The sequence below is a fragment of the Planococcus halotolerans genome (assembly GCF_003289955.1).
Lineage (GTDB): Bacteria > Bacillota > Bacilli > Bacillales_A > Planococcaceae > Planococcus > Planococcus halotolerans.
The window spans coordinates 403,700-461,370 of record NZ_QLZR01000001.1 but is presented as its reverse complement, the minus strand read 5'-3'; the positions used below and the strand labels follow the sequence as shown (position 1 = coordinate 461,370).

At 47.0% G+C, this 57,671-nt stretch carries 57 protein-coding genes, 1 tRNA gene, 2 pseudogenes and 2 riboswitches (1 of these 62 cut by a window edge); of the genes and pseudogenes, 42 read left to right on the top strand and 18 right to left on the bottom strand.

Going from position 1 to position 57,671, the window contains the following annotated elements; translation table 11 throughout:
• Positions 1-177: 177 nt before the first annotated feature.
• Positions 178-2,457 carry a putative bifunctional diguanylate cyclase/phosphodiesterase gene (locus DP120_RS02140; protein ID WP_165843695.1) on the top strand — a complete coding sequence of 760 codons (2,280 nt, stop codon included), beginning with the start codon at positions 178-180 and terminating at the stop codon, positions 2,455-2,457.
• 84 nt (positions 2,458-2,541) lie between these two features.
• On the opposite strand, the gene DP120_RS02135 is transcribed toward DP120_RS02140, so the two are convergent.
• Positions 2,542-3,507: a class F sortase gene (locus DP120_RS02135; protein WP_112221530.1), complete on the bottom strand. Its 966-nt coding sequence runs from the start codon at positions 3,505-3,507 to the stop codon at positions 2,542-2,544.
• A 24-nt stretch (positions 3,508-3,531) separates the two neighbouring features.
• On the bottom strand, positions 3,532-4,863 hold the full coding sequence (locus tag DP120_RS02130) for a hypothetical protein (protein ID WP_112221529.1): 1,332 nt from the start codon (positions 4,861-4,863) through the stop codon (positions 3,532-3,534).
• A 276-nt stretch (positions 4,864-5,139) separates the two neighbouring features.
• On the opposite strand from DP120_RS02130, the gene DP120_RS02125 reads away from it, so the two are divergent.
• From DP120_RS02125 to DP120_RS02100, 6 genes are all read left to right on the top strand, one after another.
• Positions 5,140-5,706: an RNA polymerase sigma factor gene (locus tag DP120_RS02125; RefSeq protein ID WP_112221528.1), complete on the top strand. Its 567-nt coding sequence runs from the start codon at positions 5,140-5,142 to the stop codon at positions 5,704-5,706.
• Positions 5,699-6,493: an anti-sigma factor gene (locus tag DP120_RS02120; protein ID WP_112221527.1), complete on the top strand. Its 795-nt coding sequence runs from the start codon at positions 5,699-5,701 to the stop codon at positions 6,491-6,493. Before DP120_RS02125 ends, DP120_RS02120 begins: the two co-directional genes overlap by 8 nt.
• 435 nt (positions 6,494-6,928) lie before the next feature.
• Positions 6,929-7,528, top strand: coding sequence for a kinase (locus DP120_RS02115; protein WP_112221526.1), 600 nt, complete (start codon positions 6,929-6,931; stop codon positions 7,526-7,528).
• A gap of 42 nt (positions 7,529-7,570) precedes the next feature.
• The gene (locus tag DP120_RS02110) at positions 7,571-8,296 is read left to right on the top strand and encodes a nucleotidyltransferase domain-containing protein (protein ID WP_112221525.1); all 726 of its coding nucleotides are present in this window, start codon (positions 7,571-7,573) and stop codon (positions 8,294-8,296) included.
• Between the two features lie 26 nt (positions 8,297-8,322).
• Entirely contained in the window at positions 8,323-9,045 is a 723-nt protein-coding gene (locus tag DP120_RS02105) for an aspartate/glutamate racemase family protein (protein WP_112221524.1), read from the top strand.
• Positions 9,038-9,628 (top strand): class I SAM-dependent methyltransferase, encoded by a 591-nt coding sequence (locus DP120_RS02100; RefSeq protein WP_112221523.1) that lies wholly within the window; start codon positions 9,038-9,040, stop codon positions 9,626-9,628. The genes DP120_RS02105 and DP120_RS02100 overlap by 8 nt, the downstream gene beginning before the upstream one ends.
• Before the next feature lie 73 nt (positions 9,629-9,701).
• Here DP120_RS02100 and DP120_RS18645 read toward each other — a convergent pair whose 3' ends face one another.
• Positions 9,702-9,902, bottom strand: coding sequence for a YbbN family protein (locus DP120_RS18645; RefSeq protein ID WP_240611942.1), 201 nt, complete (start codon positions 9,900-9,902; stop codon positions 9,702-9,704).
• A 320-nt stretch (positions 9,903-10,222) separates the two neighbouring features.
• Between DP120_RS18645 and DP120_RS02090 the strand changes: the two genes are divergently transcribed.
• The 12 genes from DP120_RS02090 (at position 10,223) to DP120_RS02040 (ending at position 17,125) form a co-directional block, all read left to right on the top strand.
• Complete coding sequence (locus DP120_RS02090; protein WP_112221522.1) at positions 10,223-10,792, top strand: class I SAM-dependent methyltransferase; 570 nt, start codon at positions 10,223-10,225, stop codon at positions 10,790-10,792.
• A 198-nt stretch (positions 10,793-10,990) separates the two neighbouring features.
• Positions 10,991-11,374, top strand: coding sequence for a DUF302 domain-containing protein (locus DP120_RS02085; RefSeq protein WP_112221521.1), 384 nt, complete (start codon positions 10,991-10,993; stop codon positions 11,372-11,374).
• 70 nt (positions 11,375-11,444) lie between these two features.
• Positions 11,445-11,597, top strand: coding sequence for a rhodanese-like domain-containing protein (locus DP120_RS18335; RefSeq protein ID WP_165843694.1), 153 nt, complete (start codon positions 11,445-11,447; stop codon positions 11,595-11,597).
• Between the two features lie 167 nt (positions 11,598-11,764).
• The gene (locus tag DP120_RS02080; protein ID WP_112221520.1) at positions 11,765-12,025 is read left to right on the top strand and encodes a metal-sensitive transcriptional regulator; all 261 of its coding nucleotides are present in this window, start codon (positions 11,765-11,767) and stop codon (positions 12,023-12,025) included.
• 151 nt (positions 12,026-12,176) lie between these two features.
• Entirely contained in the window at positions 12,177-12,656 is a 480-nt protein-coding gene (locus tag DP120_RS02075; RefSeq protein ID WP_112221519.1) for a DsrE/DsrF/DrsH-like family protein, read from the top strand.
• Positions 12,657-12,677: 21 nt separating this feature from the next.
• A complete protein-coding gene (locus tag DP120_RS02070) occupies positions 12,678-13,043 on the top strand; it encodes a rhodanese-like domain-containing protein (RefSeq protein ID WP_112221518.1) in 366 nt (121 codons plus the stop codon).
• Positions 13,044-13,061: 18 nt separating this feature from the next.
• A complete protein-coding gene (locus DP120_RS02065) occupies positions 13,062-13,358 on the top strand; it encodes a rhodanese-like domain-containing protein (RefSeq protein WP_112221517.1) in 297 nt (98 codons plus the stop codon).
• 236 nt (positions 13,359-13,594) lie between these two features.
• On the top strand, positions 13,595-14,164 hold the full coding sequence (locus DP120_RS02060; RefSeq protein ID WP_112221516.1) for a sulfurtransferase TusA family protein: 570 nt from the start codon (positions 13,595-13,597) through the stop codon (positions 14,162-14,164).
• 37 nt (positions 14,165-14,201) lie between these two features.
• Positions 14,202-14,597 (top strand): DsrE/DsrF/DrsH-like family protein, encoded by a 396-nt coding sequence (locus tag DP120_RS02055; RefSeq protein ID WP_112221515.1) that lies wholly within the window; start codon positions 14,202-14,204, stop codon positions 14,595-14,597.
• A 44-nt stretch (positions 14,598-14,641) separates the two neighbouring features.
• Positions 14,642-15,769, top strand: coding sequence for an MBL fold metallo-hydrolase (locus DP120_RS02050; RefSeq protein WP_112221514.1), 1,128 nt, complete (start codon positions 14,642-14,644; stop codon positions 15,767-15,769).
• A gap of 293 nt (positions 15,770-16,062) precedes the next feature.
• Positions 16,063-16,290 carry a sulfurtransferase TusA family protein gene (locus tag DP120_RS02045; protein WP_084243844.1) on the top strand — a complete coding sequence of 76 codons (228 nt, stop codon included), beginning with the start codon at positions 16,063-16,065 and terminating at the stop codon, positions 16,288-16,290.
• Positions 16,291-16,348: 58 nt separating this feature from the next.
• Positions 16,349-17,125, top strand: coding sequence for a sulfite exporter TauE/SafE family protein (locus DP120_RS02040; RefSeq protein WP_112221513.1), 777 nt, complete (start codon positions 16,349-16,351; stop codon positions 17,123-17,125).
• A gap of 222 nt (positions 17,126-17,347) precedes the next feature.
• Here DP120_RS02040 and pdxT read toward each other — a convergent pair whose 3' ends face one another.
• Both pdxT and pdxS read right to left on the bottom strand, forming a co-directional pair.
• Positions 17,348-17,938 (bottom strand): pyridoxal 5'-phosphate synthase glutaminase subunit PdxT, encoded by a 591-nt coding sequence (pdxT, locus tag DP120_RS02035; RefSeq protein ID WP_112221512.1) that lies wholly within the window; start codon positions 17,936-17,938, stop codon positions 17,348-17,350.
• Positions 17,939-17,940: 2 nt separating this feature from the next.
• Positions 17,941-18,825 (bottom strand): pyridoxal 5'-phosphate synthase lyase subunit PdxS, encoded by an 885-nt coding sequence (pdxS, locus tag DP120_RS02030; protein WP_112221511.1) that lies wholly within the window; start codon positions 18,823-18,825, stop codon positions 17,941-17,943.
• Between the two features lie 208 nt (positions 18,826-19,033).
• Positions 19,034-19,077: riboswitch (PreQ1 riboswitch) on the top strand.
• 7 nt (positions 19,078-19,084) lie between these two features.
• Between pdxS and queC the strand changes: the two genes are divergently transcribed.
• From queC to queE, 3 genes are read left to right on the top strand one after another with little or no spacing between them, the layout of a single operon-like run.
• Positions 19,085-19,750 carry a 7-cyano-7-deazaguanine synthase QueC gene (queC, locus tag DP120_RS02025; RefSeq protein ID WP_112221510.1) on the top strand — a complete coding sequence of 222 codons (666 nt, stop codon included), beginning with the start codon at positions 19,085-19,087 and terminating at the stop codon, positions 19,748-19,750.
• A complete protein-coding gene (gene queD / locus DP120_RS02020; protein WP_112221509.1) occupies positions 19,747-20,172 on the top strand; it encodes a 6-carboxytetrahydropterin synthase QueD in 426 nt (141 codons plus the stop codon). Before queC ends, queD begins: the two co-directional genes overlap by 4 nt.
• Complete coding sequence (queE, locus tag DP120_RS02015) at positions 20,169-20,876, top strand: 7-carboxy-7-deazaguanine synthase QueE (protein WP_112221508.1); 708 nt, start codon at positions 20,169-20,171, stop codon at positions 20,874-20,876. Before queD ends, queE begins: the two co-directional genes overlap by 4 nt.
• Before the next feature lie 68 nt (positions 20,877-20,944).
• Here queE and DP120_RS02010 read toward each other — a convergent pair whose 3' ends face one another.
• Positions 20,945-22,204 carry a YeeE/YedE family protein gene (locus DP120_RS02010; protein ID WP_112221507.1) on the bottom strand — a complete coding sequence of 420 codons (1,260 nt, stop codon included), beginning with the start codon at positions 22,202-22,204 and terminating at the stop codon, positions 20,945-20,947.
• 212 nt (positions 22,205-22,416) lie between these two features.
• On the opposite strand from DP120_RS02010, the gene phnD reads away from it, so the two are divergent.
• On the top strand, positions 22,417-23,322 hold the full coding sequence (phnD, locus tag DP120_RS02005) for a phosphate/phosphite/phosphonate ABC transporter substrate-binding protein (RefSeq protein WP_112221506.1): 906 nt from the start codon (positions 22,417-22,419) through the stop codon (positions 23,320-23,322).
• A 172-nt stretch (positions 23,323-23,494) separates the two neighbouring features.
• Positions 23,495-23,701, top strand: a pseudogene (locus DP120_RS02000) (thioredoxin domain-containing protein); the annotation flags it as partial.
• 300 nt (positions 23,702-24,001) lie between these two features.
• On the opposite strand, the gene DP120_RS01995 reads toward DP120_RS02000, so the two are convergent.
• The 6 genes from DP120_RS01995 to DP120_RS18330 all read right to left on the bottom strand — a co-directional run bounded on the left by DP120_RS01995 (position 24,002) and on the right by DP120_RS18330 (position 28,809).
• A complete protein-coding gene (locus DP120_RS01995; protein ID WP_240611941.1) occupies positions 24,002-24,610 on the bottom strand; it encodes a polysaccharide deacetylase family protein in 609 nt (202 codons plus the stop codon).
• A gap of 67 nt (positions 24,611-24,677) precedes the next feature.
• The gene (phnC, locus tag DP120_RS01990) at positions 24,678-25,439 is read right to left on the bottom strand and encodes a phosphonate ABC transporter ATP-binding protein (RefSeq protein WP_112221504.1); all 762 of its coding nucleotides are present in this window, start codon (positions 25,437-25,439) and stop codon (positions 24,678-24,680) included.
• Positions 25,440-25,452: 13 nt separating this feature from the next.
• Complete coding sequence (gene phnE, locus DP120_RS01985; RefSeq protein WP_112221503.1) at positions 25,453-26,208, bottom strand: phosphonate ABC transporter, permease protein PhnE; 756 nt, start codon at positions 26,206-26,208, stop codon at positions 25,453-25,455.
• A gap of 116 nt (positions 26,209-26,324) precedes the next feature.
• The gene (gene selD, locus DP120_RS01980) at positions 26,325-27,374 is read right to left on the bottom strand and encodes a selenide, water dikinase SelD (protein ID WP_112221502.1); all 1,050 of its coding nucleotides are present in this window, start codon (positions 27,372-27,374) and stop codon (positions 26,325-26,327) included.
• A 22-nt stretch (positions 27,375-27,396) separates the two neighbouring features.
• Positions 27,397-28,407 (bottom strand): glycosyltransferase, encoded by a 1,011-nt coding sequence (locus tag DP120_RS01975; protein ID WP_112221501.1) that lies wholly within the window; start codon positions 28,405-28,407, stop codon positions 27,397-27,399.
• 305 nt (positions 28,408-28,712) lie between these two features.
• Positions 28,713-28,809, bottom strand: a tRNA-Sec gene (locus DP120_RS18330).
• Positions 28,810-28,945: 136 nt separating this feature from the next.
• On the opposite strand from DP120_RS18330, the gene selB reads away from it, so the two are divergent.
• From selB to selA, 3 genes and pseudogenes are all read left to right on the top strand, one after another.
• Entirely contained in the window at positions 28,946-30,844 is a 1,899-nt protein-coding gene (gene selB / locus DP120_RS01970; RefSeq protein ID WP_112221500.1) for a selenocysteine-specific translation elongation factor, read from the top strand.
• Between the two features lie 67 nt (positions 30,845-30,911).
• Positions 30,912-31,094 (top strand): annotated as a pseudogene (locus DP120_RS01965) (Rdx family protein); the annotation flags it as partial.
• Positions 31,095-31,161: 67 nt separating this feature from the next.
• Complete coding sequence (gene selA, locus DP120_RS01960) at positions 31,162-32,574, top strand: L-seryl-tRNA(Sec) selenium transferase (protein ID WP_112221498.1); 1,413 nt, start codon at positions 31,162-31,164, stop codon at positions 32,572-32,574.
• Positions 32,575-32,656: 82 nt separating this feature from the next.
• On the opposite strand, the gene DP120_RS01955 is transcribed toward selA, so the two are convergent.
• Positions 32,657-33,526 carry a patatin-like phospholipase family protein gene (locus DP120_RS01955; RefSeq protein ID WP_112221497.1) on the bottom strand — a complete coding sequence of 290 codons (870 nt, stop codon included), beginning with the start codon at positions 33,524-33,526 and terminating at the stop codon, positions 32,657-32,659.
• A gap of 202 nt (positions 33,527-33,728) precedes the next feature.
• Here DP120_RS01955 and DP120_RS01950 point away from each other — a divergent pair, with 202 nt between their 5' ends.
• Positions 33,729-34,148, top strand: a complete 420-nt coding sequence (locus DP120_RS01950) for a universal stress protein (RefSeq protein ID WP_112221496.1) — start codon at positions 33,729-33,731, stop codon at positions 34,146-34,148.
• Between the two features lie 52 nt (positions 34,149-34,200).
• On the opposite strand, the gene DP120_RS01945 is transcribed toward DP120_RS01950, so the two are convergent.
• On the bottom strand, positions 34,201-34,743 hold the full coding sequence (locus tag DP120_RS01945; RefSeq protein ID WP_112221495.1) for a recombinase family protein: 543 nt from the start codon (positions 34,741-34,743) through the stop codon (positions 34,201-34,203).
• 174 nt (positions 34,744-34,917) lie between these two features.
• Between DP120_RS01945 and DP120_RS01940 the strand changes: the two genes are divergently transcribed.
• From DP120_RS01940 to DP120_RS01915, 6 genes are all read left to right on the top strand, one after another.
• Positions 34,918-36,378: a SulP family inorganic anion transporter gene (locus DP120_RS01940; protein ID WP_112221494.1), complete on the top strand. Its 1,461-nt coding sequence runs from the start codon at positions 34,918-34,920 to the stop codon at positions 36,376-36,378.
• 383 nt (positions 36,379-36,761) lie between these two features.
• Positions 36,762-38,129: a copper amine oxidase gene (locus DP120_RS01935; RefSeq protein WP_112221493.1), complete on the top strand. Its 1,368-nt coding sequence runs from the start codon at positions 36,762-36,764 to the stop codon at positions 38,127-38,129.
• 118 nt (positions 38,130-38,247) lie between these two features.
• On the top strand, positions 38,248-39,162 hold the full coding sequence (locus DP120_RS01930; RefSeq protein WP_112221492.1) for an SDR family NAD(P)-dependent oxidoreductase: 915 nt from the start codon (positions 38,248-38,250) through the stop codon (positions 39,160-39,162).
• Positions 39,163-39,178: 16 nt separating this feature from the next.
• The gene (locus tag DP120_RS01925) at positions 39,179-40,087 is read left to right on the top strand and encodes an SDR family NAD(P)-dependent oxidoreductase (RefSeq protein ID WP_112221491.1); all 909 of its coding nucleotides are present in this window, start codon (positions 39,179-39,181) and stop codon (positions 40,085-40,087) included.
• 252 nt (positions 40,088-40,339) lie between these two features.
• Positions 40,340-41,161 (top strand): alpha/beta fold hydrolase, encoded by an 822-nt coding sequence (locus DP120_RS01920; RefSeq protein ID WP_112221490.1) that lies wholly within the window; start codon positions 40,340-40,342, stop codon positions 41,159-41,161.
• A 117-nt stretch (positions 41,162-41,278) separates the two neighbouring features.
• Positions 41,279-42,124 (top strand): STAS domain-containing protein, encoded by an 846-nt coding sequence (locus DP120_RS01915; RefSeq protein ID WP_165843692.1) that lies wholly within the window; start codon positions 41,279-41,281, stop codon positions 42,122-42,124.
• Positions 42,125-42,184: 60 nt separating this feature from the next.
• On the opposite strand, the gene dapA is transcribed toward DP120_RS01915, so the two are convergent.
• Positions 42,185-43,072, bottom strand: coding sequence for a 4-hydroxy-tetrahydrodipicolinate synthase (gene dapA / locus DP120_RS01910; RefSeq protein WP_112221488.1), 888 nt, complete (start codon positions 43,070-43,072; stop codon positions 42,185-42,187).
• 269 nt (positions 43,073-43,341) lie between these two features.
• Positions 43,342-43,522, bottom strand: a riboswitch (Lysine riboswitch).
• 128 nt (positions 43,523-43,650) lie between these two features.
• Between dapA and DP120_RS01905 the strand changes: the two genes are divergently transcribed.
• The 6 genes from DP120_RS01905 (at position 43,651) to DP120_RS18325 (ending at position 52,483) form a co-directional block, all read left to right on the top strand.
• The gene (locus DP120_RS01905) at positions 43,651-44,271 is read left to right on the top strand and encodes an SAM-dependent methyltransferase (RefSeq protein ID WP_112221487.1); all 621 of its coding nucleotides are present in this window, start codon (positions 43,651-43,653) and stop codon (positions 44,269-44,271) included.
• A 262-nt stretch (positions 44,272-44,533) separates the two neighbouring features.
• The gene (locus DP120_RS01900) at positions 44,534-45,700 is read left to right on the top strand and encodes a TraB/GumN family protein (RefSeq protein WP_112221486.1); all 1,167 of its coding nucleotides are present in this window, start codon (positions 44,534-44,536) and stop codon (positions 45,698-45,700) included.
• A gap of 259 nt (positions 45,701-45,959) precedes the next feature.
• Positions 45,960-49,019, top strand: coding sequence for an efflux RND transporter permease subunit (locus DP120_RS01895; protein ID WP_112222285.1), 3,060 nt, complete (start codon positions 45,960-45,962; stop codon positions 49,017-49,019).
• Between the two features lie 294 nt (positions 49,020-49,313).
• The gene (locus DP120_RS01890; protein ID WP_112222283.1) at positions 49,314-50,663 is read left to right on the top strand and encodes an MDR family MFS transporter; all 1,350 of its coding nucleotides are present in this window, start codon (positions 49,314-49,316) and stop codon (positions 50,661-50,663) included.
• A 264-nt stretch (positions 50,664-50,927) separates the two neighbouring features.
• Positions 50,928-52,139: a NupC/NupG family nucleoside CNT transporter gene (locus DP120_RS01885; RefSeq protein WP_112221485.1), complete on the top strand. Its 1,212-nt coding sequence runs from the start codon at positions 50,928-50,930 to the stop codon at positions 52,137-52,139.
• Positions 52,140-52,327: 188 nt separating this feature from the next.
• On the top strand, positions 52,328-52,483 hold the full coding sequence (locus DP120_RS18325; protein ID WP_165843691.1) for a hypothetical protein: 156 nt from the start codon (positions 52,328-52,330) through the stop codon (positions 52,481-52,483).
• A 298-nt stretch (positions 52,484-52,781) separates the two neighbouring features.
• Here DP120_RS18325 and DP120_RS01875 read toward each other — a convergent pair whose 3' ends face one another.
• Complete coding sequence (locus DP120_RS01875) at positions 52,782-53,744, bottom strand: nuclease-related domain-containing protein (protein WP_240611940.1); 963 nt, start codon at positions 53,742-53,744, stop codon at positions 52,782-52,784.
• Positions 53,745-54,200: 456 nt separating this feature from the next.
• On the opposite strand from DP120_RS01875, the gene DP120_RS01870 reads away from it, so the two are divergent.
• The gene (locus DP120_RS01870; protein ID WP_112221483.1) at positions 54,201-55,499 is read left to right on the top strand and encodes an NCS2 family permease; all 1,299 of its coding nucleotides are present in this window, start codon (positions 54,201-54,203) and stop codon (positions 55,497-55,499) included.
• A 529-nt stretch (positions 55,500-56,028) separates the two neighbouring features.
• Positions 56,029-56,214, top strand: coding sequence for a hypothetical protein (locus DP120_RS01865; RefSeq protein ID WP_112221482.1), 186 nt, complete (start codon positions 56,029-56,031; stop codon positions 56,212-56,214).
• Between the two features lie 36 nt (positions 56,215-56,250).
• Here DP120_RS01865 and DP120_RS01860 read toward each other — a convergent pair whose 3' ends face one another.
• Together DP120_RS01860 and DP120_RS01855 are read right to left on the bottom strand one after the other, a co-directional pair.
• Positions 56,251-56,826, bottom strand: coding sequence for a hypothetical protein (locus tag DP120_RS01860; protein ID WP_165843690.1), 576 nt, complete (start codon positions 56,824-56,826; stop codon positions 56,251-56,253).
• A gap of 148 nt (positions 56,827-56,974) precedes the next feature.
• Positions 56,975-57,671: the 3' portion of a MerR family transcriptional regulator gene (locus DP120_RS01855; protein WP_112221480.1), read on the bottom strand. Its footprint extends 206 nt past the window's final position; 697 of the gene's 903 nt are visible here — the last part of the coding sequence; the start codon falls outside the window, past its right edge; it ends in the stop codon at positions 56,975-56,977.

Sequence of the window (57,671 nt, the reverse complement as noted above, 5' to 3'; positions counted from 1 at the left end):
AGCGTGTATTATAAATCTTAGTATTCCGGTTGGAGAAATTAATTTTATGAGATGGGGAGTGCAGAGCAAAGTTCTGGCATAGGGTATTAAGATTCCTCATATAACTTTTTATTGATAGGTTTATATATAAACCAATTTCAGACTTGTTATGATTTCGGACACTCAGGGGGAGCATCTATGTTAAAGCAGATATTATTTCCCGTTTCGCTTATTTTATTGGCAATTACTTTGTTTTACAGTTGGATTCTTTCATTCGAAGACAATCCATGGCTGGTTACCGTAGGGACGAACGTGCTTCAAATCTTCGTTGGAATAATCAGTTTAACTTGGTTGTTTCAAGCTTGCCGCGTTGCCGGCCGTCGGCAAAAGACCTTTTGGCTGCTTTTGCAGGCGGGATTATTTTTCTATACCAGCGGCAATTTGATCTGGCTCTTTCTTCAGTTCAGCCAGGGGATATATAATTCACCAATTCTTTCTTCTGTCGTCTGGCTTGTTTCATATTTAATCTTCCTGGCAGCGCTGGTTGCCAAAATCCGGGAGTTGAGCAGCGAGTTTGCAGGAACTTCCTATGTTTTTAATATCACGGTATTCATGATCACAGTTGGCTCAATCAGTTTCCATTATCTGATTAAGCCGGTACTGGAACTGTCCGGGAATTCCTGGCTTATTACGTTGACGGCCATCATTTTTCCGGTAGCGGACCTGACGATTCTGTTGGCTGTTACCATTTTGTATTACTTGATCCGAAAAAATAAGCAGCAGGATGTGCTGAACTTCCTTCTTACAGGATTTTTCATCCAGGTTGCAGCGGACCTGCTGTACGTCTATGTGTCTTTCCAGGAAAGCTATCAGCCGGGCCATTTGGTTGACGTCTTATGGCTCTTGTCGACTTTACTCATCGGGTTGTCGGGTTACTATGCTAAGTCCAACGACGGCAACAGTGTTTGGGCATTGAAAAATAACGCCAAGGATAAAGACGCCGCATTTCCGTATTTGAGCATTCTCATTCTCCTGGTATTGGTCGTCCATAGCTATCAATATGACCTCAATGGTCTGAGTACGGGTTTGCTGGTAACCTTCTGCCTGGTACTTGGCCGGCAGATGCAGGTGCTTCGGAAAAACCGGCAGTTGGTGGAGCAGTACAGGTATTTGGCTTATCATGACCAACTTACGGATTTACGCAACAGAAGCAGTTTCAAAGTGGAAATCGAAAATTTGCTTGCTGACTATCCAACAAAGCAGATGGCTCTTTTATTGATTGATTTGGATCAGTTTAAAGTGGTGAACGATACGCTCGGCCACCACATTGGCGACCAGGTGCTGATTAAGACTGCCGAGCGGCTGCAGACGGCGATGGAAAAGAACATGATGCTGTTCCGCCTGGGAGGAGATGAGTTCATCATCGTCATTCTGGATGCGACTGATGAAAAATGTGAAGCTGTCGCCAATAAACTCCTGAATCTTTTTCATAAATCGCTGGATGTTGATGAATTTGAAGTTAATATCACACCAAGCATCGGCATCAGCAAATATCCCGAAAACGGTTATACGCCTGAAGATTTGATGAAAAGTGCAGATGCAGCGATGTACCTGTCAAAAGAAAATGGCAAGAATGGCTACAGTTTCTTCAATGTTGAGTTGAGCCAGGAAAAGATCCGCAAGATGACTATTGAAAATGCTTTGAAAAAAGCTGTTCAAAAAAATCAATTCATCCTTTACTACCAGCCCAAAGTAGTGCTCGGGACCAGGAAAATCATCGGAATGGAAGCGCTTCTGCGCTGGCAGCATCCGGAACTTGGCTGGATTTCCCCGGTCGAATTCATACCGGTCGCCGAAGAAACCGGCCAGATTGTGGCGATCGGTGAATGGGTGCTCGAGGAAGCGTGCCGCCAGAACAAACAATGGCAGGATGCAGGTTATCCGCCGCTCAGTGTTTCGGTCAACGTATCGGTGCTCCAGTTCAAACACGGCAAATTCCTTGACACGGTCGAGCAGGTTTTGAAGAAAACGGGACTTGATACACGCTATTTGGAGCTGGAAATTACTGAGAGCATTATGCAGAATATCAAGGAGAGCAAAAGGATTCTTATAAGCCTCCAACAGATGGGGATTAAAATATCCATCGATGACTTCGGAACCGGTTATTCTTCTTTGAATGTGCTGCAGAAATTGCCGATTGATACCCTGAAAATCGACAAATCGTTTGTGGACGAATTGGATATTGACGCCATGAATCCGATGGTCAAAGCCATCATCGACCTCGGCTTGAATCTGGACATGATCCTTGTTGCCGAAGGGATCGAATCCGAAAATCAGATGAAGGTCCTCATCGAACACGGCTGCACCATCGGCCAGGGTTACCTGTTCTCGAAACCGGTTACGCCGGAAGATTTCGAAGAATTGATGAAAATCCCTGAATTGATGGCAGATAAAATCGAACAGGGCACTGCGCGCTGACCCACTGCTATCAAAAAGGCCTTCCCATTCTGATGAATGGGAAGGCCTTTTTCTGTTTGGGAAATGTTAATGGCGCTATTACTTTTACTCCGCAGTGGCTTTCTCCGACTCATTCAAATCGACATCAACGGAAGAAACATAATAGCGTTTCGAATCATCCTCCGCAATTTCCACTTTCTTGCGATCAAACAGTGACACTGTCGCAATCTTTGTCATTTCACTGGTCTCGATATCTTCCTCATAAACGCGGTAACCGATGATGGCCTCATCTCGTACAGCATGCCAAGCAACATTGAACGAAGTCGCCGTGACATTCGTCGGCGCTTCCGGCTGTTTGTTCTGAACGCTAGAGTCCGAAATCAATTTCGCAGTGACGACAAGGCGTTCTTCATGGGAGCCGGTATCCCGGTTAAAGGTTCCTGTACAGGTGATCAAATTGATCATCCGGCTGTCGGAAGGGCCGAAGATTTCCTCAATCGGCGCTTCGTCGGTCGGATAACTGGTTTTTCCTTGTATTTCATAAATCATTTCACGGCCGTCTTTATCTGTGACGATGACTTTTTCGCCCGCTTCGACTTTCTTCAGATGATAGAAAATCGCCGGTCCGGTATAGCTGTCGACATGTCCCGCGAGAACGGCGTGGCCTTTAGCGCCAACTTTAAAGCCGGGTTCAAACCAGCCAACCTGATTGATGTCTTCAGGTACGCCCATTTCACCGTTCTCGAGGATGCCGGTCGCTTCGATAGCTGCATCCACACCGATGGATGGGATGGCGACCCGCGCCGGCACCATGCCCTGGATGCTTTGCTGGCGCTGCTGCTGTAATTCCTGTAATTTCTCGCGTTGTGCAGGCTTAATCGGGAACTCGGCAATCTTATCAATGTCTTCACCGGATGCCAGCAGCTCAGCCGGTGCTTCTTCAGTCACTTCAGGAAGGTCGAGCTGAGCGATGTCTTCTTCAAATGTCGGTTTATCTGCGAGAGGCCTCAGGATAATGAAGAGCACTCCGCATAGAATAACCGCTGTTGCCATTGTCCAAAATTGTCTCATCGCTCATGCTCCTTTCCTTGTTGGTTATTGCTGTCTTCTCTGACGATACGTCACTGTTCCGGATACCAACAGGATCAGCGTACTCATTGCCACCCAAATCATCATTGTGTTTGATTGGTTAGCTGAACCGCCAAGGCCGGTAGCCGGCATTTTGTCCGGAACAGCAGTTTCAAATTTATCCGGGAACTGGTCGACAATTGCGCCGCTCAAACCTTTACCGATAGCAAAAACGATTGTGTAGCCTTCACGGTATGTGTCGTAAGATGTTTCGAAATCTCCTGCTGCATATTGGCTGAACGTGTCAACAACAGTTTGTTCATGTGCTGCAATATTAGCAATTGTTTCTTCCTGCGGCAAACGTTCTTCTGTTGCACCACTCAGGAAGGCACCAAGATCTGATGCAAATGTTTCAATCAATGCAGTTTGTGCTTGCTGGATTTCTTCTTCATTGCCGGCAGCTTGTGCAGTTGCCAATTCGCTTTGCACGGAAATATGTTCGTTATTCCAAAGGCTGGCGAATTGTGTACCAGCATCTTCACCGTAGATTGAAACGATGGCTGTGCGGAATTCCTCAGTATTCTGATCCTGTGCCCAGTCGGCAAAGTCAAAGTCTGCCGCACCGTTATAGCCTTTTGCCATACTCAATTGCGCCAAAGCGAAATGCTCTGCTGCAATGCGGCTGACCGTCGAACGGAAATCACCGGCTGCTGTGTTCGGGTCTGTAAATTTATCCGGGAACTGTGCAGCGATTGCACCACTGATGGCACCGCCTGCTCCGAAAATCTGTTTGAAGCCTTCAAGGTAAGATGTGTATGAAGCTTCGTAATCACCGGCTACGTAAAGATCAAATGTATTTTGCACAAAATCTTCATGTGCACGAAGTGCTGCGGTTGCGCCGTCTTCCGGAAGGTTGCCTTCAGTGGCAGTTCCGAGGAAAGCGCCCATTTCATCTACGAAAGACTGGATTTCAGCAAGCGCTTCTTCCTGTGCTGCTTCGTCTCCTTCTTTCACAGCCATTGCGTATTCATCCGTGCCGGTATTGTGCTTATCGAAAATTTCAGTGAAAGCGGCTCCGCCTTCTTCGCCGTAAACAGAAGCGATTACGGGCTCCATGTCTGCGGCATTGGCATCAAGAGCGGCCATTGCTGCTTCGGCTGCCTCGTCACCATCGTAGATTTTCATCATCGAATCGACTGCCAGTGCGTAATGCTCGGATAACAATGAATCCAATGTCGCCCGCAGCTCAACGCCGCTTGTTTCTGTTGGTGAACCTTCCTCTGCGCTCACTGCCATTCCCATACCCGGAATCAATAATGCTGTACCCAAAATCGGGGCTAAAACTTTTCTGAATTTCATCCTCAACACTCCTTTGTTTTTGGTTTCTTACATGTATAACGGAGGGAGTTGGGATTTAGATCAGTTTTTTGAGAAAAATATGATTAGTTTTATATAAACTGAAGTGCTGTGCTCTATATAAGGAAGCGACACGGAATTTATTGCGAAACTGATCTAAATTCGCCTTTTGTACGTTAGATGGATAAGCTTACGAAAATAAAACCAGCCGAGACTATCTCCAATCTGGCAGGGTATAGTAAGCTAGTATTATGACACACGAATTGAAGGAGAACATCGATGGAGAAAAGTTCCGATACGCTGCTTTACTCGCGCATCCGCGAAAAAGACAAAGATGCACTGGAATATTTGTATGACCGGTACGAAAAGATCCTATTCTCGTTTCTCTATAAAATGACCCAGGACCGTGATTTGGCGGAAGAAGCCTTGCAGGAAGTGTTCATCAAAATCTGGCGGGGCGTCGGCGAATACGATGACAGCAAAGGGAAGTTCGCTTCCTGGCTGTTCCGGATGGCGCAGAATTCCGCGATCGACCTGATACGGAAACGGAAAAAACCGACCGTGCCACTGGATGAAGTCGCCGAAATGCCGAGCGGCGAGTCCAGTGTCGAACAGACGGCTGAATGGCAGGAAGAAAAAGAGCATATCCAGGCAGCTGTTTCACAATTATCAGCCGAACAGCAGGAGATGATCCAGTTGTTTTACTTTAAAGGCCATACACACGAAAAAATCGCCGAATTATGCGGACTGCCACTCGGAACCGTCAAGAGCAGGATCCGGCTGGCACTCAGCAAGCTAAAGAAAACACTGCACGGGATGCAGGAAAGGGGGGCTATCGATGAATAACGAACACTGCGATCAATTGGTCGACTATCTGAGCGGGACATTATCCGATGAAGAAACTCGCCAATTCGAAGAACATCTGAAGACATGTGACGAATGCCGCGAAATCGCGGACGCAACCGGGCAGCTCCCTTATCTTTCAGACCCTGCAGAACCGCCTGCGGGAATGAAATCACGGATCCTGTCGAATGTTTTCGCAGAAGAGGAAGAAGACACAGCTGTTGAAGGGACGGAAAGAGTCAGTCCTACTATTAAAAATGAGAAACAGGTAGAGGACGAACTTCCGAAAGTAGTGCCGATAACCGACCGCAAGAGAAAACGGGTCTGGTGGACACCGGTGATCGCCGCAGTGCTGCTGCTTTCATTGCTCGGCAACGCTTATGCTTTCATGCAATTGCAGCAGGAACAGGAGCAGGCGGCGCCGGAACCGGCACCACCACCGAGCCAGCCGGAGACGGCATTCCAGTCGATTGACTTGCAGCCGAGCGAAGGTTTTGACGGCGACGCAACAGCGGCAGTGATCGAAGAAGAAAACGGCGCGCTCAATCTGGTCGTTACAGCAGAACAGCTTGCCGCACTTGAAGGCGACCAGGTCTATCAGGTCTGGCTCATCGAAGGTGACAACCCGATTCCAGCCGGCGCATTTACGACTAATGCAAACGGCGAAGGTGCCACTTACTTCAATATCGACAATAACACTGAAGAATGGGACACCATCGCAATCACCTTGGAACCGCAGCCTGGCAACGAATTGCCGCAGGGCGAAGTTGTACTGAGTGCGGGGATATAAATTTTAGAGAATGCCGGCTGCCGAGTGCAGTCGGTTTTTTTGTGAGCGGAGTTATCGGGGTGGCGATTTGACTTCAGATTTACTGAACGCCCGAATAATGTCCTGAGCGCCCGAATAAATTTTTGAACGCCCGAATAATGTCCTGAGCGCCTGAATAAATTTTTGAACGCCCGAATAATTTCCTGAACGCCGATATAATTTATAACACTACAATCACACCTCCAAATCGAGCAGATTTCAAGAAAATGAAACCCGAAATCCCCAAACGGCAAGCCGTTTCACAAAGAAATCATATAATAATGAGAAAAACGCGGCACCGACTCTCTTTTTTCCGTTCACTCAACCCCATCCCAGATTTTATTCGCATCGAACAAGATCTTTAAAGGAAATCACGCGGCTTCAATCGAAACAGTAAAGGAGAGGCTGAAAGGAAAGATGGAAATGGAAGAGCTGATTACTCAAATTACGGAACGCCTGCCGGCAATCGACAGCGGCGGCCGGCTTGTGATAGGCATAGATGGGATGAGCCGGTCGGGAAAGACGACACTCACGGCGAAACTGGCGGAGAATTACAAAAGTGAAAATATACCGGCGTTCAGTTTCCATCTCGATGATCTCATTGTCGAAAGGGAGCGGCGCTACTGGACCGGCGAAGAGGAATGGTATGAGTATTACCAGCTTCAATGGGAAACGGATTGGCTGCGAGACCATTTTTTCAGGCGGCTGAAAACTGCAGAAGAGCTGACGCTGCCGTTTTACGACGGGGAGGAAGATCGGCGAGAGAACCGGAAAGTCGCGCTTCCTGAATCCTACATCATCATTATCGAAGGTGTATTTCTGCAAAGGCGCGAATGGCGCGGGTATTGCGATTATGTAATTTATATAGATAGTTCGAAACAGCAGCGTATTGAGCGGGAAGCTGCAATAGTCCAACAAAATTTGGCGAAGTTCGAGAACCGCTACTGGAAAGCGGAAAATCATTATCTGAAGTCACAAAATCCGCAAAGCCATGCAGATTTCATCGTACGGAATTAGCGGCATGCAAACAAACCAAACACATAAAAGGGGATAAAAAAGATGGAAATCACCGATAAGACAGCGCCGCTTGAAGCGGCGCGAAAGTTCATAGACAAAAACTTCCCGGATTGCGACGGGGCATTGCTTGCCGGCAGTGCAGTGCGCGGGGAAGCGACCGCTACATCGGACTTGGACATTGTCGTATTCGACAGGAGCGCAACGGGTTCGTACCGCGAATCGCTGATTGCATTCGACTGGCCGATCGAAGTGTTCGTCCATAATCTGACGTCATACCAGGCGTTTTTCCAGAGTGACGCGGAGCGGGCACGGCCATCGATGCCCCGCATGGTATATGAAGGGCTGGTATTGCGGGACACAGGTATAATCGACGCTATCAAGCAGGATGCACGGGCTTTATTGGCAAACGGTCCACAGGAATGGACGGCAGCGGCCATCCGCACCAAACGCTACTTCCTGACCGATACGCTCGATGACTTTATCGGCTGCAGCGACCGCGCGGAGGGCATCTTCATCGCAGGCACTTTGGCTGAAGGCATCGCCGAGTTCGAATTGCGGACGCATGGCCGGTGGATTGGCGCGTCCAAATGGATTGTCCGGTCGTTGAAGGAATATGATAAGGAATTCGCGGCGCGCTTTGTGGATGCGTTTGACCATTATTACCGCCACGGCAATAAAGAAAAAGTCATCGAACTCGCAGACACGGTGTTGCAGCCGCATGGGGGAAGATTGTTTGAAGGCTTTTCGATGGGGAAAGATAAAAGCTAAACAGAAAAGCCAGAGGAGGATCAGCAATGAAGACAATTGGCTTAATCGGCGGCATGAGCTGGGAATCGTCGCTTGAATATTACCGGACGATCAATAAGGAGATGAACAGGAAGCTTGGCGGCTTGCATTCTGCGGAATGTCTGCTCTATAGTGTTGATTTCGAGGAGATTGAACGGCTTCAATCTGCCGGCCAGTGGCAGGAAGCCGGGGAACAGCTGGGCAGAGTGGCGCAAAAGATGGAGCAGGCAGGAGCAGACTTTATCGTTATTTGCACGAATACGATGCATAAAGTGGTAGGTCAGATTGAAGAAAAGATTTCAATTCCAGTGCTACATATTGCTGATACAACCGCTGTGGAAATCCGCAGCAAGGACCTGGTGAAAGTCGGTTTGCTCGGCACCAGTTATACGATGGAGCAGGATTTTTACCGCTCGCGCATCGAGTCGCATGGCATTGAAGTGCTGGTGCCGCCGAGTGAACAGCGCGGTGAGATTAACCGCATCATTTTTGAGGAATTGGTTGCGGGCGACTTGCGACAGACTTCCAGGGAAACTTTTCAGCAGGCCATTCGGGATTTGATGGCGGAAGGAGCGGAAGGAATTATCCTCGGCTGCACCGAAATCGGTTTACTGATCAAGCCGGAAGATGCGGATGTGCCAGTTTTTGATACGGCGCAGATCCATGCGGTGGCGGCGGTGAATGAAGCATTGAAGAACGACCAGGAAAAAGGAGTGGATACCAATGAGTAACTGGAATGATCGTTTCAAAGATAAAAAGTACCTGTATGGAACTGAGCCAAATGTCTTTTTGAAGGAAGTACAGCCCGCTTTGTCAGGGGAAGTATTGACCATCGCAGAAGGGGAAGGCAGAAATGCCGTGTTCCTGGCTGAACAGGGGCTGAAGGTCACGGCATGGGATTATGCCGAATCCGGAATGGATAAAGTGGGTAAACTGGCAGCAAAAAAAGGCGTCAACGTAAACACGGAGCTGGTCGATTTGGCAGAAGCGCAGTGGCAGCAGAACCAATGGGACGGAATTGTGAATGTCTTTGGCCATTTCCCTGGCAAGGTTCGACGGAAAACTCTTCAAGGAGCTAAAGAAGCCATTAAGCCGGGAGGGTATTTTATAGCGGAAGTCTATTCCCAATATCAAATCCCATACGAAAGCGGCGGTCCAAAAGATTTGGATTTTCTCTACTGCCCGGAAGACTTTTTGCAGACATTCAGTGATTGGCGGATCGTCCATTTCTTCCTCGGGGAAGTTACGCGCCATGAAGGAGACCTCCATAATGGATTGTCCCATGTCATCCAGTTTGTGGGACAGAAGCCGTAAGCTGCAATTGATCTTCCATTCATAATAAAAAGGCGAACGATTCCACAAGAATCATTCGCTGTTTTTATGGGATTTAAGAGTAAAAGCCTTCATATATTTTGCTGACTTTCAATTTAAACTCCTCTACATGAACAAATCTGGCTTCTCTCAACATCTCTTTGCCATCCGCAAATAAAATTAGGACCGGCACTGTGAAGATAGAGAAATGGCCGGCAATTTCGGGGGTTTCCTCGGCATTGGCAACGCGGGTCTGGATATTCGGGAAATCATTCATCGCTTCCTCAACCTGAGGAAGTAACCCATGGCAGACACTTCAACTGGTAGTCAGAACATAGAGAAACTGCAATCCGGGCTCTTCGCTGAAAGATTTAACTTCTTCCATTGAAACGAGTTCTTTCATTTTTACTTCACTCCTGACTTTTCTACCGTCATCGGTTTTACTTGTCCCATTCCCTTTTCAGCAATCCTTCAAAACAATGAGTTGCCATTTAGACTCCGAGTCGTATCAGTTGTCTATTGATATTCATCGCGATATCCTATTTACGCAGATACCCATTGGGGTATATAGAATAATGTTGTAAAGGAGGTTGCGGAATGGTTGAGAAGAGATTTAATCCGGAGGAAGCGGCTGTATTATACAGTGAAGAACGAATAGCTTCATTGCCTCCGGAAAAGATTGTTGAGTATTTGAATCTGAACAAGAACGATGCAATCGCGGATTTAGGCTCCGGAAACGGTTATTTCACCCTGCCGCTGGCGGCAAAAACAGAAAACCAGGTTTTCGCGGTGGATATCGAACCGAAGATGCTGGCATTATTGCAGGAACTGGCTGAAAAAAAAGGGGTGGCCAATATCCGCTATATCGAAAGCGACCTGGAAAATATTCAATTAAACGATTGTTCCGTGGATAAAGTGATGGCCGCTTTCGTCATCCATGAAGTGCCGGATCCCGCAAAAGCTTTAAGAGAAATAAAGAGGATTTTAAAGCCGGATGGAAAATTTCTCTTGATTGAGTGGGAAACGGTCGAAACGGAAATCGGCCCGCCGCTGGAAGATAAAATTTCTTCAGCGGACATGAGCGCTCTTCTCGGGCAAAATGGTTTCAGTACAGAAATTATTCAGTTGAATGAGAAAAATTACGGCATTATTGCCAAACTTGCATGACGAAAGGAGCCTGTATGAAAGATCTTTGGAAGCTTTATGACCATCTCAAATATTTGCGTTCCTGGCAGGAATCGCGTTTCTGTTATTCCTTATTTTCACTCAGTACTAACGGCTTAATTCGATAAAAAATGTTTTATACGCTTTTAATGAGGGAAATTTATCAAAAGAATGAGTACTTAAAAGAGAGGAGCCATACAAATGTTTGATTACACAGTAGAAACAAGCAAGAGCAAGGACGAAGCAGTCCGGGATTTGGAAGCGAACTTGAAGGATGAGAAATTCGGGGTGCTTTGGAATTTCGATTTGACGGCAAAGCTTCAGGAAAAAGGAACGGATTTCAATACGCCGTATACCATACTTGAAGTTTGCAACCCGCAGGAAGCAAACCGCGTCCTGTCGGAAGATTTAATGGTCGGCTATTTCCTTCCATGTAAAATTGTTGTTTACGAAGAGGAAGGCATTACAAAAATCGGCATGCCTAAACCAAGTGCGCTAATTCAGATGGTCAATAATGAATCGATCAAAGAAATCGCAGTGGATATTGAAGAAAGATTGATCGGCTGTATCGACAAGACAGTCTAAGCCAAATTTTTTTAGCACTCAATATACCCCGTGCGGTAATTAAGGGTTTATTGGCAAGGAGGAATTGTATATGACAGTGAAATCCGTATCACCAAAGAAAGTGGCTGATCAGGTTTTTAAGAATGAACCGATTTATGTATTGGATGTCCGCAGCAAAGAGGAATCGGAAGACTGGAAAATTGAAGGCGATCATGTTCAATTGATCAATATACCGTTCAAATAGAAGGAAAGGATAGTCCTTGACCGCAAAAATGTTTATTTCTAAACTGGGTAAAGGTCAACGGATTATCCCTTATTAATCTTCAGTTCAATTACTTGGAATTATACCGCTAGGGGTATATAATCATGGTATAGTATTAATCAAGAGATCAAATAAGGAGGCAAGAAAAGATGGAATATGATAAACAAGTCCAGAACCGCTTAAAGCGAATTGAAGGTCAGTTAAAAGGTGTGCTCCGCATGGTGGAAGAAAACGACGACTGCCGCGACGTTGTTACGCAATTGTCTGCTGTCAGAAGCGCAGTGGATCGTGCAATCGGCGTGATTGTCAGTGAAAACCTGGAGCAATGTGTGCGTGAAAGCCTTGAAAAGGGTGAAAGCACAAATAATCTTGTAAAAGACGCAGTCAGTCTGCTTGTGAAAAGCCGCTAAGAAAGTTCGTCAAACTTTCGGGTTGACGAACTTTCATTTCGGATGTTAGGATACCCCTGTAGGTATTTAATTTCTCTGTTGCTCAAGTCGGTGAACTTTTTTTATTTAACATTTTAAATACCCCTGGGGGTAAACAGAGGAGAGAATTTGATTGGAACAGAAAAAATCAACTAACATCATATTATTCAGCGGAGACTACGACAAGGCAATGGCAGCCTACATTATTGCGAACGGCGCAGCAGCCTATGATCATGAAGTGACGATCTTCCACACATTCTGGGGATTGAATGCACTTCGGAAAGACCATCCGCCGGCAGTGAAAAAGAACATGCTTGAAAAGATGTTTGCGAAAATGATGCCGCGCGGTGCGGACAAACTTGGTTTATCCAACATGAACATGGCGGGTATGGGACCAAAAATGATCAAACACGTTATAAAAGAACATAATTCTATGACAATGCCGCAGCTGATCGAAATGGCGCAGGAACAGGAGATCAATCTTGTTGCATGTACGATGACAATGGACCTTCTTGGATTGAAACAGGAAGAATTGCTTGATGACGTTACTTACGCAGGCGTAGCCGCTTATCTTGCGGATGCTGAAAATGGTCAAGTGAATCTATTCATTTAATAGAAGGAAAAGAGGGACAGTATGGATACTTGGTTAGTCGTTTTAATCGGAGCTGTAATCGTCTTTATGGCTTACCGCGCCATGTCACCGGCAAAAGGTGTGAAATCCATTTCCACTGACGATTTGAAATCACAATTGAAGAGCAAAGATAAACAATTCATCGATGTACGGACGCCTGGAGAATTTAAGTCAAACCGCATCAAGGAATTCAAGAACATTCCGTTGAATGAATTGCCAGGTCGAGTAAGTGAAATCGACAAAAATAAAGAAACGTACGTTATTTGCCAAAGCGGCATGCGAAGCAGCAAAGCAGCTTCAATCCTAAACAAAAATGGTTTTATTAATGTGATTAATGTAAAAGGCGGCATGGGAAGCTACCGCTCGTAAACTAAGGAGGAATAACAAATGAAAAGAATGACTGCACAAGAAGTACAGGAATATATAAAAAACAATAAAGATGTATCCATAATTGATGTACGGGAAACAGAGGAAGTAAAGGCAGGGAAAATTCCTGGCTCTGTTAATATCCCTTTAGGCCTGATCGAGTTCCGTATGCATGATATCGACAAATCACAGGAACACATCATGGTATGTCGTTCAGGAAGCCGCAGTGGAATGGCGACAAACATTCTTGTAAACCATGGCTACAATGCAATCAATATGGACGGCGGTATGATAGATTGGGACGGGCCGGCTGAGTAAGTACTGTATTAAATAGAAGGCTGCTATAGTTTGCTTCGAGTAGTCTCTAAGATATGGAGCAAAACAGCGAAGACGCCTTGGGGAGCAGGCGAATGCCGACGAAGCAGCGGAGCGATGCAGGAGCACGGTTTTTGGCAAGCGAGTTGTTTTGCGGAATATTGATTTTATAAGATTGACTTATTTTAAAATTTTTTAAATAAAAATATACCCCGGTGGGTAAATCAGGAGGAATTTAAATGATTCAAACAGATAAATTACTAGATGCAAAAGGGCTTGCATGCCCAATGCCGATCGTACGCACGAAAAAAGCGATGAACGAGATGGCGCCAGGCGAGGTCATCGAAGTCCAAGCAACAGATAAAGGTTCTTTGGCTGATATGAAAGCCTGGGCAAAAAGCAGCGGAAACCAATATCTTGGTTCATCCGAAGACGGCGATGTGCTGAAGCATTATTTGCGCAAAGCGGATCAGGCAGAAGAAAAAGAAGAAGTTCAGTTTCCGCATACAGTAACGAACGCAGAATTGCAGCAACAGCTGGACCGCGACGATGTAATTGTACTTGATGTGCGTGAACCTGCCGAATACGCATTCGGCCATATCGAAGGCGCAGTTTCCATTCCGCTTGGCGAATTGGAAAACCGTACACAGGAATTGGATGCTGAAAAAGAAGTAATCGTTATTTGCCGCACAGGCAACCGCAGTGATTTCGCTGCAAAACAATTGGCTGACAAAGGATTCACTCGTGTGAAAAATGCAGTAGAAGGCATGACTCAATGGGACGGCGAAACGGAGCAAAACAACGCATAAGCAATTTTAAAATACAACTTAACTGGAGGAATTTTAAATGGCAGGAAAAACAGCAATCATCGCATCAAATGGCACATTATTCGATGCTTATAAAGTCTATAATATCGCAATAGCAGCAGCGGCAAGTGATCACGAAGTGGCAATCTTCTTCACATTCGAAGGGTTGAACCTGATCAATAAAGAAGCATACGGCCAATTGCCGCTTCCTGAAGGCAAGGAACAAATCGCTGAAGGATTAGCAAAAGGAAATGTACCGGAAATCCCGGAACTGGTTGAAATGGCGCAGGAACTTGACGTGAAATTCATTGGCTGCCAAATGACAATGGATTTATTCGGCCTTGAAAAAGAAGCTTTTGTCGACGGCATTGATGTTGGCGGAGCGGTCACATTCCTTGAATTCGCAAAAGACGCAGACGTTACATTAACATTCTAAATAAAAATTATTAACGAAAAAACTTATAGATGGGGGTATTCCAATTGACAGTAAAAGCAATGACTGCAAAAGAAGTAGCACGTAAAGTAATTGAAAACAAGCCGCTATTTATCCTTGATGTACGAAACGGCGACGCTTTCGCCGACTGGAAAATCGAAGGCGGCAACATTCAGTATCTGAATACACCTTATTTTGATTTATTGGACGGTGTCGAAGAAGTGGTTTCAGAACTTCCGAAAGAAAGAGACATTCTTGTCGTTTGCGCGAAAGAAGGATCTTCTGTCATGGTAGCGAAAATGCTTGATGAAGAAGGCGTCGATGCGGCGTACCTTGAAGGCGGCATGAAAGCTTGGAGTGAACACCTGGAACCAGTGAAAGTCGGCGATTTGAAAAATGGCGGGGAATTGTATCAATTCGTCCGCATCGGAAAAGGCTGCCTTTCTTACATGGCAATCTCAGACGGTGAAGCCGCTATTATCGATGCAACACGCATGGCTGATATCTTCTTGGATTTCGCGCAGGAAAAAGGTGCTAAGATCAAGCATGTATTCGATACGCACTTGCACGCAGACCACATTTCCGGAGGACGCCAGATTGCTGAAGCAACAGGCGCAACATACTACCTGCCGCCGGCGGATGCTGAAGAAGTCGTATTCGACTATGCGGAATTGGTTAATGGGCTGGAAGTTGCCATTGGCGACGCGAAAATTGAAATTGAAGCATTATACTCACCGGGGCATACAATCGGTTCAACATCATTCATCGTTGACGATCAGTACTTGATGACAGGCGACATCCTGTTCATCGATTCCATCGGACGCCCTGACCTTGCAGGCCTTGCGGAAGACTGGGTAGGCGACCTTCGTGAATCGCTTTACAGCCGTTATGCAGAATTGGCTGACGAGCTTATCGTTTTGCCGGCTCACTTCATGATCATGGATGAGTTAAATGAAGATGGAAGCGTCGCGAGAAAACTGGGCGACCTGTTCAAGGAAAACCACGGATTGAATATCGAAGATGAGCAGGAGTTCCGCGACATGGTAACGAAAAACCTGCCGCCGCAGCCGAACGCTTATCAGGATATCCGCAGTACAAACATGGGCAAAATCACGCCTGATGAAGAAGTTCAGCGTGAAATGGAAATCGGGCCAAACCGTTGTGCGGTTCGGTAAGTAGTAACCATATAAACTATAAATAACACTTCGAAGTTAAGAAATAACTTAGATATGGAGCAAAACAGCGAAGACGCCTTGGGGAGCAAGCGAAGTGCTGAGATCCACTTGGGCGAAGGGAAACGAGCCCGAGTTAGCTTAGCGCGAGCCAAGTGTGGCCGAATGTAATTCGGCCGGCGCTTTGCGACGAAGCTAGCGTAGCGATGCAGGAGCACGGTTTTGGGCAAGCGAGCTGTTTTGCGGAATATCGATTAGTAATTCAAATTAATTAAAACCCAAAAGGAGAGATTTTGATGAACGCAGATAAAGTATTAGACGCAAAAGGCCTGGCTTGCCCAATGCCGATCGTGAAAACAAGAAAAGAAATGAAAGACATGGAATCAGGACAAATCCTGGAAATCCTTGCGACTGATAAAGGAGCAAAAGCTGACATGACTGCCTGGGCAAAATCAGGCGGCCATGAACTATTAGAGATTGAAGAAGCGGGCGACGTCCTTAAATTCTGGATCAAGAAAGGCTAAGAGCCGTAAAAGGGTATCGCTTTGATACCCTTTTCGCTTTTCGAAGAGGTGACAAAAGATGAGTTTTGATTTTATTATCGTCATTTTCCTGATCGGCTTCATCGGTTCCTTCATCTCCGGAATGGTCGGAATCGGCGGTTCGATCATCAAATACCCGATGCTGCTGTATATCCCGGTCATGCTCGGCTATACGGCGTTCAGCGCCCATGAAGTTTCCGGCATCAGCGCGATCCAGGTGTTTTTCGCCACCATCGCCGGTGTTTGGGCATACCGGGGCAGCGGTTATCTGAATAAAACCCTGATCTCCTACATGGGTGGAGCTATCCTGGTCGGGAGTTTCATCGGCGGCTACGGCTCGACGCTTCTTTCGGAAGCGGCCATCAACTTCGTTTACGCCATTTTGGCAACCATTGCGGTTGTCATGATGTTCCTTCCGAAAGGAGGAGTCGATGACATCCCGCTGGAAGAGGTGACATTCAATAAATGGCTGGCGGCTGGACTGGCATTCATCGTCGGAATCGCAGCAGGCATCGTCGGAGCTGCGGGTGCTTTCATCCTGGTGCCGATCATGCTGGTCGTCTTGAAAATCCCGACGCGGATGACGATTGCGACTTCACTCGCCATCACATTCATTTCGTCCATCGGGTCGACTTTCGGTAAGATCGTCACGGACCAGATCCTTTATGGTCCTGCGGCAGTCATGATTGTGGCCAGTATCCTCGCCGCACCACTTGGCGCCAAACTTGGCCAGAAGATGAACACGAATTACCTCCAATGGATATTGGCACTGCTGATTCTCGGCACAGCCATTAAAATCTGGATGGATATTCTGTAACCCCAAAATGATTTGAATACTAAAAAACATTCCTTTTTCTTTTTAGTTATGATAGTGGAAAGGGAATGATCAATTTTGAAAAGCAGTTTGGATTTAAAGGTTGATATCAGCAAACTCCTATCTATATCAAAACAGGTGCAGAAAAAGTAATCACTTTTCTGCACCTGTTTTTAATATATATACAAATAAATTTTTCAACTTAAAATGAGTTAAAGGTTAAAGTTAAATTGTAATGCTTTGGTGTTCAACCGAAATCATATTGATGAAATAATCAGTGATCCGGTGGTCTAATGTCAATTCAGGGTGAAATGAACAGCCAAGGAATTGTGCATTGCGCGCCATCACGATTTTTCCATCGTATTCACAAAGCACTTCTGTGTCTGGTCCGGCACTGATAATATGCGGAGCACGGATAAAGACCGCATTAAAGGGAGCATCTAACCCTTTAATTTCCAGATCAGCCTCGAAGCTGTCGATTTGGCGTCCAAATGAATTACGTTCCACTTTTACATCCATGACGCCCAGATGAGGTTCCTCATATCCTGCTACTTCCCCGGCAAGCAGAATCAGTCCGGCGCATGTTCCAAACATCGGCTTTCCGGTCTCGGCGAAATCACGCAACGGGTCCATGAATCGGTATCGGTCAATGAGGCGGCGCATTGTAGTACTCTCTCCTCCTGGCAACACAAGTGCATCCAAGTCCAGTAGCTCTGCCGGTTTTTTTACAGGAACAGCTTTGGCGCCGCATGCTTCAATGGTTTGAAGATGTTCCCGGACAGCTCCTTGCAGCGCAAGAACTCCAATTCTTTTCATTACTACCAGCCTCGTTCCTGCATGCGTTCACCAGCGGCGATTGTAGAAATTTCTATACCTTGCATAGCGATTCCAAGATTTTTTGATAATTCCGCAATCAATTGGTAATCCTGATAATGTGTAGTCGCTTCTACTATTGCACGCGCGAATTTTTCAGGACTTTCCGATTTGAAGATTCCGGACCCGACAAAGACTCCATCAGCACCCAATTCCATCATTAATGCGGCATCTGCAGGTGTAGCAACCCCTCCGGCAGCAAAATTGACTACCGGTAAGCGTCCCAGTGATTTTACTTCACGGAGAAATTCATAGGATGCACCTAAATTCCGTGCTTCTGTCATCAATTCGTCTTCGCTCATATGAACCACTTTCAAGACTTCAGAATTGACTTGGCGCAGATGGCGAACAGCTTCCACAATATTTCCTGTTCCTGGCTCGCCTTTTGTCCGAAGCATGGATGCACCTTCACCAATCCGTCTGGCTGCTTCTCCCAAGTTGCGGCAACCGCAGACAAAAGGCACTGTGTAACGCTCCTTTAATAAATGGAACTCTTCATCAGCCGGAGTCAGGACCTCGCTTTCGTCGATATAGTCGACACCCATTGCTTCAAGCACCCGCGCTTCAACAATATGTCCAATACGTGCTTTTGCCATAACGGGAATCGAAACAGCCTTCATCACTTCTTCGGTTATGCGGGGATCAGCCATGCGGGCAACACCGCCGTCTCTGCGGATATCTGAAGGTACACGTTCCAAAGCCATGACAGCAGTAGCTCCTGCTGCCTCGGCAATACGTGCCTGCTCCGCATTTACGACATCCATGATCACACCGCCTTTTTGCATTTCAGCCATGCCTCTTTTTACACGATTTGTTCCTTGTTGATTCATATAATATTCCCCCTTAAAGATTGATAACTTAAGTATAAAGGGTGTTGACCATATAGAAATGGCCAGTTTTGATTTATTTAAAAGGTCAGATTATTGATGTAGTCAAGTACACAAAGAAATTAGTATGGTGCATTCTTTTATTAGTTAAGTAAGGTAAGTACAAATTGACGCCCTTTCCGTCAAATATGGTATTATGAAAAATGTTCGAAAAATAGAGGTTCGCGAAATCCCTCTTAAAAAAACTAAGGAGATGTTTTAAATGAAAAATGAAAAGGCGGTCGTCGTTTTCAGTGGCGGACAGGATAGTACAACCTGTCTTTTTTGGGCATTATCGAAATTTAAGGAAGTTACCACAATTACATTCGATTATGGCCAGCGCCATGCAGTGGAAATAGAGCATGCGCAAAAGATTGCAGAAGAATTGAATGTGCCGTTTAAAGTGTTGGATATGCAATTGATCAATCAATTGTCCGCCAATGCCCTTACACGGAATGAAATTCCAATCAACGAAGAAGAGGGAGAATTGCCTTCGACTTTTGTTCCGGGAAGAAATCATTTATTCCTGTCATTTGCTGCTGTTTATGCCCAGACAATCGGAGCACAGCACATCATTACCGGAGTGAGCGAAACGGATTTCAGCGGATACCCGGATTGTCGCGATACTTTCATCAAATCGCTCAATGTAACGCTGAATTTGGCGATGGATGCTCAATTCGTCCTTCATACGCCGCTTATGTGGCGCGATAAGAAACAGGTGTGGGAGCTTGCTGATCGATTCGGGGCACTCGAATTTGTACAGGAAAAAACGGTGACCTGTTATAACGGGGTACCGAGCAGCGGCTGCGGGGAATGTCCGGCTTGCCAGTTGCGAAACGATGGCCTGGAAGCTTATTTGGCAGCGAAGTCCGGCGGTGCAGTAAAATGATGCAGCAATTTTATCCGTCAGTCCCGCATGCTTACCGATTTGAATTGAATAAAGATATGAACTTCTCAGCAGCGCATTTCATTCCGCACGCGGAAGCGGGGAAGTGTCAGACTGTGCATGGACATACGTATTTTGTAAATGTAACGGTGGCTGGCAACGAGCTTGATGCTTCTGACTTTTTAATTGATTTCAAATTGCTGAAAGATGCAATCCATAAGAAATACGATCATTCGGTGTTGAACGATCATCCCGAATTCAATGGAAAATTCCCGACAACTGAACGGCTGGCTGAACAGATCTGGCAGTCGATCGAGGCAATTCTGAAAACACGGGACAATAAACCCTCGTGCCTTCAAGTCATAGTAAGAGAAACGCCGACAAGTTATGTTGTTTACCGGCCGGAACAGGGGTGGCTGCGATGAAGATCCCTGTAATGGAAGTATTCGGTCCGACGATTCAGGGAGAAGGAATGGTCATCGGCCAAAAAACCATGTTTGTCCGAACTGCCGGCTGTGATTATTCCTGTTCATGGTGCGATTCCAGTTTCACATGGGATGGCACCGGCAAAAGCACTTCCCGTCAGCCAAGTGAAATCATTGAGGAACTGAAAGGGATTGGCGGAAGCCGTTTTTCCCATGTCACCATTTCAGGAGGGAACCCGCTTCTCCATAAGGGAATAGGAGAACTCATCAGCCTTTGTCATGAGGAAAAGTGGAAAGTGGCCGTGGAAACACAGGCGACAATCTGGCAGGATTGGTTATTGGAAGTTAATGATATTACACTTTCTCCAAAGCCGCCGAGTTCCGGGATGGTCACTGATTTTGATAAACTCGATGTCTTCATGGAGAAACTGCTAGATTCGAATGCCAGTTTGAAAATCGTGGTTTTCGATGAAACAGATTTCGAATTTGCCGGACAGCTCCATCTTCGCTATCCGACCGTTCCATTTTTCCTCCAGGTCGGAAATGACGACATTACGACAACAGATGATGCACGTCTGGTTGCCGGTTTACTGGAGCGGTATGAGTGGCTGATTGACCTCAGTACAGATTCTTCCATCATGAACGATGTGAAAGTGCTGCCGCAGCTGCATGCTTTGGTATGGGGAAATAAACGTGGTGTATAAAATAACAAAAGGATGGCCTGTCGTTTCGACAGGCCATCCTTTTTATTGTTTATCATTTATTTCACCAATCAGCACACAGAATCATTGGATTTTGGCACCGACAGTCCGAACAACGGACGGAGGTACAGCGCGAGGAATGTGCCGGCAAGCGCCAGGATTCCCCAGATATAACCGTGCAGGCTGAACGATGCGATGCCGCCGAAGTAGGCGCCGATGTTACAGCCGAATGCAAGGCGGGCGCCATAACCCATCAGCAAGCCGCCGATTACAGAAGCGGCGAAGTTGCCTGCAGTGACTTGTGTGAATTTGAACAAGCCTCCGGCAGCGGAAGCGATGAACGCGCCAAGGATAACACCGAAATTCAAGACGGTAGTGGAGTCGGCGAAAATAGAAGCTTCAAGCGAAGCGGCATTGGCACCTTGCCAATAGCCCCAGCTCGCGACATCGACACCGAATGCGCCTGCGATTTTGGACCCCCATAGTGCGAAAGCGGACGTGATGCCCCAAGGAGCGCCGCGTGTCATTAATGTCAGTGCATTAAGCAATGCCAAAGCAATTGCCGCAGCGAATAAAGGCCATGAACCGCGAAGGATTCGTTTCCACCCTTTTGCAGATGGAACAGGCGCCATTTTAGGTGCTTTGCGTTTCTTCTCGATAATCAGCGTAATCCACGCAATCAAACCGAAGAGAATAATCGAAACAAGCCATGCGCCACCGTAGCCAAAACCAGTCGAAGTGGCAAGGGAATAAGGTGCAAACGCAGGCATTTCTTCTGTCCAGAACGGTAAGTGATATGCACCGATTGTCGCGCCGACGATGAAGAAGATCAGCGTCACGAACATGACGGTACGACCGCCGCCTATCGCGTAAAGTGTACCGGAAGCACAGCCGCCGCCGAGCTGCATGCCGATGCCGAACATGAAAGCACCAACCAGAAGACTGACGCCAACCGGTGAGACGTATCCTGCAACCGGGCCGCCGAAAAAGGTCGTGCCGTATGCAAGAATTGGAGCGAACAGTGAAACCGCTACTGCGAGCATCAGCATATGGGAGCGCATCGCTTGCCCATTACCGACTGACGCCATGCGCCGGAACGCTGAAGTGAAGCCGAAGCGTGCATGGAATAAAGTATAGCCAAGCAGCAGGCCGATCCCAAGAAGCATTGACTGGGAAACGTGCTGTGTGGCAAGCAGATAGACGAGTAAAAGAAATCCGACAATTACTCCGCCAGCAATCAAGGCTTTTTGCGGAGCGTTCAGTGCCAGACTTTCTCTTGCGATCGGTCCTTTTGTATCGTTAACAGGTTGAACTTGTGTAGTGGTCAAAATTATAACATCCTTTTCCTATTAATTTAGTCGGGAATATTTTTCTATAATAATGTCTAGCTGTTTTTAAGTCAATTTATTAAACCTGAAAGCAGTAACGTATGCACAAGACAAATTCCTTGCTTGTGCTCGAAGTCTGTTGAATAATTACTACAGCACAATCTTATTTTCATTTGAATGAAATGAGGAAATAAATAGAAGCAGAGGTGCAGTAGATGAAGAAGTATTGGATTACGGCAATTTTGCTGAGCCTGGCCATCTTTTTGGCGGCTTGCGGAAGCGCAGGAGAAGAAGAAAATACAGAGCAGGCAACTGAAAGCTCTGAGGAAGCCTTTACAATCGGTGTTATTCCTGCCCAGACAGAAGGGGAAATGGAAGAAGCGATGGATAAACTCCAGACTTATTTGAGTGAAGAGCTGGACCGTGAAGTGGAGCTGGATGTATATCCTAACTACAACGGTGTGGTAGAAGCGATGAATTACGACAAGATCGATATGGCATATCTTGGGCCATTGACTTTCGTTATCGCGAACGCCAACAGCAACGCGCAGGCGATTATTACGTCATTGGTGGACGGAGAACCTTTCTACCGTTCGTACATCATCACACATGCTGATAACCCGTGGAATTCACTTGAAGACTTGCTGGAAAATCCGCAGGACATCGATTTTGCGTTCGGTGATCCGAACTCCACTTCGGGTTCATTGATTCCGTCCATCGAATTGAAGGACCGCGGAGTTTATGAATCACAGCAGGAAAATGAATTCAATTCAGTGCGCAATACAAGTTCACACGATGCCACTGCCTTGTCGGTTCAAAACAAGCAAGTGGATGCCGGTGCAATCGACAGCGCGATTTACAACCAGTTGGTGGAATCGGGCAAAATTGACGGTGAACAGATTAAGACCATCTGGGAATCGGAAGAATTATTCCAATATCCTTGGGCAGTCCGTGAAAGCATCGACGAAGAAACGGTTAACAAGCTGCAGGAAGCATTCCTTGCGATAGAAGATCAGGTGATCCTGGATGCATTCGGCGCTTCAGGTTTTACTGAAGCCACTACGGAAGATTACGAAAGCATCAAACAGGCAGCCATCAAAGAAGGCATTATCGAAGAATAATGAATGAAACGCATAGCCGTCAGAAATAGCGGGTATAAAATATTTTGTATAGATTAAAGGAGGATATCTCATGGTTAAAACAATTATGGCAGAAGAGTATGCAAATCTTGTTGAAAACAATGAAAGACCTGTAGTCCTAAATTTTGGATCGAATGGTTGAGGGCCTTGCGCCCAATTGGGACCGGTGGTCTCAAACGTTGCTGAACAAGTTGATTCAGTAGATTTTTATAAAGTGGTTGTCAGCGATGCTCCAGAGTTGGCAGAGCAATTCGGCATTATGAGCATCCCGACTTTAGTGCTCGTTAAAAATGGGAAAGAAGTAAAACGGTCTGTCGGCTTTATGCCGGAAGAGCCGTTGAAGGAATTTGCAGAATCTTAAATTCTATAAAAAAAAGCGCCCCAGCGTCAGCCGCACGAAGCAATTCGTGGACTGTCAGCTGGCGGCGCTTTTTTTGGACAGGAATATGAAACGCACAGGCTATAAGTTTTTATTTTAAGGCGTTTTAAGCAAGTTGGGAGTAAAAGTGGAGAAGTTGGGAGTATTCAGGCCTAAGTTGGGAATAAACCGATGGAAGTTGGGTGTATTCAGACTCAAGTTGGGAATAAACGAAAGGAGTGTATTAAGCCAAGAAAAGCTTGCATCCAATTGAAGGGAGCAAGCTTTTCATACATTCATACGTTATTCGGTTTCAAGTACAGCAAACTCATACCCCTGCTCTTTAATGGCGGCAATCAGCTGCGGCAGGACTTTGACCGTTTGGCTTAACTCATGCAATAAAATAATGGCGCCGTCTTCCAGATGGTCGGTGACATTCGCGACAATCTGTTCGGGGTCGTCTTTCAGTTCCCAGTCCATCGAGGCGATTCGCCACATGACGGTTTTCAGATTCAAACGCTTGGCTGCCTGAAGGGTATCATCATTGAATTGACCATAAGGCGGACGGAAGAATGTCACCGGATTGCCGGTGAGGTGTTCGATCGCGTCCACGCTCTTTTTCAGTTCGTCGTATTGCTGCTGCTGTGTCATGTTATACGCTAAGTTTTTATGTTTCACGGTATGGGTGCCGATTTGATGGCCTTCCGCCAAAACTCTTTTCCACGGTCTTTCCTTGTGCAAAAGGCGAGTTTGCCAGAAGAAAACAGCGGGTGTCCCGGAGTCCTTCAATATATCGAGTATGTCAGGCAAGGCTTTGCTTGGCCCATCGTCAAAAGTGAGAATGACGGTTTTCCTGTCCGGGTTCCGATTCGGAACTGAGGCCAGTATTTCCGGATTTTGAGAGTCGTACACGACCCTGGACGAATTGACTGCTCATGGACTTTTTCTCATCAAAATCACTCTCCTTAAGAAGATTATATCAAATCTGGAAGAACAGGTTCTGCTGTTCGGACTCGTATGTTTCCTCATATTCCTCACTTGTGAAGTCTTCGGGCTTGCCATCGAAAATCAATTCGCCGTCTTTCAAGGCGATGATTCGCGTTGCATAGCGTTTGGCAAGTTCAATATCGTGCACGTTGATGATGGTCAATAAACCCAGTCGTTCATGAATTTCCTGCAATAAAGAGAAAATACGGTTTGATGTTCCGGGATCCAGGCTGGCAACCGGTTCGTCACCCAGAAGAATACGCGGATGCTGAACAAGCGCGCGCGCGATGCCGACACGCTGTTTTTGGCCGCCGCTCAAATTCTCGACACGGCGGTTTTCCATTTCTGTCAATCCGACTTCCGCGATGATGCGTTTGGCTTCCTGAATTTCATCGTTTGTAAACCAGCCGACCAGGTTTTTAAATGTGGATCGGTAACCGAAGCGTCCGGTCAGCACGTTTTGCAGCACACTCATGCGGGGAATCAGGTTGAAATGCTGAAACACCATCCCCATTTCCCTTCTGATCTGGCGCAGCTCTTCTTTTTGAAAAGACATCGGGGTGCCGTCAAAGCGGATTTCGCCTTCAGTCGGCTGCTGCAAACCGTTGATGCAGCGGATGAATGTCGATTTCCCGGCGCCGCTTTTTCCCAGTACACAAACAAAATCATTTTTATCAAAAGACAAATTCAAATCGGAAAGGGCATTTTTCTTCATTCCTGGGTACCGGACTGATACATTTTTCAGTTCAAGCATTTTCATGCCTCCTTTAGATAACACGATTCCGGACAAAGCTTCCGAGCGAATCGACGAGAATTACCATGACCATGATGATCAGGACGTCGAGCGACACAGATGAATAGTTAAACGTATTGAAATCATTGAACAGACGCTGGCCGATGCCGCCGCCGCCGATGAATCCCAATATCAATGAAGTGCGGATCGCCACTTCGAAACGATAGAAAAAGTTGGACAGGACATTCGGCCAAATTTGGGGAAGAATGCTGAAGAGGGAAGCGACCCAGCGTTTTGCGCCGACCGCTTTCATCGCTTCCTGTGGTCCGGTATCCGCCGCTTCGATTAGCTCGGAAATCAGTTTGCCCATGACGCCGATATTATGGAATGTAATCGCCAGAACTGCCGGGAATGGCCCGAGCCCAAGTGTAGTCAGGAGAATCAAACCAAAGACGATTTCCGGTACAGAACGCACAAAACTGAGTGCCACCCGGAAAAAATGAAAAACGGGCTTGGAATGTGCTGTATTCCGCGCTGCCAGAAAACTCAGTGGCAGACCGATAATCAGTCCAAGAAAACTGCCGAGAAACGCCATCGCCAAAGTGGCCAGGGTATCTTCAAGCATACCGGGCAGGCGTGTGAAATCCATCGGGAACCATTGCGACAAGAAGTCTATCATGTTCCAGAAATCCCGGAATTTCGTCAGATCGAACTCAGTCAGCCGCATACTGATGAATATCGCCACAACCAATAAAGCGTATATTATTAAACTTCTCTTTTTAAACCACATCAAAATCAACTCTATTCTTTGGTGATGCCGCTACGGCTTATCGTATTGCCTGTAATTTTAAAACAAGGACTCGTTGCGAGTCCTTGTTTTTATTGTACAGTCTTTAACGCTTTTAATTAGATAACTTTAATGCGTCCCGCATTGTCTTCGGTAACTTCTCCGATAATTGAAGATTGAACACCGCTGCTCTGAAGATCGCGCTGCAGTGCATCAGCTTCAGCTGCCGGAACAGAAATCAATAAGCCGCCGGAAGTTACAGCGTCACATAGGATAAGCTGATCGATTTCGCTGATGTTGTCCGCGTAATCGATATCGGCTGCAAGCCATTTGTGATTTTTATAAGTGCCGCCGGGAATGATGTTCTGTTCGGCAAGTTCTTTTGCTTTTGAAAGAACTGGTACTTCATCGTTGTAGATTGTTACACCGGTGCTGCTGCCTTTTGCGATTTCCATCGTGTGGCCAAGAAGGCCGAAGCCAGTTACATCCGTGCATGCATTGACGGTATAGTTTTCCATCGCTTCAGCCGCTTTTTTATTCAGCGTAGCCATAACGTCCATCACTTCTGTAAGATCGTCTTTTTCAAGCAAGTCCCGTTTGATGGCTGTCGTCAATATGCCGACACCAATCGGCTTGGTCAAAATCAAGCGGTCGCCAGCCTGTGCACCAGCGTTGGAGCGGATGCGGTCAGGGTGAATCGTGCCGGTCACGGATAATCCGAATTTCGGCTCCTCGTCGTCGATTGAATGTCCGCCAACCAAAGTGGCGCCGGATTCTTTCACTTTATCGGAAGCGCCGGCTAAAATGTCAGCCAGGATGCTCTTATCAAGCGTGTTGATCGGAAACGCCACGATATTCATAACGGTCAGCGGCTTGCCGCCCATTGCATAAACATCGCTCAATGAGTTGGCTGCACCGATTTGTCCGAACATATAAGGATCGTCGACGATTGGTGTGAAAAAGTCCAAAGTTTGGACAAGCGCCACATCGTCGCTGATTTTGTAAACACCGGCATCGTCGGCTGTATCCAGCCCGACCAGTAAATTAGGGTTTTCTGCATTTCTCGGTAAATGACGCAGAACCTGCGCCAGGTCCTCAGGACCAATTTTGCATCCTCAACCACCTTTAGATGATAAAGAAGTCAATTTAACCATATCTTTTTCAGTCATTAGGATCCGCCTCTTTTCTATATTAAGTATTGTCTTGCTGTGTGATTGAAGTATAAATCTTCAGCAAAGCTTCCGCTTCGAAGGAAGGGGAATGGTGATCGGCCGCATATTGTTTTGCCTGCATGCCGATGCGTTGCCTTGCTTCGTTATTATTAATCAGCTTGGCTGCGTAATCAAGGAATTGATTTTGGTCATTATACAAATACCCGGTTTTTCCATTTTCAACCATTCCTTTGTTGCCAGGAACGTTGGAAACCAGAACCGGTTTGCCATAACCCATCGCTTCCAGAATCGCGGCGGGCTGCCCTTCTGAATGGGAAGTATTCAGCACGACGTCTGCTTTTTCGAAAACAGCGCCCATTTCCGCATGGGGAATTTCACCGATATATGTCAGCCAGTCGGCATGTTCTTCCGCCAAAGCGAGCACCATGTCCGCTTCCGCTTGTTCGAGAATAGGGCCAGCCAGCCACAGGCGAAGATTTTGAAAGTCTTCATGAAGCTTGCGGATAGCGTTGATGGCAAACGGGATATTTTTCACTTTCCGGATGCCCGCCGGCAATACGAATAAAAATGTGTCCGCTTCTTTTTCGAGCTGGGAACTGTGCGTCGGAGAAAATTCGCTGGTGCCTTGGGCAATCGCGAAGACTTTTCCTTCGAATTGCGGCGCTTCCTGCAGCACAGTGGTTTTTGCGGCTTCATCAAAAACGTGGATCGCCTGGGCGCCTTCCAGCGTGCTGAGAACCTTAGGGCGTTTTTCAGGATTAAAAAGATCCGCATTCAAATCAGTGCCGGTCATCGTGATGATATAAGATTCCGGTTTTTGATCAAGCTGCTGCAGAAACTGATGGAAGTAATAGGCGTGAAAGCCATGCACCAGGTTCGCTTCCGGTAATGTGCGGGCGCAGTTTTCTCCTGTAATTGAAACAATTTCAGTCCGTACGCCAATTTTCTCCAAATTCGCTGCAATTCTTCGCACAGTTACAGTGTTGCCTCGCGGCTGCGGATAATTGGGCGCGGCCAATACTATTTTCATCGTTGATCCAATCCTTTATGTGTTTTGGCGTGAAGAACTAGCTGGATATAAGATGTCTCCATCTAATTATCTTGAAACTAGTGTAATTTGTCATCTTTAACCACTTGATGATCCTTTATTTCAATAATATCGTCGAGAATTGGGCGGAACGCACGCAAGAGAGCGTTAATCGCACGCAAATGAAATTAACCGCACGCAAGCAGTCCCGGATCGCACGCAAATCATTTTAATCGCACGCAAATTTACGCCAGCTTGTTTTATCATAGAAAAAGCCGCCGAATCGGCGGCTTGCATCAATTATGTATTGGCGGGATCGTGTGGGAATCGAACCCACCGGACCTGGCACGCAGGTCCCTCAGGGTTTTGAAGACCCAGGAAGACACCAGTCACTCATCCAACCCCATAATCAGTAAGCGATTTTAATTGTATATTGAAAATCACAGATTCGCAAGAAAGGAGTTTGGAACGCTGTGCTTGAAACCATTCAGGCGGAAGCTTAAAGTTAAGATACGACCAAATAGAGAAGACGGGTGAGCATATGGAGAAGACATATTATACAATCGGCATGGCCGGGCATATCGACCACGGCAAAACGGCGCTGACGAAGGCGTTGACGAATGTGGATACGGACCGCTTAAAGGAAGAGAAAGAGCGGGGCATTTCCATTGAACCCGGTTACGCGCCATTCCAGACAGAAGATGGAACGCAATTATCCATCATCGACGTGCCGGGGCACGAGCGTTTTATCCGCCAGATGATTGCGGGCGTGGCTGGAATCGATCTAGTGGTTCTTGTCATTGCGGCAGATGAAGGTGTCATGCCGCAAACTGAGGAACATCTGGAAATTCTTCAGTTTCTGGGCGTCGAACATTGCATCGTGGCCATCACGAAAATCGACCGCGTCGATGAAATTATGCTGGAGCTCGTTCAGGAAGACATTCAGGAACGACTTGAAGGAACAATTTTTGATGGAGCGCCGTATATGCTGGTCGACAGTTTATCGGGAACAGGCATCGATCAATTGAAGTCAACGATCATCGATAGCCTGCAGGCGGTAAAATTCCGTGACGCCTATGGTTCATTCCGTTTGCCGATTGATCAGGTATTTACTGTTCAAGGACAAGGCACGGTTGTCCGCGGAACAATTTATGAAGGGGCAGTCCAAAAAGGGACGCAGCTGACTTTATTGCCAAAAGGGCTGAAAGTGAAAGCGCGCCAGATTCAAGTTCATCACGAAGAGCGGGAAGAAGCGCGTGCAGGACAGCGGACAGCGATCAATCTTGGAGGAATCGAAAAGACAGATGTTTTTCGGGGAAATGTGCTGGTGGCGTCCGACCATTTTCTGGTGACCGACACGATTGATGTGGCATTGAACCTTACCAGTGGCGCATTTACGCCACTCAAGCAGCGGTCGCCGGTGAAAGTGCACGTGGGGACTTCGGAAGTGATGGGGAAAATTGTCTTTTTTGACCGCAATGAACTGGAGCAGACCGATGAGGAAGTGCTGTGCCAGATCCGGCTCGATGAAGAAATCGTGGTCCGGCGCGGCGACCGCTTTATCCTGCGGCGGCCAACGCCGGTTGAAACACTGGGCGGCGGCTGGGTGATCCAGCCGAGAGGCGGTAAATACCGTTTCGGTCCGGAAACGATTGAGATGCTGCAGAACGTGATGCAGGGAACTCCGGAAGATCTCGTTGAAGAAGTGTTATCGAAAAATATCCTGCTTGATCTGCAGCAGCTGATTCAACAAACTTCACTGGATGAACCGGTCCTGAAAGAAACCATTGCAAAAGGGGTGGAGGACGGCAGCCTGCTGGAAGTGGGTTCGCAGAAATTCAGCCTGGCCAAAACTTTTTCGAAGATCAAAGGGGAAATCGGTGCGCGTGTGGAAAGTTATCATACAGACTATCCGATGAGGCCGGGCATGAGCAAGGCAGAATTGACCCAGTCGCTGAGCGCGGGGTATCCGAAGCCTTTTATTGAATACAGCCTGAATGCTTTGGCCGCTCAGGGAGAATTGAAGAAGACCGGACAATTTATTGCGCTCGGCACATTCGAACCGCATTTGCCGAAACAATGGAAGGTGCGTATGGTAGGAATCATTTCAGCGCTTGAGAAGGACGGCATCCAAGTGAAGAAATGGGAGCAGTATTTCGAAGGCACGCCTTTGCCGAAGGATGAGATTACGGATTTGACGCTGTATTTACTGGAGACGGGGCAAATTTACCGGCTGCAGGCTGATACGATGATCCACCGCAATGCCGTTAAAAGGGCAGTTACAAAACTCAAGCAGGATACTGCCGAGGCATTCGGCTTGAAAGAGGCCAAAGATTCGCTGGATTTATCGAGAAAATATCTGATTCCGTTATTGGAACTGTTTGATTTGTTGGACATCACAGAGCGCGAAGAGGATCAGCGCCGGTGGACAGGTAAGTAATGAAGGAGGGAGTGTGATGGCAATGAGAATTGTAATCGAATTTTGCATGCAGTGAAATTACGCACCCAAAGCCGCAAGTTTTGCGGAACAATTGTTTACCCATTTCCGGAACGAAATCGCATCGCTCGAACTGGTACCGAGTTCCGGCGGGGCATTTGAGATACTGGTGGATGGGACGAAAATCCACTCGAAACTGGAGACCAGGCAGTATCCGGAACTCAGTGAAATCATTCGAATTATTGAAAAGTAGGTTGTTCGGACGGCAGCTATAGAAACTGCACTGCCTGCAAGAGCAGCCGACAGATGGAGGATTTGAGATGAAGCAATATTTGCGCCAGTTACCGCCCGTCCATGAATTGCAGAAAGACAGGCGTTTTGAAGATTTTTTGAATTCTTTCCAACTGACTGCCGATCAAGGCACAAAATTTATCCAGCAGGAATTGAGTAAGCTGCGCGAAAGTCTGCTGAATGGTGAGTCGGCTGTTTCGCCTTCTGAAGAAAATTTCATAGGCCTGATTTTCAGCAATGCGGAAAAAAAAGCAGGCGAATGGAATGAAGACCGGCTCATGCGCGTCATCAACGGAACAGGTACGGTGCTGCATACCAATCTCGGGCGCTCACGGCTGAGCAGCCGGGCAGTCGAACACGTCGCACGGGCAGCGTGTGACTACTCCAATCTGGAATATCGCATCGCCGAAGGAAAGCGCGGTTCGCGTCATGACATTCTGGAAGATCTGATTAAGCAGGCGACAGGGGCTGAAGCAGCCATGGTCGTGAACAATAACGCTGCGGCAGTGTTTTTGATATTAAGCGCGATGGCGAAAAACAAAGAAGTCATCGTATCCCGAGGCCAGCTTGTTGAAATCGGCGGATCATTCCGGGTTTCTTCCATAATGGAAGAAAGCGGTGCATATCTCCATGAAGTCGGTACTACCAATAAAACGCATTTATTTGATTATGAAAACGCGGTCAACGAGGAGACGGCGATGATCATGAAAGTCCATACCAGCAATTTCGTCATGTCGGGTTTTACGGCAACAGTTGAAACGGAAGAATTGGCAGAATTAAAAAAACGCCATGAAGGGCTGGTTTTCTATGAAGACCTCGGCAGCGGTGCGCTTTTCGATTTTAAGAAGCACGGTATCGGCAACGAACCGCATGTGCGGGATGTGATTGCAGCAGGCGTGGATATTGTCAGCTTCAGCGGCGACAAATTGCTCGGTGGCCCCCAAGCCGGCATCATCGCCGGCAACAAAGACCTCATTGATAAACTCAAGAAACATCAGCTGGCCCGTGTGCTGCGGGTCGATAAAATGACGTTTGCCGCATTGGAAGAAACGCTGAAAGCTTATGTTGCCGGCGGCAATGCGGTAATGGAAATTCCGACAGTGCGGGATATCATGCGTTCTTCCAGTGACATTAAGCAGCAGGCAGAAAATTTTATCTCAGCCTTGGAATCACGCACAGGCGATTACCGGCTGGAATTGCTGGACGGCTTTTCACAAATTGGCGGCGGCACGATGCCGGAAGTCCAAATTCCCACGCATCTGACGGCTATCAGCCATAAATCGCTGCCGGCGCAAGAACTGGCGGCGCGTCTGCGAGAAAGCCGTCCGCCGGTCATTGCGAGAATTCAGGATGATAAAGTGTGCATCGACTTCCGTACAGTTCGTGAAGAAGAAGTGGAAGAAGTCATGCAGAGTCTTGTAGATATTAACGCAATGATATAAAAAGAGCCCCGGCCAACCCTCTGTAAAAAAAGAGGGGTGGCCGGGGCTTTCGTTACTCTTACGTTAAGTTAGACTAGCAGAGTTAACTGGTTTCCACTGCTTTTGCCTGCAGCCAGTTTTCCATCGCTTCATATGCATGCTGGGCATCCGAATAGCCCTGGCGGTAAAGCTGGTCAAGTTTTTCGGGATCACGTTCAGCCCGTTTTACTTTTATATCCTGGGATGGACGGATGATGAATACTTTTCCTTCTCTTTCAAGCCGTTCGATCTCGTCCACTTGATTGTTATAAACTTCCCGGCGCATTTCGAGCGCATGTGTAAGGCCCATATACTCTTTATAGAAATAGCGGCCGGTTTTGGAGAAACGGGTCGGTTTCTTACGGTAACCTTTGCTTTTCGTCAGAATGATAACGGGCTTTTCAACGCCGTCCGCCATCGCCTTTTTAAAAGGTATCGGATCTGCTACACCGCCGTCCATCAGCTGATGGCCTTTATACGTAACGGCTTTGGCCATAAAAGGCAAGGAGCTGGACGCACGGATAATCGACAGGATGTCATCCGGGTTTTCATTTTTTTCAAAATAAACCGGTTCACCTGTAACGCAATCGGTCGTGCCTATGACAAACCGCTCTTTTGCCTCGTGAAATGCCGGGAAATCAAACGGAACCAGTTTGTTCGGGATCTGGTCAAAAATCAAATCCATGCCGAACAACTCTCTTTTTTGCATGAGATTGCGCAGGGAAATGTAATCGGGATGGCGGACATAATCGATCATCACCGATTTGTTTCTTCCCGGCTGCCTGGAGATGTAGGAAGCTGCATTGCAGGCACCAGCCGATACGCCGATGACATAGGGAAAATAACGGTCTTTTTCCATGAAATACTCCAGTACGCCGGCTGTATATATTCCCCTCATACCGCCGCCTTCCAAGACTAATCCAGAATCGTACATATCGATCCCTCCATATCGATTTAACGTAAAATCTCTAACTTCCAGTTATTTTTCTACATCATAACACATAATTTATTTTTCCTATAAAGGTTAAATTTTGGGAAGTTTGGTGGTACACTGTTGACAACGGGATATCAGCTGGCTAAGCAATGTGGCAAGGGTTTATTGCCAGCCTTTGAATAGGTAAAAGGAGTGTTGACAAATGTACGGAAAAATATTATTGGCAGTGGATGGTTCCAATCATTCCCTCCGCGCGGCAAAAGAGGCAATCACCATTGCGGGCAACAATCCAAACTCACAAATCACAATCGTTTATGTGGCAGACCATGACGATGCAAAAAACGATGTGCTGCATAGTGGAAGTACCGCAGAATTGGATTTCCAGCGGCGCAAAAAATTACAGCCGGTGGAAGAAGCGATTGCTGCAGGCAACATCAAACACCGTGTAAAAATTCTGCATGGCACTCCCGGACCGGCTATCGTGGAATATGCCAATTCGGAAAGCTTCGATATTCTGGTCATCGGCAGCCGTGGCTTGAATTCTTTACAGGAAATGGTGCTCGGCAGCGTCAGCCACAAAGTGGTTAAACGCGCAAACTGCCCCGTGCTGATTGTGAAATAAAAGAAGACAAAAAAAGAGCGCCGAGGCGCTCTTTTCTTCATGTCTGGATTTTTTAATTTTCCAGGTAGCGGTATAAGGTGGATTTACTGATGCCGGTCTGTTCTTTGATTTCTGCCAAATTGTACTTTTTGCTTTCGTACATTTTGATCGCTTTTTTGACATTGGCATCGGGTTTTCTCGGGCGTCCCGCGTGCATGCCTTTTTCCTTGGCGACCGTAAGACCGGCCTTTGTTTTGGCGCTGATTGAATCACTTTGAAAATCCGCGAGGCACTGGACAATTTCTTGGAAGGTAAACAAATTGCCCGGCGCTGTATCAATCTGTTCGTGGTGCGAATACAACGTGCAGCCTTTTTGCTCCAGCGCATCAAGCAATTCCACGAGATGCCGCGTCGAATCTGCCAAAGCGTGCAAGCTTTTTACGATCAGCCGGTCTCCCGGTGCAAGGAGTGCCAGTGCACTTTTCAGCTCTTCCCTCTTCTTGGGAGAAGAATGGCTTTCAATATAAGCTTCATCACAATTCAAGTCAATAAACAGCTCTTTTTGCTTGTCACAATTAATATCCCCTTCTATGGGTCTCGCATAGCCAATCTGCACGGTTAAAACTCCTCGTCTAACATATTGCTTCTATTATAACATATTATTTTTCGGAAAAAGGACCAAAAAGGTTCCATTTTCGGATTTCTGATGATACACTATTCTCATTGTGAAATCGTGGCTCCGTAATCTGGGGCAGCACTCAAAATTGTACAACAAGAGGAGTAAGATATCGTGGGGGAAACTTTAAAAAAGGAATGGTTCGGAAATATACGCGGCGATATTCTAGCAGGAACTGTCGTCGCCCTTGCATTAATTCCTGAAGCCATTGCCTTTTCAATCATTGCAGGCGTCGATCCGATGGTCGGCTTGTATGCATCATTCAGTATAGCCGTTATTATTGCATTTGTCGGTGGACGGCCCGGCATGATTTCAGCTGCAACAGGCGCAATGGCCCTGTTGATGGTGCCGTTGGTCCGCGATCATGGATTGGAATATCTGCTGGCAGCGACCATTCTGACGGGGGTCATCCAAATTTTGTTCGGCGTGTTCAAAGTCGCAAAAGTGATGAAGTTCATCCCGCGCGCTGTTATGATCGGCTTCGTCAATGCACTCGCCATCCTGATTTTTATGGCACAGGTGCCGCATTTCCTTGGCATTAACAATATTACTTATGTGTTTGTCGCTATTACCTTGGCAATCGTTTATATTGTACCGAGATTCTTTAAAGCCATACCGGCTCCGCTGATTGCACTTGTACTGCTTACAGCTGTCGCCATCTATTCAGGTTTTGAGATGCGGACAGTGGGTGACCTGGGAACCATCAGCCAGACACTTCCTGCATTTTTGCTGCCGGACGTGCCTTTTAATCTGGAAACCCTGATGATCATCCTGCCGTATTCATTGGCATTGGCAGTTGTCGGGCTGCTGGAAACCTTATTAACGGCCAACATCGTCGATGACATGACAGATACGGGAAGCAATAAAAATAAAGAAGCACGCGGCCAAGGTATCGCCAACTTCGTTACTGGATTCTTCGGAGGAATGGCTGGCTGTGCGATGATCGGCCAGTCAATTATCAATGTGAAGTCCGGAGGCAGAGGACGGTTATCGGCTCTTGTTGCTGGTGCCTTGTTGATGTTCCTGATCATTGTTTTGGGCGATGTTGTCATTCAGATCCCAATGCCGGTGCTTGTCGGCATCATGATTATGGTATCGATCGGAACATTCGACTGGAAGTCTTTCTCTTATTTGAGAAAAGCACCAAAAGCAGATGCAATTGTAATGGTAGCGACAGTCGCTATCGTCGTGTACACACATGATTTATCGATGGGTGTGCTGGCCGGCGTATTGTTGAGTGCTATTTTCTTCGTAGCCAAGATTTCGAAGATCAAAGTTCAGAAGCGATTGCTTGATGCTACACATTATCAGGTGGAAGGCCAATTGTTCTTTGCTTCTGTCGAAGATTTCCTTGAGAAATTCGACTATGACATCAAAGATGAAAGAGTGGTCGTTGATTTCACGGATGCCCACATCTGGGATGATTCCGGCGTCGGCGCCGTTGACCGTGTCGTCCTGAAGTTCAGGGAGAATGGCAATCAAGTCGATATTGTCGGCCTCGATACAGGCAGCCAGAAGCTGATTGACCAGCTGGCGATCTTCAAGAGCGATAATGCAAAATTGCCTACACATTAAATAATTTATTGGAACAGCCTTTCTTATAGTAGAAAGGCTGTTTTTCTATGGGCAAAAAATTGGGAGGGGCAGTTCTGTACCAGCAAATCGAGAGGATTGCGCTCACCGCTCATAAATAGAATTAATCGCCCACAAAATTTTCTGAACGCCCATAAATTAATTTAATCGCCCACAAAAAATTTTAATCGCCCACAAATCCCATTAATCGCCCACAACCCCATCACACCACGATCTTCAACCTTTCTCCATCCCTAATTCCATACGAATCCAATCCCAAAAACCACTCCCCCAAATTTTATTTAAAAAAATGTGATCTAAAAAAGATCCGCCTGCGTTATACAGTCAGAACGAAAAAATAAAACAGGAAAAAGGAGAGATTCATGATGAAAATGAACAAACTTTTAGTAGCACTTCCACTTAGCTTGGCAATGTTGGTACCAACGGCGGCTCTTGCCGACAGTCACGGATCACATTCGAGCGGAACAAACGAATCGGCACAAACAGCTGTAGCGACGGATACAGCAGCTGCTGAACTTCGTATCCAATTGGATACTGTTCTTACGGAACATGCTTTCCTGGCAGTCGAAGCAATGAGAAAAGGTGCTGACGGCGCAGAAGATTTCGATCAGGCTTCAGCTGCACTTCTTGCAAACTCGGACGACCTTACAGCGGCAGTATCTTCAGTCTATGGTGAAGAAGGCGGCGCAGCATTCCAGGAAATCTGGAACTCGCATATCGGCTATTTCGTTGACTATGTATCAGCAACAGCTGAAGGCGACCAAGCAGCAAAAGATGAAGCGTTAGCTGCACTTGAAGAATACAAAAAAGAGCAATCTGCATTCTTTGACTCAGCATCTGAAGGACGTTTACCTGCAGCAGCCATTCAAGAAGGCTTGGACATGCACGTTGATCAATTGATCACAGCGTTCGACGCATACGTTGAAGGAGATTTCGAAACAGCATATACATTAGAGCGTGAAGCCATCCATCACATGAGCATGTTCGCTGAAACTCTATCAATCGCAATCGCTGATCAATTCCCTGAATTGGTTGATGGTACAAACCCTGATACACCGGCAATTGATTTGCGCGCAACATTGAACTATACATTTACGGAGCATGCTGGTCTTGCGGTAATGGCTATGCAGGACGGCGCTGATGGAGCAGCAAGTTTCGATCAGGCAGCCGGTGCATTGATGGCCAACGCTGATGACCTTTCTGCAGCAGTTGCATCAGTTTACGGTGAAGAAGCGGGAGCACAATTCGCTGAAATCTGGGGCTCGCACATCGGGTACTTCGTCGACTACGTGAAAGCGACTGGAGCTGGAGATACTGAAGCTCAGGAACAGGCAAAAGCTGACCTTGACGGGTACATTGTAGAACAAGCAGCATTGCTTGATGCAGCAACAGAAGGACGCGTTCCGGCTGATGCTTTGGAAGAAGGATTGACAATGCACGTCAGCCAATTGCTTGCTTCATTCGATTCGTATGTAGCAGGTGACTATGACGCAGCTTACGCTTCAATGCGCGAAGCTTATGCGCATATGACTATGCCGGCTGCTGGATTGTCAGCAGCTATCACTGATCAATTCCCTGAACAATTCGGCGGTGCTGAAATGCCGGAAAAAATGCCTGCCACTGGTTTTGGCGGAGCTGAAGGTGCTGGAACAATCCCTTACCTATGGATCTTCGCTGGCTTGATGCTTGCGGCATTGACAACAACTATGGCGTTCAGAGCACGTAAACAATAAATAGATAGAAGAAAGTTACGGACCGGCCAGTTAATGGCCGGTTTTTTCTATGGTGTTTCCATTTACCAAAAAGGGGTATTTCTAAGGCAATTCCATTTTCATACAGGGAGGTACAGCTATGCCTGAAGAAAAAACAAGGGAAGGTTTGACAGTAGTGGTCACTGGGGCTTCGAGCGGCATCGGCAAAGGAATTGTGCTGAAGCTGGCAGAGCAGGGAGCGAATGTCGTCTTTTGTGCAAGGCGAACGGAAATCATTGAAGAGATGGCATCGGAACTCGGGCCGCAAGCTTTGGCGGTGACAGCAGATGTCAGCAGGGAAAGCGATGTCGAAAAACTCTATGAAGCGGCGATGGAGCGGTTCGGCAGCATCGATGTGTGGATCAACAACACAGGTGTCGGCACTTACGGGGAATTTACGGATACGCCGTTAAAGGACCTGGTACGGACGATTGATGTCAATTTGCTCGGCACGATGTTCGGCAGCCATTTTGCTATTGCCCAGTTTAAGCGGCAAGGCTACGGCACACTGATCAATATCGGTTCGTTCGGAGGACGGGTGGCGATTCCTTCCGGAGCAGTGTACAGCGCCTCGAAGTTCGGCGTTGCCGGACTGACGACAGGGATTTATCAGGAAATGGATCTGGAGGGCCGGAACGATATCCATGTATGTTTGGTCAATCCGTGGATCACCGATACGCCATGGACAATTCATGCCGGCAATTACAGCGGTCATGAGATTCTTGTGGGCCCTGCGGATGATCCCGAGAAAGTGGTGGATACTGTAATCGGCCAAATTGATGAACAGGAAGAAATTGTCGATATTGGCGGCAAATCAACAATGGCGACAGTTGCAAGGAAGCTTGCGCCTTCAGTGACGGACAAGTCGACTGGACGGTTTATGTCCGACATGCTGAAACAGGCGCCGCCATCGCCCGACACTTCAGGAAGTCTCCACGAGGCGAGAGCGGAAGGTACCGGGGTTTCAGGCGATTTACGGAAAAGACTGCAAATGAAAGCAGAAGGCGAAAAGTGAAGGAGGATGTGAAAGAATGGGTGATCACAAACCTTATCAGAACTTAACGGTAGTAGTGACAGGTGCCTCAAGCGGCATTGGCAAAGGCGTGGTGCGCCGCTTGGCTGAAGGCGGGGCAAATGTGGTGGCAGCTGCCCGCCGCAAAAACCTGCTGGATGCATTGGCGGAAGAATGCGGCCCGCATGTGCTGGCGGTTGAAACAGATGTCAGCAAAGAACAAGACATTGAAAATCTGGTGGATGCCGGCATACGGAAATTTGGCAAGATCGATGTGTGGATCAATAATGCGGCAGTAGGAACAATCGGGGTATACGATCAGGTTCCACTGGAAGACATGCGGCGCATGGTCGAAATCAACGTGCACGGAACGATTTACGGCAGTCATTACGCGCTTCACCAGTTCCAGCAGCAAGGCAGGGGGACTTTGATCAATATTTCATCTGTCGCTGCCAACGTGGCATTTCCATATTACACACCCTACAGCGCCAGCAAACATGCAGTCAGCGGATTGACAGCAGCGCTCCAGCAGGAAATGGAATTGGCGGGTCACAAAGATATTCATATTTGTGCGGTCTATCCCTGGGCCACCGATACGCCCTGGTTTGAGCACACCGCTAATTACACGGGACATGCAGCGGAAATGAAACCGATGGATGACCCCGAAATCGTCATCGACGCAATCGTTGGTTTGATTGATAACCCGCAAAATACCATTAATGTCGGCATGAAAACAAAGGGCACGACGATTTCGAGCAGACTGGCGCCTGGAGCAACGGAAGATTTCAATGCCAGACAAGTATTGAAAGTGATGCGCGAGGCACCGGTTATTGCTCCGACTTCCGGCAGCCTGCATGAGCCGTCGATGATCGGGACAGAAGTGGATGGCGGCATGAGGGAGCGGATGAAGGTGGAGAGAAGAGATTAAATTGTTTATTGTTTATGAAAAACTAGGAGAACCGGCAGAGGATGGTCTGACGGTTTTCTTTTTGTTTTTAGAAAATAGAAAGTTACGATTTGCCCACACAGCAATTAAATCCGTTTGAAATTTTCGGCTCACAAATTAGGATTTGTATAATATTTAAGCCCTTCTCTTAGGAGATTGGCATTAAGTTTGTTAGTATGAAACCAGCATTGTAACCTGAAAAACGTGATTTTATTGCAAGGGGTGAAGACTTATATGACTGAAATAAAAGAATCAGCTGCACAATTGGTCAGAAGAAATAACGTTAGTATCGTGGGGCAGGGTCAGAAAGTTCTGGTTTTTGCACATGGCTTCGGCTGTGACCAATATGTATGGGATAAAATAGCGCCAGCGTTTGAAACGAAATACCGGGTTGTGCTGTTTGATTATGTCGGTTCCGGTAAAAGCGACAAATCGGCTTATAATAAAGAGCGATATCGGACATTACATGGGTATAAACAGGATCTTCTTGAATTATGTGATGCCTTGTCTCTTGAAAATATAGTGTTTATCGGTCATTCGGTCAGCAGTATGATTGGTGCCCTTGCGGCAGTCGAACGTCCGGAACTGATGAAGAACCTGATCATGATCGGACCTTCACCATACTTTTTAAATGAACCCGGATATCACGGAGGATTTGAAAAAGCTGATATCGAAGGTATGATCCAGATGATTAAAGGGGACTATAACGAGTTCGCTCGCTTTCTTTCGCCTGTCGTAATGCAGAATGCGAGCCGGCCACACTTGGCTGAAGAATTTGAACAACTGCTCTGCCAAAATGATCCGGAAGTGATGAGCGATTTTGCAGAAGCAACTTTCCTCGCGGATGTCCGTGAAGATTTGGAAAAAGTAAAAGTGCCAACCCTGATTTTGCAGACTCGCAATGATGCAGTAGCACCTGAAGAAGTCGGTGAATATGTACATAGCCAAATTGAAAACAGCGAGTACAAACTGATGGACGCCGAAGGCCACAGCCCGCACGTCAGCGATGCGGAAGAAACCATCAGCAAAATAGCTGAATATCTATCTGTTTCCTGAAATTTCGAAAGTACGCAAAAAACCCGATATTTTTTATTCAGAAAGCAGTACACTGAACTATGCTCTACAGGTATAATAAATTCAAATAACACAGAACTTTAGCCTATGGAGGTACTGATGAATAAAGATTATGAAATTTTGGGCCAGCGTGTCATAGACGATAAATACCTGATCGCAGAACTGATTAACGAAGAAGTAATGAAAGATGCCGCTGATAAAGACAGGGTCCATAACGACGCATTCATCGAACAGGTTATAGCAGCCAGAGCAGGGTTCATTGAACTGCTTGGTGACTCCTTAAAAAATTCCTGCGATGAAAAAAAGGTCTATGAGGCCATCGACTCGTGGGGGCTTGCAACCGGCCGTTATTTCCTGGAAGCGAATATGATGCTCGACGCTGCACTTGCTGAATCTTCGTTGTATCGGAAACATTTGGCGAAATTAATCAAAACGGAAGGCAAACTCCAAGGGATTCCCATGGAAACCATCTTTGAAGCGATGGAATTTTTCCATACCTTATTGGACCACGCCATGTATTCCTACAGCAGTGCCTATATTAACGCATACCAGGAAAGGCTCACTACAGCCAGAGGGGAATTTTTCGAATTTTCCGCGCCTGTTGTGCCGATTGCCGATAAAGTGGCGATTCTTCCGCTTGTCGGAGATCTTGAAATTGACCGTGCCCAGTTCATCCTTGAAAAAACGCTGACAGCAGCCAATAAACTGCGGATTTCCACACTGGTCATCGACCTTTCAGGAGTTGTCAAAGTGGATTCGATGGTAGCTGAGCAAATCATCAAGATTGTCCAGGCGTTGAACATGGTAGGGGTTAAAGCAATCCTGACGGGCATCCGTTCAGAAATCGCGATTACTCTGTCCCAGTTAGGTGTCGATACACGTTCACTTGTAACGGGCGGCAGCTTGAAACAGACGCTTGAGAAACTTGATTTCACAAAATTATAAGCAGTTACGAAAAAACGCTGAAGCGCATTGCTTCAGCGTTTTTTTCATTTTCATTTTTATTTAAACAGAAACCTTGATATTGCCGGCTTCGAGGAGCTGACGTAAGGTAGCAGTTTCCTCGTCATTCAATGGAATCATCGGCAGGCGGACTTTGCCTGTCTGGATACCGAGTAATTGCAATGCGGTTTTAACCGGTACAGGACTTGGTGCCGCGAAAAGAGCGTTCATGATCGGCAGCAGTCTGCGATGCTGTGCGGCTGCTTCTTTGATGTTGCCGGCGGTAAAACTTGCTACCATTTCCTGCATTTCATTGCCGATGATGTGGGAAGCAACTGAAACGATGCCGTCTGCTCCGATGGCCATCAGCGGCAAAGTCAATCCGTCGTCTCCGCTGTAGACCGTAAAGTCATCCGGCGTTCCATCGATAATCACTGACGCAGCGTCAAGGTTGCCGCTGGCTTCTTTAACAGAGACGATGTTTTCGACAGCCGACAAACGAATAATCGTTTCTGGAGCCATATTGACAGCGCTGCGTCCGGGGATGTTATAGAGCATGACCGGCAGGCGCGTTGCTTCAGCGATGGCTTTGAAATGCTGGAACAAGCCTTCCTGGGCAGGCTTATTATAATAAGGCGTGACAAGCATGATGCAGTCGACACCAGCTTCTTCGGCTTGCTTGGTCAAAATAACCGATGACCGGGTATCGTTCGAACCGGTTCCGGCAATTACAGGGATGCGGCCGTTCACCGTTTCAGCAGTAAATTTGAACAGCGCCAGTTTTTCAGCCGCCGTTAAAGTCGGCGATTCACCGGTAGTGCCGGCAACGACAAGGCCGTCGGAACCGTTGGCGATGAGGTGCTCGATCAGTTTTTCTGTTGCTGGAAAGTCGATGTCGCCGTTTGTGTCAAAAGGCGTGACCATTGCAGTGATGATTTTTCCGAAGTTCATAGTATCCCATCCTTTTTCAATTTTTTAAAAATCTTATTCGTTATTCATGATAAAATCCAGCGTCATTCCATCCGAGGTGCGGTTGTCGGCGGATGAGGTGCGGTCTTGATCACTTGAGGTGCGGTTATAGTCATTTGAGGTGCGCTTTTCATCATCTGAGGTGCGGTCAGCCGATTTCTGTCTTATGCTAACTCGGTTTTACGCCAAATAAAAAAGCAGCAGCAAAGGACCGCTGCTGCTGCAGCAACACAAACCGCTTGTGTCGCTGTACGCCAGATAGCCCTCCATACGGAACATTCCGCATGACAGTCCGGCATCTCTTAAATGCAGGACCAGCAACAGGGATCAGGGGCTCCCCGCCGCTTCGGCAAGCACCCCTTCCGGCAGAAGTCGTCGGAGCCCGTGCTCCTCATTCTGCTTACTGATGGTGTTTGCGCCTCTATCCTCACTCCACTGAAAAAGGGAGCAAGAACTATTGAATTAGCTCGACTTTATCAAAAACCGCTGTTATTTGCAAGTGGAATCGGGTATTGATAGGCAAGAATAGCAATTATGCATGAAGAGGCGGGGAGAACGATATGAAAGAATATGAAGGCGACCAGTATCTGAATATCGCGACTGAAGGCACACAGTGGATATCCGAAGCGACACTCCACCATAACCGCTACGAACCGACCCCCTATATACATTTAAAAGAATTATTCAACCGCCATCCCCTGGACAGTGATGATGGCCTGGTGGATTTCGGCTGCGGCAAAGGGCGGCTGAATTTTTATGTTCATGACCGTTTCAGCTGCCGGGCAACAGGCGTTGAACTAAATACCAGTTTTTGCGGAGAGGCGCAGCAGAATCTCGAAAATTACAGCCGCATCAGCAGGCATCGCAGGGCGGCGGAATATATCCGTTTTCGGTGTGGGATGGCCCAGGATTACGATGTGCAGCCACAAGACACTGTGTTTTATTTCTTTAATCCGTTTTCGGTGCAAATCTTTATGAAAGTCGTGGACAATATTTTGAAGTCTGCGGAAACCTATCCAAGAGACATGAAAATCATCCTCTATTATCCAACCCGCGAATATATCAATTTCCTTGAGCGCAATACCGTATTTGAACTGCTGGAGGAGATCAATCTACCGGCCATCAATAGAGACCCTGCTGAGCAGTTTCTGGTATACAGATACTCGCCGCAGATGATTTAACAATCTTACGTTCCTCGGAGGAGATCCGGGGGTGTGCTGCTCGATGGCGTGGGCGGGAATGGTTCTATAAAGGCTTTGAAGCCGGCAACCTGGATGAAGGGGATACCTTCAGCGCGGACGGATTATAAGAAGCTTTTGTGAAACATGGGGAAAAGGGATGCGCAGGATTGATATTTTCCGCTCAGTAATCCATTATATAGAATAGACAGTCTTTTCATGCATTAATATGAAAAGAAATAAATTCTATGAAGGAAGTAAATCCATGCAAGAAGAAAATATCACACGCCTGCAATATGGCGATAAAGAATTGATCCTGATCGGCACGGCCCACGTTTCGAAACGCAGCGCAGAACAAGTCAAAGAAGTGATTGATGCTGAGCAGCCGGACTCAATCTGCATCGAATTGGATGCACAGCGCTACCAGTCGGTTACGGAAAACAGTAAATGGAAGGAAACTGATATCTTCAAAGTGATCAAAGAGAAGAAATCGAGCCTCCTGTTGATGAACCTGGCAATTTCATCTTTCCAGAACCGTTTGGCCGATCAATTCGGCATTAAACCGGGGCAGGAAATGATCCAGGGAATCGAATCGGCAAAAGAGACTGGCGCAGAACTGGTGCTTGCCGACCGTAATATCCAGGTGACATTTTCGCGCATCTGGGGCAATATCGGTCTGTGGGGCAAAGTGCAATTGCTGTCTTCGGTATTTTTCAGCATCTTCAGCAAAGAAACAATTTCTGAAGAAGACCTTGAGAAGATGAAATCCCAGGATACGCTGAGCGCGGTCATGGACGATTTCACCAAAGCCTTTCCACGGCTGAAAACGCCGTTGATCGATGAACGTGATCAATACCTCGCGCAGAAAATAAAAGAAGCACCGGGCAAAAAAATCGTCGCTGTACTCGGCGCCGCGCACATTCCGGGAATTACGAAAGAAATCCATAACGAACATGACCTAGAAAAACTTTCAGAAGTACCGCCGAAATCCAAATGGCCGAAAATCATCGGCTGGGCGATTCCACTGATCATTATCGGAATCATTGCCTATACATTTATCGCCAATCCTGCAGCCGGCATCGACCAGACAATCAGTTGGATCTTATGGAACGGCACATTGGCCGCAATTGGAGCCACTATTGCTTTCGGCCATCCGCTCGCCATCTTGACGGCGTTTGTCGCAGCACCGATTTCCTCGCTCAATCCGCTGGTGGCGGCAGGCTGGTTCTCGGGGCTGACCCAGGCATCGATCCGCAAGCCGAATATCGGCGATTTCGAAACCTTGTCAAAAGACGTGTTCACAGTCAAAGGTTTCTGGGACAATAAAGTCACGCGTGTCCTGCTGGTCGTCGTTCTGACGAATCTCGGCAGTTCCCTTGGTACTTTTATCGGCGGTGCAGATGTCATCCGCCTGTTTTTCGAGAATATATGAAAGCAAAAGCCTGTCTAGTTCCATACTGGACAGGCTTTTCATATGGAGAAAAAAATGTCGCTAGATCAACTTCCAAATTTACCAATTTTCCTGGAAAAAGTAGTTGTATTGGAAAAATGAGGGTATACACAATTAAAGTACATAAATTACAGGAAGAAAATCGTTTCTAAAAATTTACAGCTTTTTCAAGTATCAAGAGTGGACAGTCCAAATGAATGAGTTATACAATACTTATACAAAATGGAAAGAAGGTTTCATTATGAATTACATATTAGAACGAAGCAAGTTGTTTATTTTCTTGATTTTTATCTTTATGCTTGTGGGTGTTTATACATTTCTGACATTGCCTCAGCGTGAAATTCCCGAAACGCCGCCAGGCCTCGTGTTGGTATCAACGATTCTGCCAGGTGCAGGACCGGAAGAAGTGGAGCGGTCAATCACGACGCCGCTGGAAAATGAAATACAGAAAGTGGATGGCATTTCTTCCATCCAATCTATTTCTTCCAATTCGGCTTCCATCATCACTTTGGAGATCGAAGACGGTTTCGAACCGGATGCGCTGATCAATTCGATTCAACAGGAAGCGCAAAGCGCCTCAGCTGATTTCCCGGACCAGGCACAGGACACATCTGTCGAAAAGCTTGATCTGACATTCCCGCTGGTGTCGTATATGTTCTACGGTGACCGCGCAGAACTGGATGGTATGAAGCAGGCGCTTGCCGATTTGTCTGAAGATGTGGAAGCTGTTTCGGGTGTGGCCGGCACTACCGTAAAGGGGCTGAACGATCAGCAGATCCTGATTGAACTGGACAGCGACGCACTTGCTGAAAACAATCTGCAGCCCTTTGCCGTGCTTGAATCGCTGCAGCAGGCCAATCAGCCGCTGTCGCTCGGTACGCATGATAACGGCAATGAACGTCTTGTGTTGACGGTCAGCCAGGAAGAGGGAATCGAAAAGCTGGAGCAATTGCAGGTCGGCCAGGCGGCAGTGCCGCTGAGTGACGTGGCGACGATTGAAACGGTTGACCAGGAAACTTCCGATATTGTCACTTACGAAGGTGAAGACGCCATTTCCTACACTGTTTTCCTGCAGACTGGCCAGGATGTGCCGTCTGTCGATGAACGTGTGACAGAAGTGATTGAAGAATTCAACGGAACCTTGCCTGCTGGTGTAGAAGCGGATAAATACGAATCCCAGGCTGATAATGTCAATGAAATCTTCAGCGGACTCTATATTTCATTGTTGATTGCCGTGTTGGCCGTACTCATTACTACTACAGCGGGTCTCACCTTGTTCGGTGCATTCGCCGTTGCATTGACGGTGCTTGCTTCTGTGTTGATCGGGCTGATTCCGATTCCTTATATGGGCGTTGACCTAAACCAGATTTCGGTCATCGGACTTATCATCGCCATCGGGATATTGGTGGATGACAGCATCGTCGTCAACGATAATATCCAGCGGCGTTATAAACTGGGGGACTCACCGCGTGAAGGCGCGATAAAAGGTGTCCGAGAAGTATACCCATCAATCATCTCGTCCAGTTTGGCGATTGTCGTGACGTTTTCTCCATTGTTGCTGCTGTCAGGGGGCAATGGAGCGTTCATCAAGGCCCTGCCAAGTATTCTAATCACCACAATCATCGCATCGACTATACTGTCGATTACTTTGGTGCCAATGATGCAGTATTTGAAAACGAAACGAAAAGCCAAGAAAATTTCCGATACTCCGGGATTCCTCGGCAAACCGCTTGAGAAGCTGGCAGTATTCTATTCGGAAAAAGTGTTGCGCGGCGTTTTAAAGCGCCCGTTATGGGTAGGAATTGGCGGTCTCTTGATAGCGACAGGTTTATTGTCACTCGCATTGTTCACGCCGTTCGAATTCTTCCCAGAAGCTGACCGCGAAGAAGTGACGATAAACGTCCGTTTGGCGGAAGGAACACCGATTGAAGAAACCGATGCATTCATTGCAGAAATTACCGAAGAACTTGCAGAAGAAGATGACAATATTAAAGAGGTGGCGATTTTTACTGGTGAAGGCTTGCCGAATCTGTTTGCTTCATCGATGGATAATACGGGTTCAAATACCGGCCAGGCAGCCATCCGCATCAATCGCGACAATACATCGGCTTCCGCTTTCATCGATAAATGGGAACCGGAACTGCGTGAGCGTTATCCGGATGCTGAAATTTTCCTTGATACGATTGTCCAGGGACCTCCAGTCGGAGCGCCGGTGACAGTAACGGTTATGGGTGAAAAAATTGCGGAACTTGAAAGTTTGCGCGATACACTGAAAGAGCAGATGCTCGATAACGGAGCAGATATTGTGACGGATAACCTTGGCGATCCGGTTCCGGCCATTGAATACGAGCCAAACCGCGATGTGCTCGAAAGCAACAGCATCGCGCTGAACACAGTGACGAACCAGCTGCAGCTTTTGACGCAGGGAATCCCGCTTTACTCAATCTATGAAGACAATGATTTTTATGATGTGGTCTTGAAACAAGCGGGAATTGAAGAAGGGGAAGAAATTGACCTTTCGGATTTCGCCGTACCTGCAACTGGCGCACAAGGGGGCCAGCAAGGTCCGCCGCAACTGGTTCCGCTCAATGAATTATTAGATGAGCAGCAGACGACTGCCATTGCCCAAGTGCCGCATGAAGACGGCGAACGCGCCATTACATTGCGTGCTTTCGGTACAACGGATGATTTTGAAGCATCTATGCTGGAAGTGGTAGATAAGCAAAGGGCTGACCTAACGGAAGGGTATGAAATTTCCACCGGAGGCGAAAACTCTGACCAGGAAGCATTCTTTGCTGAAATCGGCATTCTGTTCCTAGTTGTATTGTTGCTGGTTTATCTCGTAATCGCTTTCCAATTCAAATCGTTCAGCTTGCCGTTCCTGGTACTGATTGCGGTTTATCTGGGAATTTCAGGCGCCATCCTTGGCCTGTTCCTGACGCAGACACCGCTCAGCTTCCTTGGTGTCATGGGGATTGTCTCCCTGACAGGGATTGTTGTGCGAAACGCGGTTGTACTGATCGACTTTGTCGAAGCGCGCCGTTTGTCAGGCGACTTCTCCATTAAAGAAGCGATTTTGGAATCCGGATACGCGCGCATCAAGCCAATCATTTTGACCACGATCACTTCGATTGTGGCTCTGATCCCGGTTGCCTTATCAGGTGACCCATTATTCGAACCGCTTGCAGTTACGATCATCGCTGGACTGGCTTTCTCCAGTTTGTTCACTTTAGTGATGATTCCGGCTCTTTACCTGGTCTTCTACCGCATCAGCCATCGTAAAGAAAACGCGAAAGCTTAAACTTAAAACAGCACAGCCTGAGTTTGGCTGTGCTGTTTTTAAATTTTCTGTTGCGATATTTTTTATTCTTATAATTAGTTTTCTCTTTTAATAATGTTACTGTGCTTAACGGGCGCTTGCGCTTTTCTTTATGAACCGGATTAGTTGAAACCGATGAGGGTAACTAGGATAATAGAACGCGGATTACACTGAAAAAAGCAGATTGCTAAAGACGGTGAGGTGAAGCTATTGGCAAGTAAGCATGATGTCCATGATAAAAAAGATATAAAAATAGGGCCGCTGCTTGCGGTGCTGATGGCAGGAGTTTTTGTCGCCATCTTGAATCAGACTTTGCTGGCAACGGCATTGCCGCATATTATGGACGACTTGAGCATTACTGCGAATACGGCGCAATGGCTGACTACCGTTTTCATGCTTGTCAACGGCGTCATGATTCCGGTAACCGCTTTTTTAATCGGCAAATTTTCTACCCGTGCTTTATTCCTGACGGCGATGGGGCTCTTCACCATCGGAACAATTGTGGCTGCGTTTGCGCCTGGATTTTCGGTACTGATGATTGGCCGCATCATTCAGGCTTCGGGTGCGGGGATAATGATGCCACTGACCCAAACCATTTTCTTCGTCATCTTCCCGATTGAGAAAAGAGGGCAGGCGATGGGTCTATTCGGCCTCGTCATTTCATTCGCGCCGGCAATCGGACCGACATTATCGGGATGGATTGTCGGACAGTATCCATGGCGCGCGTTATTCTATATTGTCATCCCGATTGCCTTAATCGATTTGATTTTTGCTTATTTCTTCTTGAAGAATGTCACGAAACAGACTTTCCCGAAACTGGACATCTCTTCGGTTATCTTATCGACATTTGGTTTCGGTGGTATTCTTTACGGCTTTTCCAGTGCCGGCACGACAGGCTGGGGAAGCTTGCCGGTCCTTTTGTCTATCGCCATCGGAGCGGTTTCGCTGTTTCTTTTCATTCAGCGGCAGGGCCGGCTCAAAGAGCCATTGCTTGAATTTCGGGTCTTTAAATACAAGATTTTTACCTTGTCGACGATTCTCAGCGTCATTGTTTTTATTTCAATGATCGGCGGTGCTACAATTCTGCCGATCTATATGCAGGATATGCACGGCTTCACTGCGCTCGAATCCGGCTTGATGCTGTTGCCCGGCGCTATCATTATGGGAATCATGAACCCAATTACAGGCCGGATTTTCGATGCGTTCGGCGGCAAATGGCTGGCAATCATCGGCCTCTTGATTGTGACGGTCAGCACATTCCAATTCACCGTGCTGACCGCTGAAACTTCGTTTACTTATTTAACAGTGATGCATGCGATCCGGATGTTTGGTGTTGCCATGGTGATGATGCCGGTGACGACCGCTGGACTCAATCAGCTGCCGGAAAGGCTGATCCCGCACGGTACGGCTATGAGCAATACTATGCGCCAGGTTTCCGGTTCGATCGGCACCGCTTTGCTTGTCACTATCATGACGAGCACGGCACTCGATCCGGAACAGTATGGTGTGCAAGGACTTATCCGAGGAGTGAATATCTCCTTTATCGTAGCCGGAATTCTTAGCCTCGTCGGCGTTTTTCTTTCCTTCTTTCTTAAGAAAGCAGCACCGTCAACTGAAGACGAATAAAGAAAAAATTCATTCAGCGGGGTTCTTCAGCTCCGCTGAATGGTAATCGAGGATAAACCGGGAATTATGGCAGGGCAATCATTTCCCGGGAAATATCAATTCAATTGCGAATTTTCATTTGATTGGGAATACGATTAAATCAGGTTTTTGTAACATAATGTACATTTACTTATTCGTTTTCCTTTGGTAAGATGTCAGACGACGGATGAGTTAGACATTTAATAGCCTAATTTTCTGATAAAATACTATTTATGAGGTGAAGTTGTGAATATATTATGGGGCATCTTCGGCATTTTCGTCGTTCTGGGACTGGCCTTCCTTTTATCTGATGGGAAAAAATCCATTAAGCCACGGACAATTTTAGGCGGGTTAGCGATACAAATCAGCTTCGCATTTATCGTACTGGAATGGGAAACTGGGCGTGGTTGGCTGCTCAAGTTATCTGAGTTAGTCAATAATGTAATCGGTTACGCGGGTGAAGGAATTGCCTTCGTTTTCGGTCCGGCAGCTGATACAGAAGGGTTCGGCTTCGTCTTTGCTTTCCAGGTACTGACGATTATCATTTTCTTCTCTTCTTTAATTTCAGTGCTATATTATTTAGGAATTATGCAACTTGTTATCCGTTTCCTTGGCGGTGCATTAGCTTGGCTGCTAGGCACAAGCAAAGCGGAATCCATTTCCGCTTCGGCCAATATTTTCGTGGGCCAGACAGAAGCACCGCTTGTTGTGCGTCCATTCCTTGCCGGAATGACGAAATCCGAACTGTTCGCGGTTATGACTGGTGGACTTGCCTCGGTCGCAGGTTCTACACTTGCGGGTTATGCGCTTCTTGGCGTGCCTCTTGAATATTTGCTTGCTGCAAGTTTCATGGCGGCTCCGGCCGGTTTGATCATGGCTAAAATCATGATTCCGGAACAAGAGGAAATTGAAGAAAAAGAATTTAAGCTTGAAAAAGATAAAGAATCAGCAAACGTAGTAGATGCTGCTGCACGCGGTGCGGCTGATGGTTTGCAATTAGCATTAAATGTTGGGGCAATGCTTCTTGCGTTTATCGCATTGATTGCGTTAATGAACGGATTGCTTGGGGGTCTTGGAGGATTCTTCGGATTTGAAGGTCTGACTATCCAGCAAATTCTAGGATTCATCTTCGCTCCACTTGCCTTTGCAATCGGTGTACCTTGGGCTGAAGCAGTCCAAGCCGGCAGCTTCATCGGCCAGAAACTCGTGCTGAACGAATTTGTCGCTTACGTTTCCTTTACAGCGGAAATGGCGAACCTATCGCCGAAAACTGTCCTTATTGTCAGCTTCGCGCTATGTGGTTTCGCCAACTTGAGCTCACTAGCGATCTTGCTTGGAGGACTTGGGGCACTTGCACCAAGCCGCCGTCCACAAATCGCAAAACTTGGCATGAAAGCAGTAGCAGCCGGAGCACTCGCTTCACTTTTGAGCGCCTCTATCGCTGGTATGTTCTTTTAATCAATAAAGTACGGAGCCACACGCATTTTGCGTGTGGTTTTTTTGATGGGAGATTTTCGGTGGGGTTTGTAGATTTGTAGATTTGTAGATGTGTAGATTTGTGGGTTTGAGGGTTTATGATTTGTAGGTTTTTCGCTTTTCGCTTTGGCGAAAAGCATCCGTTCAAGGGTTTTGGGAGTGCGGGAAAAGTGCAGGATCGTGGCGAAGTCAGTGCGCGTGCGGGTAAATCGAAAACCGTTAAATGGATGGCATTTCGCGAGGCGAAATGCGTGAAGGGCGGAGTGATGGTGGAAGAGTGGGATTTCTTGGGGAAATGGTGGCAGAATAAGATGTTTTTTGTATGAGGCGATGCTAAAGAGGAGGTCAAGTGATTGAATGGATTGCATTTCGCTCTGCGAAATGCGATGAAGGGCGGAGTGAGAGTGGGAGAGTGGAAGTTTAGGGGGAATGGGAGGTAAAAACGACTTTTCTTGCGTTAGGTGAGGCTGAAAGGGAAGATTGGAGGCTTTTCACTCGGTGAAAAGCTTCTTTTTTGGTTTTTGGGTTGTGGTGAGAGGTGTATATTGTTCAAGGAAATACGTTTTGGGCGATTAATTTCATTTGTGGGCGTTCCCATAAAATACACACAAAAAGAAGGAGTTTTCACTCCTTCTTCGTTCTTAAACTATATTTCCATGCCTTCTTTTCGCCAGAATTCTCTAAGTCGAATTGCGCTAATAATCTTTTAGCCACGGACCGCGATTCCACACCACACCACTCACGAAACGCCTGATTCGTAATATGGGTATCAACCAGTGAAAAATATTCACTCAGCGCGAATTTATGCGCCTGCCGATCCCGGTGCCCGAAACCGGGGCATTGCCAGCTTTTCTTTATTCGTTTCATTCCGTATTCGCGGCATTCTGTACATTGAATGCCGCGGCGAATTTCACTCGCTTCAATATAGTATTTGCCGCATAAAGGGGTTCTCAGATAAGGGGAATGTGCGCCGATAATCTGTTTTTTAATTTTCGGCAGTTTCGGCGGTTCGGCTTCAAGGGGGAAAGCCTTTAGGATTTGCAATAAATATTCAGGCATCTGATAGACTTTGCAGAGGTGTTTGCTTTTTGGCCTGACAATGAATTCACAGCTCTTCGGGGTAAAAATGATAAGTCCGCTGACAGGCAGTTTAATTTTCTTCAGCTCGAACCATGCCGATAGGAAGCGAATATTCTTGTTTAACTGGATACGTGGATCCTTCATTACGCTTTTGACGTTATCGTCATCGAAGCGGTAGAATTCACCGGTCTGCTCGTCAAAATGGATTTTGCCGCTGATGTTCTTTGAATCCATGATGATAGCGCAGCCTTCGGTCAACAGCAAGCCGTCCATCTGTATTTTCCAGTCGCCCATCGCAAGACTGACGTCCCACAGTATATGGAACTCTTCTTGTGGATGAAATTCAACGAAGTGTTTCCGCATCCGATCTTCTCCTCGGATGCCTGCTGCAATTTGCCGCTGCTCGCCTGCAAGATAATGACGCTGTGGGTGGACGGCCGGCAAGCGGCCAATCAAGGAACAGAGCGCTTCATCAGCCGAAAGTAATTCCAATGGTTCTTTTTCCATGTAACACCTCTTTTCCAATATTAATTGAAGTATAGCATTTGCAAACACTCCAGAAATGTCTCTCTAAAAATATATTTAAAAGCTAACCGAAACCATTTAATGGATGGCATTTCGCTGAGCGAAATGCGATTAGAACCAAGACCATTGAATGCATTGCATTTCGCTGAGCGAAATGCGATTAGAACCAAGACCATTGAATGCATTGCATTTCGCTATGCGAAATGCGATGAGAACCAAACCCGTTAATTACCCTGCATTTCACTGCGCAAAATGCATTAAAATCTAAACCCTTACTCCAAAATATTCACCATTTCATTTTGCTGAAGCATATTCTCCGGACCAACCCCAAACCCTTGACGTGGCGGCGTTTTTGCATTACACTTCTATCTTGGCTTACCTGAATTTATTCAGGCAGAGCGGGTAGGGAGAGGGCTAATTTAATAGAAGGTTATGTATATGTATAATTGGATGGATCGTTTTTTCGGTCTTAAAGAAAATGGTACATCGGTTAAGCGTGAGCTATTGGCCGGTCTGATTGGCTTTTTCACAGTGGTCTATATTATCGCAGTCAATTCACTGATCCTGTCGGAATCCGGCATGCCGATCGAAGCGGCAATTATCGCGACGATTGGGGCATCTGTTTTTGGAGCGCTCGTCATGGGATTCTGGGGCAATGTTCCGATTCTGCTGATTCCGGGCATGGGCATCAACGCACTGTTTTCGTATACACTGGTACAGGCGATGGGCCTTACCTGGCAAGAAGCATTAGCGGTCGTATTCGTATCAGGTGCTATTTTTGTCGCAGTGGCGTTTACGCGTTTTGCGAAAGTGCTGAGTGCTGCAGTGCCGCATTCGCTGAAAGAGGCGATTACAGTAGGTCTGGGTTTATTCCTGATGCTGCTGGGCCTTGAAAAAGGCGGAATCGTCATCAATGGCGAAGGGGCAATTTTGGCACTCGGATCGGTTTCCGACCCGCTGGTGCTGTCGACCGCTTTGACGTTCGTCATCGCTATCATCCTATTCATCCGCAACGTGCCGGGGAATTTCCTCATCACGATTGTGGCTGGAACAGTGATCGCCTTTTTATTCGGCATGATTGACCTTAGCCAGCTGAATGAACCGGCGATGAGCGCTTCTGAAGCGTTTGCCGGATTCGGTGCATTGAGTTTCACCAGTTTCCTGACCATGGGATTCTGGGTAGCGGTTTTCTCGCTGACAATGGTCTTGGTGTTTGAGAACATCGGCCTTGTTCATGGACAGGTCAATTTCATTGAACGTCCAGAGAAATACAAGCGTGCATTCCAGGCAACGTCCATCGGTTCGATGGCTTCCGGTGTTTTCGGTACGAGTCCGACAGTTGCCAGTGTCGAAACCTTAGCGGGCATGGCAGCAGGCGGACGCACAGGTCTGACGGCCATTACAACCGGCTTGCTGTTTCTTGGTGCCGCGTTTTTCATTCCTGTCATCAAATTGATCCCGGACAGTGCGATTGCACCGATCCTGATCATCATTGGCGCATTGATGCTGCAGAACATCAAGGACCTCGATATGAAAGATATGAGCGAAAGCATTCCGGCGTTTCTGATCATCGTCCTCATTCCGTTTACGTACAGTATCGCTGACGGCATCGCCATCGGCTTTATCATGTATCCGTTATTGAAGGTCGGTCTCGGCAAATGGCGCGAAGTTACACCGGCGCTTTATGTGATCGCAGCGCTGTTCCTCGCGAATTATATTTTCCAGGTCATCGGCTGATTTATATCAATAAAGAAAAGCGACGGCACCCGTTTAGCTCTGAAAAGCATAAGACGGATCAGCGTAGTGGCCTTGGCCGCGCAGACTTGAAAAGTGGAAACGGCCGTTCAGCTCCGACAAACTTAAGCTGAACTTCCGGAGCGGCGTTCTTTGCCGCATAGGAAGAGCAGCTTAAGTCCGGGGAGTTGGCCGTTGGAGTCTAGACATGAGCAGGCTTATGACTCGAAGAGCTGGGTCGCCGGAGCCTGGACACTAGAAAAGCGACGGCACCCGTTTAGCTCTGAAAAGCATAAGACAGATTAGCGTAGTGGCCTTGGCCGCGCAGCTAAGTTGGCTTATGACTCGAAGAGCTGGGTCGCCGGAGCCTGGACACCGAAACACTTTTTTCCAAAAATCTTCATACTAAAAAGTTATACGTTCTTGTCCAATAAAAATAAACGCACTTGCCGGATGCAAGTGCGTTTTTTCATTAAATAAGGCTATAGATGATACAATGAACTCAACAGCAACTGAAAGGAGCGACCGCATTATGAAATACACGAAATCGAAGATGGAAACCCTTGTCAGTGAAAATCCCGAGCTGAAAAAGCGCTTGAAGACTTTGATGAAAGACATGGAGCTTGAAAAAGGCTTTGCCTTAAAAGCACTTTACCATTCAGAAGTAACAGACAATGGACCTTACCAGTCCGCCTATCAGGACCTTGACTTGCTCTAAAAGAGCGGGTCTTTTTTTATGCTTTTATACGTCCAGTCAGCTCTGCGGCCACCACATCTCCGCCCATAAATTCAGTTGCAGGTTTGTGACTGTCACCTTTGCGGAAACGGCATCTGCACTAGAGGCATCCAAAATAAATCCAAATTGGTCACCGTCCTGGTAGCTCAGTCCCGTTGAACCAGTGGGAGACAATTCGAATGGCTCTCCGCCATCAATGCTTGCAACCGCTTCTGCTTTAAAGGAATGCGTGAAACCCTCATCAGTATAGTCATGTTCTACCCCTGAAATCAACGCAGCTCCGTCAGCGCGCTCCGAGGCGTGCGACCGGAATATCACTTCATAGCCTGCTTCATCACGAGGCACAACTTCGAGGACGGATATCGTATTGTCACCGTCATCAAAGAGGATTTGGCCTTCATTACTTTCCGGATCACTTAAATCGAGTTCGACTGAATATTCGCCTTCAATGGGTTCTGTGATTTTGAAATATTCCTCGGTTTGTTCGGCGATATAAGAGATTCCATGAATATGAAGATTGACGGCTTCGATTACGCGCGGTAGCATAAAAGCGCTGACCGCAATAATTGCGGCAGAAATATACAAGGTATTCATGTTAAAGATTCTTTTCAACCGGACCACTTCCTGACTCGGAAAATTCTGATAAATAAATTTTACCATACAATTATTTGGAAAAGTACAGCAGCATGATATCCTGGCAAATAAAAAAACCTTTTCAGACAAGGAGTCTGAAAAGGTCTTCTTAATTCCGGGAAGTCTGGGTATCTTCGAGCCAGTGCTCCCAGTCTTCATAAGTAGTTCCGAGATAATACTTGTTGGCGGTATTTTGAACATTTTCAAGGCCGCGTCCGCCGATGACAAATCGCAGTTCGGGCTTGGCTGCTGTTAAAGCAGTTATATATTCATCTGCAGCCGGAAGCAGCCGTTCGTTGCCGATGGACATGCAGGCAATCCTAAAATCCTGCTTGCCAACAAGTTCAGGGAGGCCTTCTAGCGGCGTATCAGGACCAATATAGGTTACCGGATAACCGCGTTCGCGGAGGAATAAAGTGAATAGGAGCAAGCCGAGCTGATGATGCTCGCCGCTTGGGCAGAATGCCAAAGCTTTCGGCAAAGTGTCGGAAGTCGGGAATATGCGGAAAAACTGGGTAAAGCGCTGCAGCACCAAATGGCTAAGCATATGTTCATGTGCCACGGTAATGGTGCCGTTTTCCCATTCTTCACCGATACGCACCATTAATGGTGCCAGAATCGAGAAGAACACAGTTCGATAATGGAACATCGAGAAATTCAAATCCAATAAATACTGGAAACGTTCGCTGTCCATTTCGGCTCCGGCATTATAGAGTTCGTCAATCTGTTTCTCATACTGGGAAGAACCTTCAGGAGACTGAGGCAACTCGGCGGCAGTCTTTACAAACTTTTTCCGCGAAACATGC

Excerpts from the sequence above, each read along its gene's own strand:
- DP120_RS02140 (WP_165843695.1), top strand. The coding sequence starts at position 178 with ATGTTAAAGCAGATATTATTTCCCGTTTCGCTTATTTTATTGGCAATT.
- DP120_RS02135 (WP_112221530.1), bottom strand. The coding sequence starts at position 3,507 with ATGAGACAATTTTGGACAATGGCAACAGCGGTTATTCTATGCGGAGTG.
- DP120_RS02130 (WP_112221529.1), bottom strand. The coding sequence starts at position 4,863 with ATGAAATTCAGAAAAGTTTTAGCCCCGATTTTGGGTACAGCATTATTG.
- DP120_RS02125 (WP_112221528.1), top strand. The coding sequence starts at position 5,140 with ATGGAGAAAAGTTCCGATACGCTGCTTTACTCGCGCATCCGCGAAAAA.
- DP120_RS02120 (WP_112221527.1), top strand. The coding sequence starts at position 5,699 with ATGAATAACGAACACTGCGATCAATTGGTCGACTATCTGAGCGGGACA.
- DP120_RS02115 (WP_112221526.1), top strand. The coding sequence starts at position 6,929 with ATGGAAATGGAAGAGCTGATTACTCAAATTACGGAACGCCTGCCGGCA.
- DP120_RS02110 (WP_112221525.1), top strand. The coding sequence starts at position 7,571 with ATGGAAATCACCGATAAGACAGCGCCGCTTGAAGCGGCGCGAAAGTTC.
- DP120_RS02105 (WP_112221524.1), top strand. The coding sequence starts at position 8,323 with ATGAAGACAATTGGCTTAATCGGCGGCATGAGCTGGGAATCGTCGCTT.
- DP120_RS02100 (WP_112221523.1), top strand. The coding sequence starts at position 9,038 with ATGAGTAACTGGAATGATCGTTTCAAAGATAAAAAGTACCTGTATGGA.
- DP120_RS18645 (WP_240611942.1), bottom strand. The coding sequence starts at position 9,902 with ATGAATGATTTCCCGAATATCCAGACCCGCGTTGCCAATGCCGAGGAA.
- DP120_RS02090 (WP_112221522.1), top strand. The coding sequence starts at position 10,223 with ATGGTTGAGAAGAGATTTAATCCGGAGGAAGCGGCTGTATTATACAGT.
- DP120_RS02085 (WP_112221521.1), top strand. The coding sequence starts at position 10,991 with ATGTTTGATTACACAGTAGAAACAAGCAAGAGCAAGGACGAAGCAGTC.
- DP120_RS18335 (WP_165843694.1), top strand. The coding sequence starts at position 11,445 with ATGACAGTGAAATCCGTATCACCAAAGAAAGTGGCTGATCAGGTTTTT.
- DP120_RS02080 (WP_112221520.1), top strand. The coding sequence starts at position 11,765 with ATGGAATATGATAAACAAGTCCAGAACCGCTTAAAGCGAATTGAAGGT.
- DP120_RS02070 (WP_112221518.1), top strand. The coding sequence starts at position 12,678 with ATGGATACTTGGTTAGTCGTTTTAATCGGAGCTGTAATCGTCTTTATG.
- DP120_RS02065 (WP_112221517.1), top strand. The coding sequence starts at position 13,062 with ATGAAAAGAATGACTGCACAAGAAGTACAGGAATATATAAAAAACAAT.
- DP120_RS02060 (WP_112221516.1), top strand. The coding sequence starts at position 13,595 with ATGATTCAAACAGATAAATTACTAGATGCAAAAGGGCTTGCATGCCCA.
- DP120_RS02055 (WP_112221515.1), top strand. The coding sequence starts at position 14,202 with ATGGCAGGAAAAACAGCAATCATCGCATCAAATGGCACATTATTCGAT.
- DP120_RS02045 (WP_084243844.1), top strand. The coding sequence starts at position 16,063 with ATGAACGCAGATAAAGTATTAGACGCAAAAGGCCTGGCTTGCCCAATG.
- DP120_RS02040 (WP_112221513.1), top strand. The coding sequence starts at position 16,349 with ATGAGTTTTGATTTTATTATCGTCATTTTCCTGATCGGCTTCATCGGT.
- pdxT (WP_112221512.1), bottom strand. The coding sequence starts at position 17,938 with ATGAAAAGAATTGGAGTTCTTGCGCTGCAAGGAGCTGTCCGGGAACAT.
- pdxS (WP_112221511.1), bottom strand. The coding sequence starts at position 18,825 with ATGAATCAACAAGGAACAAATCGTGTAAAAAGAGGCATGGCTGAAATG.
- queC (WP_112221510.1), top strand. The coding sequence starts at position 19,085 with ATGAAAAATGAAAAGGCGGTCGTCGTTTTCAGTGGCGGACAGGATAGT.
- queD (WP_112221509.1), top strand. The coding sequence starts at position 19,747 with ATGATGCAGCAATTTTATCCGTCAGTCCCGCATGCTTACCGATTTGAA.
- queE (WP_112221508.1), top strand. The coding sequence starts at position 20,169 with ATGAAGATCCCTGTAATGGAAGTATTCGGTCCGACGATTCAGGGAGAA.
- phnD (WP_112221506.1), top strand. The coding sequence starts at position 22,417 with ATGAAGAAGTATTGGATTACGGCAATTTTGCTGAGCCTGGCCATCTTT.
- phnC (WP_112221504.1), bottom strand. The coding sequence starts at position 25,439 with ATGCTTGAACTGAAAAATGTATCAGTCCGGTACCCAGGAATGAAGAAA.
- phnE (WP_112221503.1), bottom strand. The coding sequence starts at position 26,208 with ATGTGGTTTAAAAAGAGAAGTTTAATAATATACGCTTTATTGGTTGTG.
- DP120_RS01975 (WP_112221501.1), bottom strand. The coding sequence starts at position 28,407 with ATGAAAATAGTATTGGCCGCGCCCAATTATCCGCAGCCGCGAGGCAAC.
- selB (WP_112221500.1), top strand. The coding sequence starts at position 28,946 with ATGGAGAAGACATATTATACAATCGGCATGGCCGGGCATATCGACCAC.
- selA (WP_112221498.1), top strand. The coding sequence starts at position 31,162 with ATGAAGCAATATTTGCGCCAGTTACCGCCCGTCCATGAATTGCAGAAA.
- DP120_RS01955 (WP_112221497.1), bottom strand. The coding sequence starts at position 33,526 with ATGTACGATTCTGGATTAGTCTTGGAAGGCGGCGGTATGAGGGGAATA.
- DP120_RS01950 (WP_112221496.1), top strand. The coding sequence starts at position 33,729 with ATGTACGGAAAAATATTATTGGCAGTGGATGGTTCCAATCATTCCCTC.
- DP120_RS01935 (WP_112221493.1), top strand. The coding sequence starts at position 36,762 with ATGAAAATGAACAAACTTTTAGTAGCACTTCCACTTAGCTTGGCAATG.
- DP120_RS01930 (WP_112221492.1), top strand. The coding sequence starts at position 38,248 with ATGCCTGAAGAAAAAACAAGGGAAGGTTTGACAGTAGTGGTCACTGGG.
- DP120_RS01925 (WP_112221491.1), top strand. The coding sequence starts at position 39,179 with ATGGGTGATCACAAACCTTATCAGAACTTAACGGTAGTAGTGACAGGT.
- DP120_RS01920 (WP_112221490.1), top strand. The coding sequence starts at position 40,340 with ATGACTGAAATAAAAGAATCAGCTGCACAATTGGTCAGAAGAAATAAC.
- DP120_RS01915 (WP_165843692.1), top strand. The coding sequence starts at position 41,279 with ATGAATAAAGATTATGAAATTTTGGGCCAGCGTGTCATAGACGATAAA.
- dapA (WP_112221488.1), bottom strand. The coding sequence starts at position 43,072 with ATGAACTTCGGAAAAATCATCACTGCAATGGTCACGCCTTTTGACACA.
- DP120_RS01905 (WP_112221487.1), top strand. The coding sequence starts at position 43,651 with ATGAAAGAATATGAAGGCGACCAGTATCTGAATATCGCGACTGAAGGC.
- DP120_RS01900 (WP_112221486.1), top strand. The coding sequence starts at position 44,534 with ATGCAAGAAGAAAATATCACACGCCTGCAATATGGCGATAAAGAATTG.
- DP120_RS01895 (WP_112222285.1), top strand. The coding sequence starts at position 45,960 with ATGAATTACATATTAGAACGAAGCAAGTTGTTTATTTTCTTGATTTTT.
- DP120_RS01890 (WP_112222283.1), top strand. The coding sequence starts at position 49,314 with ATGGCAGGAGTTTTTGTCGCCATCTTGAATCAGACTTTGCTGGCAACG.
- DP120_RS01875 (WP_240611940.1), bottom strand. The coding sequence starts at position 53,744 with ATGGAAAAAGAACCATTGGAATTACTTTCGGCTGATGAAGCGCTCTGT.
- DP120_RS01870 (WP_112221483.1), top strand. The coding sequence starts at position 54,201 with ATGTATAATTGGATGGATCGTTTTTTCGGTCTTAAAGAAAATGGTACA.
- DP120_RS01865 (WP_112221482.1), top strand. The coding sequence starts at position 56,029 with ATGAAATACACGAAATCGAAGATGGAAACCCTTGTCAGTGAAAATCCC.
- DP120_RS01860 (WP_165843690.1), bottom strand. The coding sequence starts at position 56,826 with ATGAATACCTTGTATATTTCTGCCGCAATTATTGCGGTCAGCGCTTTT.